The organism is Pseudomonas sp. Z003-0.4C(8344-21) (genome assembly GCF_900104975.1).
In the GTDB taxonomy this organism is placed as follows: domain Bacteria; phylum Pseudomonadota; class Gammaproteobacteria; order Pseudomonadales; family Pseudomonadaceae; genus Aquipseudomonas; species Aquipseudomonas granadensis.
This window is the reverse complement of the sequence record NZ_LT629756.1, coordinates 4,270,342-4,328,012: the sequence shown is the minus strand read 5'-3', so window position 1 is coordinate 4,328,012 and position 57,671 is coordinate 4,270,342. Positions and strand designations below refer to the sequence as shown.

The following is a 57,671-nucleotide window of genomic DNA, read 5'->3' as shown; positions in this document are numbered from 1 at the left end:
CCAATTGCGGGTTTGGCAGTGAAGAGACGCTACGGCGCAGTTTTCTCCGTGCCATTGGCGTGACACCGCAGGCGTATCGCGAGCGGTTTTCAGTCAGCGCCGCAACAGATCCAGTATTGCCTTAAGGGTTTGCTGCGGCGCTTCCTCGGGGATGTTGTGCCCGACGCCGGCCAATACGCGCCGCTGATAAAAGCCGCTGAAATGTTCGGCATCGGCATCGACCGCCGAAGGGGGACCAACGCCATCATCGGCGCCGCACAGTGAAATGCTCGGTACGCTGATCACCGGTTGTTTGGCAAGCGCCTCTTCCATCCATTCCAGTGCCGGATCGCCCGCCGCGTAGCCGAAACGATGCCGGTAGGAATGAATCGCCACGTCGATAAAATCAGGATTATCAAAAGCGGCAGCGGTCAGTGGGTAGCGCTCGTCCCTTCGCGACCATGTCGGCGACCACAGCCGCCAGAGCAACTGGCATAACTCTCGGCGATTTTGCCTCAGACCCTCGGCGCCACGCGGCGTGTGGAAGTAATACTGATACCAGAGCCGATGCTCGTCGTCGGGGGCCAACGGCTGATTCGAGTGGGCGATGTCCTGCACGAGGTAGCCGTCGCCGCTGACCAATCCGCGCACGCGTGCCGGAAAGAGCGCCGCGACAATGCACGCCGCCCGACCGCCCCAATCGTAACCGCAAAGCATCGTCTGCTCGATGCCCAGCGCATCCATCAGATCGAGCAGGTCTTGCGCCATGGCGGCTTGCTGGCCAGAGCGCAGTGTTTGCTCGCTGTTGAACCGGGTCGGCCCATAACCGCGCAAGTACGGCACAATGACGCGATAGCCTTGTGCGGCAAGTGCCGGAGCGACCTCGTCATAGGCGCGCGGAGAGTATGGGAAGCCGTGGAGCAGAATCACCGCCGCACCGTCGGCCGGTCCGTGCTGTTCGTAGGCGATGGTCAGGGTTGGGGTAAGCACGGTTTCGATCATGATTGACCACTCCGTTTCAATCGCATTCAAGAACTCTGGACCTGCGGTCAGCCTGCTCGGCTCGACTCAACCGACGAGACGCATGCCAACCAGGCTCTAAGCCTCGACTTCCGCCACCTGATTGAAATACTTCGTCCGATCCGGGGTAAACGTCACCACCATTTTCGTGCGCGTGCACGTCAGTGAATGTTCGGCGTTCAGATCGATATTCAAGTCCTCGCCGCGCAGTCCTTGCCACTGCGCCAGGTATTTCAGCGAGCCGTACTTCTCGAGTTTTTTCAGGCTGCGACTGACGCCACCTTTCCAGCCAAGTACCGGCAATTCGCCGTCCAGGCACTGCAGGGCCAGTTGCGGAAAGCGTACAGCGCGCTGGCGGCCGACTTCCCAGCACTTGATCAGACCCTGGTCGGTGTCTTCCCAGAGTTCGCTGCGGGTCAGGCCGGTGCGAAGAGGGGAGTCGATGCTGCGTTGAATAGTTCGGGACATTCTGCTTCCTTGAATTTCGGGTTTTGTTGGACAGCTCCGCTGGCCCGTTGCGCTGGATGTTAGGGGCGGATGTAACGGCTGGCAACAAGGTATTTCGGGGTGTAAGTGCAAGTTACCGAGGAAGCCTTACCTGCAATTTGTCAGTTTTCAGGCGGCCTCGTTTTACACACACTGCCGCCAAACGTCACCGCCGCGGGGAGCGGCGGTGACGTGCAGTGCTAGCAGGCGTTGAACGAGTGTAGGACGGACTTTGGCAAAATGCGTTCAAGCAGCGATTTGTCTGACGAACTGTAGCGAAGAATCGACTGTTTACGGCTGCCAGCTGCTCTTTTCTCCGCTCAGTTTGCGATCAAGAAAGCTCGCCGCACTAATCAGCGCCAGGTGCGTCAGTGCTTGCGGCGTATTGCCCAAATGCCGGCCATGGCTGTCGAACTCTTCGGCGTAAAGGCCCAGCGGGTTGGCGTAACGCAGCAGTTGTTCGAACTCCAGATGGGCCTTTTCCACCTGCCCGGCGCGGGCCAGGCATTCGACGTACCAGAACGAGCACGCCGCGAAGGCGCCTTCGGTGCCGGTCAGACCATCGATGTTGTTGTCGTCGTTGCGATAGCGGTAGACCATGCCGTCGCGCACCAGGCTCTTCTCGATCGCTTCGAGGGTCGACAACCAGCGCGGGTCCTTGGCGCTGACAAACCGCACCAGCGGCATCAGCAGCATCGAGCCGTCGAGCGCGGTGCCGCCCTTGTACTGCACGAAATGCCCGCGTTCTTCGTCCCAGAAATTGTCCCAGATGTCAGCGTAGATCGCCTGCCGGGTCTTGTCCCATTGGCTGAAAGGCGCGGGCAGCGAGCGTTTCGAAGCCAGGCGGATAGCCCGGTCCAGCGCGACCCAGCACATCAGCCGCGAGTGCAGAAAGTGGTGCTGCTCACCGCGCATTTCCCAGATGCCGACGTCCTTGGTCTGCCAGGTCTCACACACCTGACCGACCACTTCGCAGACATGTTTCCAGCCTTCGTGAGAAATCGCATCGCCGTATTTGTTGACCAGATACACGGCATCCATCAGCTCACCGAAAATATCCAGCTGGATCTGATCGTAAGCCTGATTGCCGATGCGCACCGGTTGCGCACCGCCGTGTCCGGACAGGTGCGAGAGTTCGGTCTCGGGCAATTCCTGTTGGCCGTCGATGGCGTACAGAATGTTCAGCTTCATCGGTTTGCCGCAGCAATCGCTGACGCGCCCGCGCAGCCACTGCATGTAGTGGTTGGCTTCGTCGACGAAACCCAGGCGCATGAAGGCGTACACGGTGAACGAGGCGTCACGGATCCAGGTATAGCGATAGTCCCAATTGCGTTCGCCGCCGCGTGATTCCGGCAGGCCGAAGGTCGCGGCGGCGAGGATCGCGCCGTGGCGTCTCGAAGTCAGCAGCTTGAGCGCGAGGGCCGAGCGGTTGACTATTTCACGCCAGCGCCCGCGGTAGTTGGACTGGCCGATCCAGCCGCGCCAGAACTGCAAGGTGCGTTGCAGGCACAAATGCGCTGCGCCTTCCTGAAAGCGCGGATCGTCTTCGGCGCCGAGGATGAATTCGGCGCTTTGCTGGTGGGTCAGGGTGAAGGTGGCGACCGCCGCTTCAGTGTCGATGCTCAGCGGCTGATCGGCGGCCAGGCGCAGTGACGGCTGACCCTCGGCGCGGAATACCACGGTTTGCCCGTCCATGTGCGCACGAGTGTCGGCGCGAGCATAGTCGTGGCGCACGGCGCAGCGCATATGAAACGTCGCCTCACCGCTGACCACCCGCACGCGGCGCAGCAACACCGGCAAATCGTCCGGGTTGTCGGCCACCGGCAGCAGATCGGTGATTTCGACCACGGCGCGTTCGTTCAGCCAGCGGGTTTGCAGGACGTTGGTGTCGGGCAGGTAAATCTGCTCACGGCGTGCGTCCGGCAAGTCCGGCGCGAGCTGGAAGATTCCTGCTTCGGGGGTGTCCAGCAATGAACAGAAAATCGACGGGCTGTCGAACTCCGGCCAGCAGAAAAAATCCACGCTGCCGCGGTCGTTGATCAGCGCGGCGCTGCGCATGTCGCCGATGATGCCGTGAGCATCGATGGCGCTTTGTCGTTCCAGAGAATGCTCAGCCATTGCCGCGAAACTCCGGATAGAGGCTCATGCCGCCGTCGATGAACAGGGTGGTGCCGACGATATAGTCCGAGGCATCCGAGGCGAGAAACACCACGGCATTGGCGACGTCTTCGACATCGCCGATACGGCCGTAGGGAATCAGTTCGAGAAGTTTGTCTGCGGCGTCGTCGGCGGTGGCTTTGGCGTTGATCGCCGTGCGAATCGCCCCCGGCGCGATGCCGTTGATGCGAATGCGCTGATGGCTGACTTCTTGCGCCAGAGTTTGCATCAACTGATCGACGCCACCCTTGGATGCCGCGTAATTGACGTGCCCGGCCCAGGGTATGCGCTGATGCACCGAACTCATGTGAATGATCTTGCCGGCTGCGCGCGACACGCCTTCGCGAATGCCCTGACGATTGAAAATCCGCAGGGCGGCGCGGGCGCAGAGGAACTGGCCGGTGAGGTTGACGCCGATCACCGTGTTCCAGTCCTCGAGCGTCATGTCCACCGCTGGCGCATCCTTTTGCAACCCGGAATTGGCCAGCAGAATGTCCAGCGTACCGAAGGCGTCGAGGGTTTCGCTGAACAGCCGTTCGACCTCATCCTCCTTCGACACATCGGCGCCGATGGCAAGCGCCTGACCGCCATCGGCAATGATCTGCCGGGCCAGTTCTTCTGCAGGTTCAGCGTTGCTGTTGTAGTTGATGACGACCGCGGCGCCGGCTGCGGCGAGGGCTTTGGCACAGGCGTGGCCGATGCCGGAGCTGGCACCGGTGACCATCGCGACTTGTCGGGCGAGGGAAATCTGCATGGAAAGTTGCGCCTTGAGTGAGGGCTTACCTAGCTGACTGGTGGTGTGGCGCCAGAGTTCATTTGGCGCAAATGTCGGGATGGTTTTGCCGGCGTCTTCGCGAGCAGGCTCGCACACAGGGTTGGTGTACACCGCAAGTCCAAGGTGAGAGCGGCCTTTCACATTCCACCAACAATTGCGCGCTTCCCCCGCGCCGCGAGCCTATGGCAACGTGTCGGCCCTTGATGAGGCAGCAACCGATGGCAAATCCTTACCGCGAATTGTTCAACGCTCCCGGCGCGCGAAATTTTGTGCTGGCCGGGATGATCGCGCGCATGCCGATCTCCATGACCGGTATCGGCGTGATCACCATGCTTTCGCAACTCAAGGGCGGCTATGCGCTGGCCGGCGGCGTGGCGGCGACGTTTGCCCTGGCCACGGCGTTTTGCGCACCGCAGGTGGCGCGGCTGGTTGACCGTTTCGGTCAGGGGCGGATTCTGCCGTTGTCGGCGCTGATCGGTGGCGGGGCCCTGTTGCTGTTGCTGCTGTGTACCCGGTTGCAGGCACCGAGCTGGACGCTGTTCGTCTTTGCCGCGCTGGCTGGTTGCATGCCGAGCATGTCGGCGATGGTGCGGGCGCGCTGGACCGAAATCTATCGCGGTCAGCCACAATTGCAGACTGCCTATGCGCTGGAGTCGGTGCTCGACGAGGTGTGTTTTATCGTCGGCCCGCCATTGTCAGTGGGGCTGTGCGTGGCGGTGTTTCCCGAAGCGGGACCGTTGGCGGCGCTGCTGGCACTGGCAATAGGTGTGAGCGCATTCGTCGCGCAGCGCAGCACCGAGCCGCCGGTGCATGCGCATGCGTCTGAACATCACGGCTCGATCATCGCCTCGACCGACGTGCAACTGCTGCTGGCCCTGATGATCGCCATGGGCGTGATCGTCGGTGTGGTCGATGTGGTCAGCGTCGCGTTCGCGCAACACCAGGGGCAACCGGCGGCGGCGAGCATCGTGTTGTCGGTGTATGCGATCGGCTCGTGTCTGGCGGGCATCGCCTTCGGCGCGATGCGTTCGAAATTGCCGTTGCCGCGTTTGTTTTTGTACGGCGGGGTGGCGACGGCGGTGACCACGTTACCGTTGTTGCTGGCGAGCAATATTGTCAGCTTGTCGGTGGCAATGTTCGTGGCCGGGTTGTTCTTTTCGCCAACACTGATCGTGGCTATGGCCTTGATCGAGCGCATCGTGCCGCCGGCCAAATTGACCGAAGGCCTGACCTGGCTGGTCACCGGTTTGAGCATTGGTGTGGCAATTGGCGCGGCAGGCTCCGGGGCATTGGTCGATGCGTTCGGTGCGCGCAGCGGTTTCTGGCTGGCGATTGCCGCGGGGGCAGTGGTGCTCGGCGCTGCGGTGCAGAGCTTCCGTCATTTGAAATAGATCGCTGTTGTAGGCGTGAACCTGCTCGCGATAGCGGTGTGTCAGATGTTGGTGCAGTAACTGATACACCGCTATCGCGAGCAGGCTCACTCCTACAAGGGGATTGAGTGTTACCAGCCCCGGCCCGAATTCACCCAGAAATTCACTGACAGCGACGTCGACACCGACTCCACCTGATGGAACCAGCCCTCAGGGAGGAACAGCAAATCCCCGGCCTCCAGGGTCACCCGCAGAAACGGCACGTCGCGCGCGGCCGGGAAACGCTGGTAATCCGGTGCATCGGGATTGAAATCGCAACCATCCAGTCCGCCTTTCGGTGCCGTCGACCACGTGCCCAGCGCTTCACGATGATGCGGCGCGGCGAGGGTGAATGTTTTCTGCCCCCAGACCTGCGCGAACAAATTATCGGTGTCGTCACGGTGCAGCGGGGTCAGCGTGCCTTTCGGGCCGATCCAGATGCGTGGCGGGATGAACTGCGCGGCATCGAAGTAGGGCGGGTACTTGATCTGTTGCAGCAGTTGCGCCGGGAGAATGTTGTTGCCCATGTAGGCGGGCGGCGCGCCATCTGCGCTTTTCGTCGTCGGTTGGTCCAGTGAGGCGATGAATTCGGCCATCGAGGTCGAGCGAAAATCTCGCTCGGTGGAGAAGGTCTTTTTCACATAATCGCCGTGGCGGGTGATGCCCTGCAGCTCGGCGAAATGCACCAGCGATTCTTCGCGGCTGAGCTTGAACAGCGGCCAGTCGTGCAGCGCATTGCTGATGACCAGCGGAATGCCATTGGGCAGGTAACGGCTTCTGAATTCGGCCACCGACAGATCGCTGCGCGCAACACGTTCGACGCTGCGTTGCGTCGGCAGCCCAGCGGTGAGCTTTTCGCTGAAGCGCGGCGGCGTCGGATAGCGCTTGTTCATGTCGACCTTTTCCGCCACCGCGCCGCCGTGCATAGCGTGCTCGATGATCTGCGGCAGCAGCGTCGCCAGGCCCATGTTGCCGCCGATCTTCAGGCGGCCGCTGGCAAACAGTTCTTCGACGTTGGCGATGCCGCTCATGATCCCGAGAAAATCCTTCTCCGCGACTTCGATGGTCACGTCCGGGCTGGCGTGGCGGCCAGCCTCGGTGCGGCTGCCAGCCTTGACCTCGGACCAGTAGGCCTGCTGCGGGCCGAACACGAATTGAAACACGCCTTCGATGCCGACAGCGCCAGCATTGGCGAACAGTTTGCCGAGAATGCTCTGCAGGTCCACGGTGATCCCTCGTTATTGGTTTTGGCCTGAACAGTTAACGAGCAGTCGTTTGGGCAATTTACTGGCCGGCGACTAATTTGCCCGCCTGCGCATCCGTTTCTCTCTACAGATGAATTTTTCGAGGGAAGCGTGGTGACTCAGTTGACCCTGCTGTGCCTGCCGTATTCCGGCGCCAGTGCCATGGTCTACAGCCGCTGGCGGCCGAAGTTGCCGCAGTGGCTGCGCTTGCAACCGGTCGAGCTGCCGGGGCGCGGCGCGCGTTTTGGCGAACCGCTGCACACCGATATGCGCGTGCTGGCGATGCAACTGGCCAGAGAATTGCGGCCGACACTGCATGCACCCTATGCGCTGTTCGGCCATAGTCTCGGCGCCTTGCTGGCCTGCGAAATGGCCCATGCCTTGCGCGCGCTGGGCTGCCCGGAACCGGTGGCACTGTTCGCTTCAGGCACGGCGGCGCCGACCCTGCGTGCCGATTACGATCGCGGCTTTGCCGAACCGAAAACCGATGCCGAGCTGATCGAGCAACTGCGCACACTCAATGGCACCCGCGAAGAAGTGCTCGCCAATGAAGAACTGATGAGCCTGACCCTGCCGATCCTGCGCGCCGATTTCCAGTTATGCGGCAAATTCGAGCCGGTGCAGCGCCCGCTGCTCAATTGCCCGGTGCACGTGCTCGGCGGCAAGGCCGACCGCGCCACCACCGAGCAGTTGATCGGCTGGAGCCAGGAAACCCACGGCAGCTTCTCGGTGGACATGCTGGCCGGCGGGCACTTCTTCATCCACGAACACGAAGCCAAAGTGCTCAAGGTGATCAAGGATCAGCTGGAGAGGCATCACCGCCGCCACGCCATCGCCGCAACCGCTTGATCAACATCAAACCCCTTTGGGGGCGAGCTTGCTCCTGCACTGGCTGTTCGCCGAACCACAAATTTCCGCTCATCCTCAAATCCCTGTAGGAGTGAGCCTGCTCGCGATGGCGTTGTATCAGTCGATAGTGATGTCGCCTGATCCATCGCCTTCGCGAGCAGGCTCACTCCTGCAAGGGTTCTGTGTGGGCCTGAAAGCCCTCGGTAGTCTCGTCTGACAGTTGTTCTCATTCGCTAATTTTTCCGGTCTGCATTCGTTTTACAGGGATGACGTGCCTTTGTGCTTCCTGCCTACTGATCCGGATGCTGAGAAATGAATGCTGAAGACTCCTTGAAACTTGCTCGCCGGTTTATCGGGTTGCCCCTGGAAAAGCGCCAGATGTTCCTTGCGGCCCTGCAAAAGGAGGGCGTTGATTTCGCCCGGTTCCCGATTCCGACCGGGATCGAGGCCGAGGACCGTCAGGCGTTGTCCTACGCGCAGCGGCGCATGTGGTTTCTCTGGCAGCTCGATCCGCAGAGCGGCGCCTATAACCTGCCGGGTGCAGTGCGCCTGAGCGGTCAGCTGAATCTGCTCGCGCTGGAACAGGCGTTTGCCAGTCTGGTCGAGCGCCACGAAACCCTGCGCACGGTGTTCCAGCGTCAGAATGACGACAGCCTGCTGCAAGTACCAGCCACTGCACCTTTGCTGATCAAGCACGAGGATTTCAGCGCGTTGCCGACCAGCGAACGGGAACAGGCTGTGGTCAGTTCCGCCGAACAGCAATCGCTGTTGCCGTTCGATCTGGCGGTCGGCCCGCTGTTGCGCGTGACCTTGCTAAAGCTCGCCGAGCAGGAGCACGTGCTGCTGCTGACCCTGCACCACATCGTCTCCGATGGCTGGTCGATGAACGTGCTGATCGACGAGTTCATCCGTTGCTACGACGCGTTCGATGTCGGGCTGGCGCCGCAACTGGCCGCGTTGCCGATCCAATACAGCGACTACGCGCTGTGGCAGCGACGCTGGCTGGAGGCGGGCGAGCAGGCGCGGCAACTCGATTACTGGCAGGCGCAACTGGGCGATGAGCATCCAGTGCTGGAACTGCCGCTGGACCATTCGCGCCCGGCGATGCCGAGCTATCGCGGTACGCGCTACGAATTCGCCATCGATGAAGCCCTGGCCGGGCAATTGCGCCACACCGCGCAGCAGCACCAGGTCACCTTGTTCATGCTGTTGCTCGCGGCGTTCAACGCCTTGCTGCACCGTTACACCGGGCAGAGCGATATCCGCGTCGGCGTGCCGATTGCCAACCGCAACCGAGGTGAAACCGAAGGGCTGATCGGCTTCTTCGTCAACACCCAGGTGTTGCGCACGCAACTGGATGGGCAGACTCGTGTCGACGCTCTGCTGCGCGCCGTCAAGGAAACTGCGCTCGGCGCCCAGGCCCATCAGGATCTGCCGTTCGAGCAACTGGTCGACGCGCTGAAACTTGAGCGCAGCCTCAGCCACACGCCGCTGTTTCAGGTGATGTACAACCATCAACCACACGTGGCCGATATCGCCAGCCTCAGCACTGCCTCGGGCCTGGTGCTCGACAGCCTTGACTGGCAGAGTCGCACCACTCAGTTTGACCTGACGCTGGACACCTACGAGCAGGGCGGCAGGCTGCGTGCCGCATTGACCTACGCCAGCGATCTGTTCGAGGCACCGACCATCGAGCGCATGGCGCAGCACTGGTTGCGCCTGCTTGCGGCGATGGTCGCCGATCCGTCGCAACGCATCGGCGAATTGCCGCTGCTCGACGCCGACGAGCAACACACTCTGGTGCATGAGTGGAACAACGTTCAGGCGGACTACCCGAGCAGCACGCCGATCCATCAACTGATCGAAGCGCAGGTAGCGCGTACGCCGGATGCACCGGCGCTGTTGTTTGCCGAGCAGTCGCTGAGCTATGCCGCACTGGACGCCCGGGCCAATCGTCTGGCGCATCTGCTGCGCGAACAAGGCGTGCGCGCCGACAGTCTGGTTGGCGTTTGCGCGTTGCGGTCGGTGGAAATGGTCGTCGCGCTGCTGGCAGTCCTCAAGTCCGGCGGCGCTTACGTACCGCTCGATCCGGAATACCCGCAGGAACGCCTGGCCTACATGATCGAGGACAGCGGCATCACTTTGCTGTTGACTCAGGCTGCGCTGCGCTCAGCGCTGCCGACCGATGCGGTGCAGGTGATCACGCTGGACCAGCCCGATCTGCTCGAAGGCTATAGCGACCAGCGTCCAGACGTCAGTGTCGATCCGTTGAACCTGGCTTACGTGATTTACACCTCAGGCTCCACCGGTAAACCGAAAGGCGCCGGCAACAGCCACGCGGCATTGGTCAACCGCTTGTGCTGGATGCAGGAGGCCTACGGGCTGAGCGCCAGCGATGCGGTGTTGCAGAAAACCCCGTTCAGTTTCGACGTCTCGGTCTGGGAGTTCTTCTGGCCGCTGCTCACCGGTGCGCGGCTGGTGGTCGCCGCGCCGGGCGCGCACCGCGATCCGCTGCAACTGATCGACACCATCAACCACTACGGCATCAGCACGCTGCACTTCGTGCCGTCGATGTTGCAGGCATTCATTCACGAGCCCGGCGTGGAAAGCTGCGTCGGCCTCAAACGCATCGTTTGCAGCGGTGAAGCTTTGCCGCTGGACGCGCAATTGCAGGTCTTCGCCAAGCTGCCAGCTACCGGTCTCTACAACCTCTACGGCCCCACCGAAGCGGCCATCGATGTTACCCACTGGACTTGCGTCGATGAGGGCGCCGACAGCGTGCCGATCGGTCGGCCGATCGCCAACCTGCGCACCCACGTGCTCGACGCCGAACTGCTGCCGGTGCCCAGTGGTGTGGCCGGCGAGCTGTACCTGGGTGGCGCCGGGCTGGCGCGCAGTTATCACCAGCGCCCGGGGCTGACTGCCGAGCGTTTCGTGCCGTGCCCGTTCCATCCCGGCGCGCGTCTTTATCGCACCGGCGACCGGGTGCACCAGCGTGGCGATGGGGTGATCGAATACCTCGGCCGTCTCGACCATCAAGTGAAGTTGCGCGGCTTGCGCATCGAACTGGGCGAAATCGAAACCCGCCTGATGCAGCACCCGCTGGTGCGTGAAGCGGTAGTGCTGGTGCCGGATGGCAAACAGCTGGTCGCCTGGCTGGTGCTGGACAATCCGCAGCCGTCCGCTGACTGGCAGCAAGACGTCAAAGCCTGGCTGCTCGGCAGCCTGCCGGAATTCATGGTGCCAACCTGCCTGATCACGCTGGAGAAATTGCCGGTCACCGCCAACGGCAAACTTGACCGCAAAGCCTTGCCGCCAGCGGATGCCGCGCCACAGCAAGCATTCGTCGCGCCGCAGGATGCGCTGCAAAAACATCTCGCGGCGATCTGGGAAGACGTGCTCGGCCGTGAGCGCGTAGGTCTGGAAGACAATTTCTTCGAGCTGGGCGGCGACTCGATCATCTCGATTCAAGTGGTCAGCCGCGCGCGACAGGCCGGCATTCGCCTGAGCCCGCGCGATCTGTTCCAGTACCAGACCGTGCGTACCTTGGCGCGGGTGGCAAGTCTCGATCAACAGACCACCGTGGATCAGGCTGCTGTAACCGGCGCCGCAGTGCTCGGGCCGATCCAGCAGCATTTTTTCAGTCAGGCGATGCCGGTGCGTGAACACTGGAACCAGTCGTTGCTGCTGACCCCGCGCGAAACCCTGAACGCGCAGTGGCTCGACGCGGCGCTGACGCAACTGATCAATCATCACGACGCCTTGCGCCTGCGCTTTGTCGAAGGCGCTGAAGGCTGGCAGCAAAGCCATGGTCCGCTGATCGATAGCGCTGACCTGTGGGTGCGCGATGCGCAATCCGCCGAAGAATTGCAGACGCTGTGCAACCACGCCCAGCGTAGCCTCGACCTGCAACAAGGTCCGTTGCTGCGGGCATTACTGGTGAGCATGGCGGACGGTAGCCAGCGTCTGGCGCTGATCATTCATCACTTGGTCGTCGACGGGGTTTCCTGGCGCGTACTGCTGGAAGATCTGCAGCAGGCGTATGAACAACGGGCGGCCGGTGGCGGCATTCAGTTGCCGGCGAAAACCCACGCGTTTCAGCAGTGGACCGCGCGTCTTGCTGACGAGGCTTCGCGTTTCGATGAGCAACTGGCGTACTGGAAAGCCCAGCATCTGGACGCCCGGGATCTGCCGTGCGAACGCCCGCAGGGCAGTCTGGAAAATCGCCACGGCGAAAAAATCGAATGGCGCCTCGACGCCGAGCGCACTCGACAGTTGCTGCAACAAGCGCCGGCGGCGTATCGCACTCAGGTCAATGACCTGTTGCTCACGGCGCTGGCACGCACCGTCAGCCGCTGGAGTCAGCAGCCGGGCACGCTGATCGAACTGGAAGGGCATGGTCGCGAAGACCTGTTCGATGACATCGACCTGACCCGCACCGTCGGTTGGTTGACCAGTCTGTTTGCGCTCAAGCTGACCGCGGCCGAAGACCTCGACGCTTCGATCAAGATGATCAAGGAGCAACTGCGCGCGGTGCCGGACAAAGGTCTGGGTTATGGCGTGCTGCGTTATCTGGCGGCGCCCGCGGTGCGCGGCGAACTGGCTGGGTTGGCGCCACCGCGCATCACGTTCAATTATCTCGGCCAGTTCGACCGCCAGTTCGACGAGGCGGCGCTGTTCGTGCCGTGCGCCGAAACCAGCGGCGTCGCCCAGGATCCGGCGGCACCGCTCGCCAACTGGCTGACCGTGGAAGGTCAGGTCTACGGCGGTGAACTGTCGATGAGCTGGGGCTTCAGCCGCGAGATGTTCGACAGTGCAACGGTGCAGGCGCTGGTCGATCAGTACGCCATTGAGTTGCATGCGCTGATCGAGCATTGCTGTGCATTGCCAATTGCGCAGGCGACGCCATCGGACTTCCCGCTGGCGCGCATCAGCCAGACGCAACTCGATGCGCTGCCGCTGCCGGCAGGTCAGCTTGACGATGTCTATCCGCTGTCGCCGATGCAGCAGGGCTTGCTGTTCCACACACTGTACGAACAGGCGGCGGGTGAGTACATCAACCAGTTGCGTGTCGATGTGCAAGGCCTCGACGCTGAACGCTTCCGCGCCGCGTGGCAGGCCACGGTCGATGCGCAGGATATTTTGCGCAGCGGTTTTGTCTGGCAGGGCGAGCTGGCGCAGCCGCTGCAGATCGTGCACAAACAGGTGCAATTGCCCTTCACCACGCTCGACTGGCGTGACCGCGACGATCAACCGACGGCGCTCGCGACACTGGCGGAGGCCGAGCGGCAGCAAGGTTTCGATCTGACGCAGGCGCCATTGTTGCGACTGCTGCTGGTGCAAACCGGCGCCGAGCAGTGGCATCTGATTTACACCCATCACCACATCCTGATGGACGGCTGGAGCAATGCGCAGCTGCTTGGCGAAGTGTTGCAACGCTACAGCGGTCGAAACCCGGAAAACAATGGCGGGCGTTATCGCGATTACATCGCCTGGCTGCAACGCCAGGACGGCCAGTTGAGCGAGGCCTTCTGGACCGAGCAACTGGCCGCGCTGCACGAGCCGACCCGACTGGCGCGCGCGGCCACCGCTGGTGAGCAGCACAGCGGTCACGGCGATCATTACCTGACCCTGGATGCGCAACGCACGCAACGCCTGGAAGCGTTCGCGCGCCAGCAGAAAGTCACCGTCAACACGCTGATGCAAGCCGCGTGGCTGCTGTTGCTGCAACGCTACACCGGCCTTGACGCGGTGGCGTTCGGGGCGACGGTGGCCGGGCGTCCGGCCGAGTTGCCGGGCATCGAGCAACAGGTCGGTCTGTTCATCAATACCTTGCCGGTGATCGGCGCGCCGCGTCCGGATCAAAGCGTTGGCGACTGGCTGCAAGCGGTGCAGGCGCAGAACCTCAGCCTGCGGGATTTCGAGCACACGCCGCTGGCGGACATCCAGCGCTGGGCCGGGCAGGGCGGCGAAGCGCTGTTCGACAACATTCTGGTGTTCGAAAACTACCCGATTGCCCAGGCGCTGAGTCAGGCGGGGCAGGGTCTGCAGTTCGGCGAGGTCGGCAACCTTGAGCAGACCCACTATGCGCTGAGCGTCGCCGTCACCCTCGGCGAGCACCTGGCGCTGCACTACAGCTTCGACCGCGGCCAGTTCGCTCGCGCGGTGATCGAAGGCATCAGTGCGCATCTGCTGCAACTACTCGAAGAATTCGCGCTGTCAGCGACGCGTAACCTCGGTGAAATCGCCCTCGCAGACGCTCAGGAGCATGCGCGCCAGCAAGGCGAAAACCATCCGCAACCGTATCCGGTGAATATCGGTGTGCATCAGCGCATTGCGGCGCTGGCCGCCGAGCGTCCGCAGCGCACCGCGGTGATTTTCAATGGCAGGCATTTCAGTTATGGCGAGATCGACCAGCGCGCCAATCAACTGGCCCATGCGCTGATCGCCCGTGGCGTCGGCGCGGAAACCCGCGTCGGCGTGGCCCTGCCGCGCAGCGAGTCGGTGATCGTTGCACTGCTGGCGGTGCTCAAGGCGGGCGGCGCCTATGTGCCGCTGGATACTCATTATCCGCGCGAGCGTCTGGCCTACCTGATCAAGGATTCCGGGCTGGCGCTGCTGATCAGCGATTCGTCGGTGTCGGCGCAACTGCCAGTCGCCGCAGCGGTGCCGCTGCTGGAGCTGGATCGTCTGGAGGTGAGCGAATGGCCGGTCGCAGCACCGCCGGTAAACCTCGACCCGGACAACCTCGCCTATGTGATCTACACCTCCGGCTCCACGGGCAATCCGAAAGGCGTCAGCGTCGCCCACGGGCCGTTGGCCATGCATTGCCAGGCCATCGGTGAGCGCTATGAAATGCGCGACAGCGACTGCGAATTCCACTTCATGTCGTTCGCCTTCGACGGCGCCCACGAACGCTGGCTCACCAGCCTGACCCACGGCGCCTCGCTGCTGATTCGCGACGACACCTTGTGGACGCCGGAGCAGACCTATAACGCGATGATCGAACACGGTGTGACCGTGGTGGCGTTCCCGCCGGTGTATCTGCAGCAACTGGCCGAGCATGCCGAGCGCGTCGGCAACCCACCGAAAGTGCGGATCTACTGCTTCGGCGGCGATGCTGTGCCGAGCGCCAGTTTCGAGCGGGTCAAACGCGCGCTGGATCCGGATTACATCATCAACGGCTACGGCCCGACCGAAACCGTGGTCACGCCGCTGATCTGGAAGGCCGGCCGCGAAGAGCCGTGCGGCGCGGCCTACGCGCCGATCGGCAGCCGTATCGGCGACCGCAGCGCTTATGTCCTCGACGCTGCGCTGAACCTGCTGCCACAAGGCATGGCCGGTGAGTTGTACCTCGGTGGCAGCGGTCTGGCGCGTGGTTACCTGAATCGTCCGGGGTTGACTGCCGAACGCTTTGTTGCTGATCCGTTCAGCACCGGTGGCTTGCTTTATCGCACCGGGGATCTGGTGCGCCAGCGCGGCGACGGTACCTTCGACTACCTCGATCGCATCGACAATCAGGTGAAAATCCGTGGTTTCCGCATCGAGCTCGGCGAGGTCGAAGCCGCCCTGCAAGCCCTTGCCGGCGTGCGCGAAGCGGTGGTGATTGCGCAGGAAGGCAGTGGCGGCAGCGGCAAGCGTCTGGTGGCGTACGTGGTCAGTGATTCGAGCCGTGCCGACTTTACTGAAGAACTGCGCGCGCAACTCGCGGCCAGTCTGCCGGCGCACATGGTTCCGGCGTACGTTTTGCGCCTTGAGCGTCTGCCACTGACCCCGAACGGCAAACTCGATCGCAAGAACCTGCCGAAGCCGGATGTCAGCCAACTGCAACAGGTTTATGTGGCGCCGCAGACCGCGCTGGAGCAGCAACTGGCGGCGATCTGGCAGGACGTGCTCAAGCTTGAGCAGGTCGGCATCAGCGACAACTTCTTCGAGCTGGGCGGCGATTCGATCATCTCGATTCAGGTGGTCAGCCGTGCGCGGCAAGCCGGGATTCGCTTCACCCCCAAAGACCTCTTCGAGCACCAGACCATTGCCGCGCTGGCCGTGGTCGCGCAGACCGGTGAAGCGCTGCACCTGATCGATCAGCACGCGGTGACCGGCAGCAGCGCGCTGCTGCCGATTCATCAGGAATTCTTCGCGCAAGCAATCCCTGACCGCCATCACTGGAACCAGTCGGTGATGCTCAAACCCTCGCAAACGCTGAACGCACAGGTGCTGGAGCAAGCGCTGGATGCGCTGGTTGTGCACCACGACAGCTTGCGTCTGCAATTTGTCGAGCAGGCTGACGGCTGGGCTGCGCATTACCGCGACGTCGCCACCCAAGCGGGCGAAACGATTCTTTGGCAGGTCGAGGTCGCTGACCTCGAAGCTTTAGAGACGCTGGGCGACAAGGCGCAGCGCAGCCTGCAACTGAGTGGCGGTTCGCTGATCCGCGCGGTGCTGGCCGATCTGGCTGACGGTTCGCAACGGCTGTTGCTGATCGTCCATCACCTGGTGGTCGATGGCGTGTCGTGGCGGATTCTGTTCGAAGACCTGCAAAACGCTTATCGGCAGATCAGCGCCGGGCAGGCTGTGCAGCTTCCGGCGAAAACCAGCGCGGTCAAGGACTGGGCAACGGCGTTGCAGGACTACGCTAACAGCCCTGCCTTGCAAGCCGAGCCGGGCTTCTGGCAGCAGCAGTTGCACGGTGCCTCGGCGGCGTTGCCGTACGACCGTCCGGACGGTGGGCAACGACACGATCAGGCGCTGACTATTCGTAGCAAACTGGACAAGACCCTGACTCGCCAGCTGTTGCAGGACGCCCCCCAGGCCTATCGCACGCAAGTCAACGACCTGCTGCTGACCGCGCTGGCGCGGGTGCTGGTGCGCTGGACCGGTGCCGACAAGGCGCTGGTGCTGCTCGAGGGCCACGGTCGCGAAGATCTGTTCGAGCACATCGACCTGACCCGCAGCGTCGGCTGGTTCACCAGCATCTACCCGGCCTGCCTGACGCCGGCCGCCGAGCTGGGCGCCTCGCTCAAGCAAGTCAAAGAACAACTGCGGGCGATTCCGCACAAGGGCATCGGCTTCGGCGCGCTGGCGTACCTGGGCGATGAACAGGCACGCCAGGCCCTGCAAGCCTTGCCGGTACCGCGCCTGACCTTCAACTATCTGGGTCAGTTCGACGGCAGTTTTGGCGAGGCCGATCACGCCTTGTTCGTACCGACCGGCGAAGCCGCCGGTGCCGAAGTCAACCTGCAAGGTCCGCTGGGCAATCCACTGGCGCTGAACGGCAAAGTCTTCGGCGGTGAGCTGGACCTGAACTGGACCTACAGCAGCGGCCTGTTCGATGCTGCGACCATTCAGCGCCTGGCCGATGACTATGTGCAGGAGCTGACGGCCCTGATCGGCCATTGCTGCGCCAGCGGCAACCGTGGCGTGACGCCGTCGGATTTCCCGCTGGCGCAGTTGTCGCAAGCGCAACTCGATGGGTGGGTGCTGGCGCCGCAGAGCATCGACGATATTTACCCGTTGTCGCCGATGCAGCAGGGCATGCTGTTCCACACCCTGCTCGAACACGGCAATGGCGATTACATCAACCAGATGCGCCTCGACGTCGACGGTGTCGAGCCGCAGCGCTTCCGTGCGGCCTGGCAAGCGGCAGTGGATGCCCATGACATTTTGCGCAGTGGCTTCTTCTGGCAGGGCGATCTGCCGCAACCGCTGCAAGTGGTGCAGCGTCAGGTCGAGGTACCGTTCAGCGTCATCGACTGGCGCGGCAAGAGCGACCTCGACGCGGCGTTGCAAACCCTCGCCGACGAAGAACGCGCGCTGGGCCTGGACCTGAACAGTGCGCCGTTGTTGCGTCTGGTGCTGGTACGCACGGCGACTGATCGTCATCACCTGATCTACACCAATCACCACATCCTGATGGACGGCTGGAGCAGCGCGCAGTTGCTTGGCGAAGTCCTGCAGCACTACCGCGGCGAAGCGGTCGCGCGGCCTGCGGGGCGTTATCGTGATTACATCGGCTGGTTGCAGCGTCAGGACGCGGCAGCGGCCGAAAATTACTGGTTGGCAACGTTGCGCGAACTGCGCGAGCCGACGCGTCTGGCCGATGCGATTGCGCGGCCGAATGACGCTTTGCCGAGTGTCGGTTACGGCGATCATTACCAGGTGCTGGACGCCGACCTGACCCGGCGCCTGAGCGAATTTGCCCGGGCGGCGAAAGTCACTGTCAACACCGTGGTGCAAGCGGCGTGGTTGCTGCTGTTGCAGCGCTACAGCGGGAAAACCTGCGTGGCCTTCGGCGCGACCGTGGCTGGGCGGCCAGCCGATGTGCCGGGCGTCGAGGCGCAGATCGGCCTGTTCATCAACACACTGCCGGTGGTCGCCGCGCCGCACGCGCAGCAGGGTCTGAGCGAATGGCTGCAAGCCGTGCAGGGGCAAAACCTCGCCTCTCGGGAATTCGAACACACGCCTCTGGCCGACATTCAGCGTTGGGCCGGGCAGGGCGGCGATGCGCTGTTCGACAGCCTGATGGTGTTCGAGAACTACCCGATCGCCGAAGCGCTGGAACGTGGCGCGCCGCAAGGCCTGCGCTTCGGTGCGGTGGTCAATCAGGAGCAGACCAACTATCCGCTGACCCTGCTGGTGAATCTGGGCGCGCAGCTATCGGTGCATTTCAGCTATCAGCGTGACTGCTTCGCCCCGGCCAGCGTGGCGCAGCTGGGTGCGCATCTGCAGCGTCTGCTGATGCAGATGAGCGAGGCGGGCGAGCGCACGCTTGGCGAGTTGCAGCTGGTCGTAGACGTTCCGCGCGTTGACACCTCGTTCGTCACTGAACAGTGCATTCATCAGGCCATTGCCGAGCAGGTAGCAGCGGCGCCTGATGCGCTGGCGGTGACCTTCAACGATAGACAATTGAGCTACGCCGAACTGGACGCACAGGCCAATCGTCTGGCGCACAAGCTCATCGAAATGGGCGTCGGCCCGGAAGTGCGCGTGGGCGTGGCGATGCCGCGCTCCGAGCAGTTGCTGGTCGCCCTGCTGGCGGTGCTCAAGGCTGGCGGCGCCTATGTGCCGCTGGACCCGGATTACCCGGCCGATCGCGTCGCTTACATGCTCGAAGACAGCCGTGCGCGAGTGTTGCTCACCTCGCAAGCGGTCGCTGCGACATTGAGCGTACCGGCCCAAACCCAAGTGGTGCTGATGGATCTGGTTGATCTGAGCCGGTACCCAACCGCTGCGCCGCAAACGAACGTGCAGCCGGACAACCTCGCTTACGTGATCTACACCTCCGGCTCCACCGGCAAGCCAAAAGGCGTGGCGATTGCCCATCGCAACGTCATGGCGTTGATCGACTGGTCGGCCAAGGTCTACAGCCGCGACGATATTCAGGGTGTGCTGGCGTCGACGTCGGTGTGCTTCGATTTGTCGGTGTGGGAACTGTTCGTAACGCTGGCAAACGGCGGTTCGCTGATCATCGCGCGCAACGCGCTGGAACTGGCGCAATTGCCGGCGCGTGATCAGGTGCGGTTGATCAACACTGTGCCATCAGCTATTGCCGCATTGCAGCGTGCCGGGCAGATTCCTGCCAGCGTTCGGATCATCAATCTGGCCGGCGAACCGCTCAAGCAAGGTCTGGTCGACGCGCTGTATCAGCAGCCGAACGTTGAGCACGTCTACGACCTGTACGGCCCGTCGGAAGACACCACCTACTCGACCTGGACCCGCCGTGTTTCGGGTGGTCAACCGCGTATCGGTCGCGCGCTCGACCACAGCGCCAGTCATTTGCTGGATGCCGATCTGCATCTCGTACCGCAGGGCGTTGCGGCGGAGCTGTACCTGTCCGGCGCTGGCATCACCCGCGGTTACCTCGGCCGCGCGGCGATGACCGCCGAGCGTTTCGTACCCAATCCATTCAGCGGCAACGGCGAGCGGATGTACCGCACCGGCGACCTGATTCGCCAGCGCGAAAACGCCGAACTGGAGTACCTGGGGCGTATCGACCATCAAGTGAAAATTCGTGGATTCCGTATCGAACTGGGTGAGATCGAGGCGCGATTGCTCGCTCAAGCCGAGGTTATGCAAGCGGCGGTGCTGGCGGTGGACAGCGATAGCGGCGCGCAACTGGTGGCCTACGTGGTCGCTCCGCAACTGGACATGCAGGACGGTCAAGCGCAGCGGCAACTGCGCGACGGACTAAAGACTGGCCTCAAGTCTTCGTTACCTGACTACATGATTCCCGCGCAGCTGCTGTTCCTTGAGCAGTTGCCACTGACCCCCAACGGCAAACTCGACCGCAAGGCCTTGCCGACGGTGAATGCCAGCCAGATGCAGGCCGCGTATGTCGCGCCGCAGAGCGAGCTTGAGCAGCAGGTCGCGGCGATCTGGCAGCAAGTACTCGACGTCGAACGTATCGGTCGCAGCGATCACTTCTTCGAACTGGGCGGGCACTCGCTGCTGGCGGTCAACGTGGTGTCGCGAATCGCCCTGGAACTGGGCCTGACGCTGACCCCGCAACTGTTATTCCAGCACCCCGTCCTGAGCGATTTTGTCGCTCGACTCGATACAGGAGGCGGGGCAATCAACGAACAGAAACTGAGCAAGCTGGAAGCCCTGCTTGACGATATGGAGGAAGTCTGATGGACAAGAGTGTTGCTTTGAGGGTAGCCAAGCGCTTTATCACTCTGCCGCTGGACAAACGCAAACTGTACCTGGAGAAGATGCTTGAAGAGGGCGTCTCGCCGGCCAATCTGCCGATCCCGGAGACGCGTTCCGGGTTTGCGGCGATTCCTCTGTCGTATGCGCAGGAACGCCAGTTGTTCCTCTGGCAAATGGACCCGCACAGCAGCGCTTATCACATCCCCAGCGCCTTGCGCCTCAAGGGGCAACTGGACGTCGCCGCGCTGGAGCGCAGCTTCAACGCCGTGGCGGCGCGGCACGAAAGTTTGCGCACCACCTTCACTGAGCACGGCGACAGCTTTTGCCAGGTGATTCACCCGCAGTTGCCATTGAACATCGCCGTGGCAGCGCTGCCCACAGGGCTCGATGCAGGCGGCAGCGAGGCGGCGATCAAGGCGTTCGTTGAAAGCGAGACGGCGCGCCCGTTCGATCTGCAACACGGCCCGCTACTGCGCGTGGCGCTGCTCGAAATCGGCGCGGACGACCATGTGCTGGTGTTGATCCAGCACCACATCATTTCCGATGGCTGGTCGATCAAGGTGCTGGTCAATGAACTGATCCAGCATTACGCCGCCGACACCGCCGACACCGCCGACACCGCCGACACCGCCGACACCGCCGACACCGCCGACACCGCCGACACCGCCGGGCAGCCGCTGAGCCTGCCGGCGCTGGAGGTGCAATACGCTGATTACGCGATCTGGCAGCGGCACTGGCTGGAGGCGGGCGAACGCGAGCGGCAACTGGCGTACTGGATCAAGACCCTGGACGGCGAGCAGCCGGTGCTCGAACTGCCGATCGACTTCCCTCGTCCGGCCGTGCAAAGCCTGCGCGGGGCACGCCTCGAACTGAGCCTGCCGGCGGCACTCGGCGATGCGCTCAAGCAACTGGCCCAGCGCGAGGGCGCGAGCCTGTTCATGGTTTTGCTGGCATCGTTCCAGGCATTGCTGCATCGCTACAGTGGCCAGGCGCAGATTCGCGTTGGCGTGCCGACCGCCAACCGTAACCGCGTCGAGACCGAAGGCCTGATCGGCTTCTTCGTCAACACTCAGGTGTTGCACGCCGAGATCAATGGGCAACTGCCGTTCAACCAGTTGCTGGCCCAGGTCAAGCAAGCGGCGCTGGCGGCGCAGGCGCACCAGGACCTGCCGTTCGAGCAACTGATCGAAGCGCTGCAACCGCAGCGCAGTCTGAGTCACAGCCCGGTGTTCCAAGTGATGTTCAACCACCAGACCGGCCGTGACTCAGGGCGCAGCGCCGCCCGGTTGCCGCAACTGAGCGTCGAGGACGTGCAGTGGGAAGGGCGCACCGCGCAGTTCGACCTGACCCTCAATACGTATGAATCCAACGACGGTATTGCCGCCGAATTGACCTACGCCACCGACCTGTTCAAGCCTGAAACGGTTGAGCGTCTGGCCCGTCATTGGCAAAACCTGTTGCAAGGCATCGTCACCGCTCCAACGCAACGTGTCGGCGAGCTGCCGCTGCTGGAACAGGCCGAGCAAGGCGTGCTGTTGCAGGATTGGTTCCGCGTGACGGATCACCGCGCGCACGGCGACTGCGTGCAGCATGACTTCGCCTTGCAGGCGCGACAGAATCCGCACGCCACGGCGTTGATCATCGGCGATGAGGTGCTGACCTACGGCGAGCTCGATGCCCGCGCCAACCAGCTCGCGCACAAGCTGATCGAGGCCGGCGTAGGGCCGGACCGACTGGTGGGGATTGCAGTCGAGCGCAGCGCCGACATGCTCGTCGGACTGCTGGCGATTCTCAAGGCCGGCGGTGCTTATGTGCCGCTGGACCCGGCGTATCCACAGGAGCGGCTGGCCTACATGATCGAGGACAGCGGCCTGCAATGGCTGCTGACCCAGACGCCTGTGCAGGCGCAGTTGCCGATCCCGGAGGATGTGCAAACGCTGCTGCTCGATCAGCCAGCAGACTGGCTGGCGACTTACCCACAGACTGCGCCGCAGGTTGCCGTCAATGGCGAACACCTGGCCTATACGATCTACACCTCGGGCTCCACCGGTAAACCGAAAGGCGTGATGGTGCGCCACGCAGCGCTGAGCAATTTCGTCGCGAGCATGATCCGGCAGCCGGGGATTGCCGCCGCCGAGCGGATGCTCTCGCTGACCACGTTCTCCTTCGATATTTTCGGCCTGGAAATCTACGGCCCGCTGCTGGCTGGCGCCTGCGTGGTACTGACTGGCAAGGACGTGCATCAGGACCCGCACGCAGTACTCGAACTGATCGAGCGTCACGCCGTCAGCATTCTGCAAGCCACACCGTCGACCTGGCGCATGCTGCTCGATCACGAACACGCAGCGATTCTCAAGGGCCGCACGTTCCTCTGTGGCGGTGAGGCGCTGCCGCAGGAACTGGCCACGCGCATGCTGGCGCTGACGCCGAACGTGTGGAACCTGTACGGCCCGACCGAGACCACCATCTGGTCGGCGCAACATGCCCTGAGTGCCGGCAACAGCCGGCCATTCCTCGGCACGCCGATCGACAACACCGCGTTGTACATCCTCGGCAGCGACCTTGAGCTGAATCCGCTCGGCGCGCCCGGTGAATTGCTGATCGGTGGCGAGGGCCTGGCGCGCGGTTATTTCCAGCGTCCGGACCTGACCGCCGAACGTTTTGTGCCAGACCCGTTTTCCACAACCGGTGCGCGTCTGTACCGCACCGGCGACCTGACCCGTTATCGCGCCGAAGGTGTGATCGAATACATCGGGCGTATCGACCATCAGGTGAAGATCCGCGGTTTCCGTATTGAGTTGGGCGAAATCGAAGCCCGTTTGCTCGCACTCGACAGCGTGCGTGAAACCGTGGTGGTCGCGCAGGACGGCCCGACCGGCGCGCAACTGGTCGGGTATGTGGTGCCGTCTGCCAGCGCTATCGATGAAGCCGAGCTGCGCGCCGCACTCAAGGCCAGCCTCAAGGCCGAACTGCCGGATTACATGGTGCCGGCGCACTTGCTGTTTCTCGCACAACTGCCGCTGACCCCCAACGGCAAAGTCGACCGCAGAGCCTTGCCGGTGCCAGACGCCAGCCAGTTGCAGTCAACTTACGTTGCGCCACAAACCGCCACCCAGCACGCCGTCGCCGAGATCTGGCAAGCGGTGTTGCAGCTGGACCGAGTAGGCCTCAGCGATAACTTCTTCGAACTGGGTGGCCACTCGTTGCTGGTGACCCAGGTGGTGTCGCGCGTGCGTCAGGCGCTCAACGTGCAAGTGCCGCTGCGCAGCCTGTTCGAACACAGCACGCTGGAAGATTTCGTTGCCGCACTGGGCGTCGATCAGACAACCGGAGAACCGCCGATTGTTGCCTGGCCACGTCTGCAACCGTTGCCGCTTTCCTATGCGCAGGAACGTCAATGGTTCCTCTGGCAACTGGAGCCGACCAGCACGGCATATCACGTCCCTGCGGCGCTGCGTCTGCGCGGCGAGCTGGATTTGCCAGCGTTGCAGCAGAGCTTCGATGCGCTGATCGAACGTCACGAATCCCTGCGCACCTGCTTCGTCGAACAGCAGGGCACAACCCTGCAAGTTATTCAGGCCCACGGCGCGCTGGACCTGCAAGTGCAGGACGCGGCGGGGCTGGATGATGCGGCATTGCAAGCGCTGGTCGCGGCAGAAACCCTGCACCTGTTCGATCTCCAGCAAGGCCCGCTGCTGCGGGTTAAATTGCTGCGTCTGGCCGCGGACGATCATGCGCTGGTCATTACCTTGCACCACATCGTCTCCGATGGCTGGTCGATGAATGTCATGGTCGATGAGCTGGTGGCGTTATACGCCGCTTACAGCCAGGGCCAGATCTCGCAATTGCCAGCCTTGCCGGTGCAATACGCCGATTACGCGGTGTGGCAAAGACAATGGATGGACGCCGGTGAGCGTGAGCGTCAATTGAATTACTGGACGGCGCAACTTGGCGACGGTGAGCAGCCATTGCTGGAACTGCCGAGCGACCGTCCACGCCCCGCCGAGCAAAGCTATCGCGGTGCACGACACGATGTCCCACTGAGTCTTGAACTGGCGACGGCGCTCAAGCAGGTCGCGCAGCGTGAAAACGTTACCCTGTTTGTGCTGCTGCTGGCGTCATTCCAGACCCTGCTGCATCGCTACAGCGGACAGGCTGATATCCGCGTCGGCGTACCGGTGGCGAACCGCAATCGGGTCGAGACCGAAGGCCTGATCGGTTTTTTCGTCAACACTCAGGTGCTCAAGGCCGAATTCGACAGTCAGCAGACCGTCCGCAGCTTGCTGCAACAAGTGAAAAACAGCGTGCTCGGCGCGCAAGCCCATCAGGATCTGCCGTTCGAGCAACTGGTCGACGCGCTGCAACCGGAACGCAGCCTCAGCCACAGCCCGCTGTTCCAGGTGATGCACAATCACCAGAGCCAGGCCCGACAGGGGCAGGGCGCAACCCGCCTGCCGCAACTGCACATCGAAGGCTTGCCATGGGCCTCGAACACCGCGCAGTTCGACCTGACCCTGAACACGTTCGAATCGGCTGACAACGTCTGGGCCGAGCTGACCTATGCCACCGATTTGTTTGACCTGGCGACCATCGAGCGCTTGGCGCAGCACTGGCTCAATCTGCTGCACGGCATCGTCGCCGACAGTGCTCAACGCATCGCTGATCTGCCGCTGCACAATGCCGCCGAGCGCGAGGCGACCCTGCTGCAATGGAACCCGGCGGTCGTCGATTTCCCCAGCGAACAGTGCCTGCATCATCTGATCGAAGCCCAGGCCGCTCGCGCACCCAACGCCATCGCCGTGAGCTGCGCCGGTGAAACGCTGAGTTATGCCGTGCTCAACCGCCGGGCCAACCAATGGGCTCACCAACTGATTGCGCAGGGTGTCGGCCCGGATGTGCGCGTCGGTCTGGCGGTGGAGCGCAGCCTCGACATGCTGGTCGGTCTGTTGGCGATTCTCAAGGCCGGCGGCGCTTATGTGCCGCTGGATCCGAGCTATCCGCAAGAGCGCCTGAGCTACATGATCGGCGACAGTGGCATCGGTTTGCTGCTGACCCAACGCCATCTGCTTGCGCAGTTGCCGGTGCCGGATGCCGTGCACAGCCTGATGCTCGATCAACAGGGTGAAGACCTCGAAGGCTACAGCGACTGCAATCCGCAAGTCAGCATGAGCGCCGACAACCTCGCCTATGTGATTTACACCTCCGGTTCGACCGGCCAGCCAAAGGGCACCTTGCTTGCCCATCGCAATGTGCTGCGCCTGTTCGAGGCCACCGATGCCTGGTTCGATTTCAGCGCGGACGATGTCTGGAGCCTGTTCCATTCCTACGCCTTCGACTTCTCCGTGTGGGAGATTTTCGGTGCGCTGCTGTACGGCGGCAAACTGGTCGTGGTGCCTTACGAGGTCAGCCGCTCGCCAGAAGATTTCTTTGCCCTGCTCTGCCGTGAAGGCGTCACCGTACTCAATCAGACGCCTTCGGCGTTCAAGCAATTGATGCAAGTGGCCTGCGCGCCGGAGCACGCCGCGCAACTGCCGGCGCTGCGTTATGTGGCGTTCGGCGGCGAGGCATTGGAGGTGAAGAGCCTGCGGCCGTGGTTCGAGCGTTTTGGCGATCAGGCGCCGCAACTGATCAACATGTACGGCATCACCGAAACCACCGTTCACGTCACTTACCGTCCGCTGTCGATGGCCGATTTGCAGGCCGACGCCAGCAGCCCGATCGGCGTGCCGATCGCTGATCTGTCGTGGTACCTGCTCGACGGTGATCTGAATCCGGTGGTCAAGGGTTGCATCGGTGAGCTGTACGTCGGGCGTGCCGGTCTGGCGCGCGGTTATCTGAACCGTGCCGATCTGACGTCACTGCGATTCATCCCCGACCCGTTTGCGGCAGATGGCGGTCGTCTGTATCGCACTGGCGATCTCGCCCGCTATCGCGCCGACGGCGTCGTCGAGTACATCGGGCGGATCGACCATCAGGTGAAAATCCGTGGTTTCCGTATCGAACTGGGCGAGATCGAAGCGCAACTGCAGGCTCAGAAAACCGTGCGCCAGGCCGTGGTGCTCGCGCAATCGGGCCTCAGCGGTCAGCAACTGGTCGCGTGGCTGGTGCCGCAGGATGCTGCGTTGCTTGAGGCCAGTGCGGCCGAACAGGCGCAGTGGCGCGACAGCGTGCGTGCCGAACTCAAGGACAACCTGCCGGATCACATGATTCCGGCGCACCTGCTGCTGCTTGCGCAATTGCCGTTGACCGCCAACGGCAAACTCAACCGCAATGCGCTGCCAGCACCGGATGCGAGTCAGGTCCAACAGGCTTTTCAGGCGCCGCAAAGCGAGCTGGAACAGCGTCTGGCGGCGATCTGGCAAGAGGTGCTGAAGCTGCCGCAAGTCGGCCTTAACGATAATTTCTTCGAATTGGGCGGCGACTCGATCATCTCGATTCAAGTGGTCAGCCGCGCGCGTCAGGCCGGGATTGGCCTGAACCCGAAAGACCTGTTCCAGCATCAGACCATTGCGCGACTGGCGCTGGTTGCGCAATTGGGCGCTGAACCCTCATTGATCGATCAACAAGCGGTGAGCGGGGCAGCGCTGCTGCTGCCGATTCAGCAGCAATTCTTCGAAGACGACATTCCTGAGCGCCATCACTGGAACCAGTCGGTGCTGCTCAAGCCGCGTCAGCCACTGGATGCGGACAAGATCGAGCAAGTGCTGCGCGCGCTGGTTGCCCATCACGATGCCCTGCGCCTGAGCTTCACTCAGCGTGGTGGCGTGTGGCAGGCCGAGCACCGTGCCGTCGAAAACCTGTCGGATAATTTGCTGTGGCAGGAGCAGGTCGCCGATGCCACGGCGCTGGAAGCCTTGGGCAACCGCGCCCAGCGCAGCCTCGACCTGCAAAACGGGCCGCTGCTGCGCGCGGTGCTGGCGCAACTGGCTGACGGCACGCAACGTTTGCACCTGGTGATCCATCACCTGGCAGTGGACGGTGTGTCGTGGCGGATTCTGCTCGAAGACCTGCAGAATGCGTATCAGCAATTGCTCGACGGCCAGCCGCTGCGCCTGCCGGCGAAAACCAGTGCCTTCAAGGACTGGAGCGAACACGTGCAGCGCTACGCCAACAGCACAGCGTTGCAGCAGGAGCTGGCGTACTGGCAGGCTTGCTTGCGCGATGTCAGCACCGACTTGCCCTGCAAACGCGTGGATGCCGGGCAGCACAATCGACTGGCGCAGACCGTGCAGACCAAGCTGGACACGGAGCTGACCCGCCAATTGCTGCAGCAAGCCCCGGCGGCCTATCGCACCCAGGTCAACGACCTGTTGCTGACCGCACTGGCGCGGGTGATCGGCCGTTGGAGCGGGCAACCGTCGACGCTGATTCAGCTCGAAGGTCATGGTCGCGAAGAATTGTTCGACGGCGTGGACCTGACCCGCACGGTGGGCTGGTTCACCAGCCTGTTTCCCGTGCGCCTGACCCCGGCACAAACGCCCGGCGAGTCGATCAAACAGGTCAAGGAGCAACTGCGCTCGATCCCCAACAAGGGCATTGGTTTCGGTGCATTGCGTCATCTGGGCAATGCTGACGCACAGCAAAGCCTGCGCGCCTTGCCGACGCCGCGCATCACCTTTAACTACCTCGGCCAGTTCGACGGCAGTTTCGCCGCTGACGAAGCGGCGCTGTTTGCCCCCGCGCCGGACAACGCCGGCCTCGACCAGAGCGCGGACGCGCCGCTGGGTAACTGGTTGACCCTTAATGGTCAGGTGTATGGCGGTGAATTGCGCGTCGGCTGGACCTTCAGCACCGAGCGTTTCGACGCGGCGGTGATCGAAGCCCTCGCGGCGGATTACGCTGACGAGCTGACCGCGCTGATCGAGCATTGCCTGACCCCAGGCATCGAAGGCCTGACCCCCTCGGACTTCCCGCTGGCCGGGCTGACTCAGGCGCAACTCGATAACTTGCCGGTGCCGGCGCAGCAGATCGCCGACGTCTATCCGCTGTCGGCGATGCAGCAGGGCATGTTGTTCCACAGCCTCTACGAGCAGGCCAGCGGCGATTACCTCAACCAGGTTCGCCTCGATGTCGAAGGCCTCGACCCGCAGCGCTTCCAGCAGGCGTGGCAAGCGGCGGTGGATCACCACGATATCCTGCGCACCGGGTTTGTCTGGCAAGGCCAACTGACGCGGCCGCTGCAAGTGGTGCACAAACATTTGCAGATGCCCTTCAGCGTGCTCGACTGGCGCGAGCGCGGCGCTTGCCCGAATGAACTCAATACACTGGCCGCGGCCGAGCAGGCGCAGGGTTTCGACCTGAGTCAGGGGCCGTTGCTGCGGATGGTGGTGGTGCGTCTCGATGCGCAGCGCTGCCATTTGATCTACACCAACCATCACATCCTGATGGACGGCTGGAGCAACTCGCAGTTGCTTGGCGAGGTCTTGCAGCGTTACAGCGGCATCGCCCAGCCGGCGCTGGCCGGGCGGTATCGCGATTACATCGAGTGGCTGCAAGGTCAGGATGTCCAGGCCAGCGAGCATTACTGGACCGCGCAACTGGCGGAGCTGGAGGCGCCGACCTTGTTGGCGCCGGCACTCCAGGCGCAGCGTGGCGACGCCGCACAACAGGGCCATGGCGAGCATTTCTGTGTGCTCGATGCGCTGCAAACCCGGCAATTGGGCGAGTTCGCCCGGCAGCAGAAGGTCACCGTCAACACGCTGATCCAAGCGGCGTGGCTGTTGCTGTTGCAGCGCCTGACCGGGCAGGCGAGCGTGGCGTTCGGCGCCACGGTGGCCGGGCGCCCGAGCGAGCTCAAAGGCGTCGAGCAGCAGATCGGCCTGTTCATCAACACCCTGCCGGTGATCGCCAGCCCGCGTGCGCAACTCAGTGTTGGCGAGTGGCTGCAAAGCGTACAGGCGCAAAACCTGGCGCTGCGCGAGCATGAACACACGCCGTTGTTCGACATTCAGCGTTGGGCGGCGCGCAACGGTGAAGCGCTGTTCGACAATATTCTGGTGTTCGAGAACTACCCGGTATCCGAAGCGCTGGCCCAGGGCGCGCCGCAAGAACTGCGTTTCGGCGAGATCGCCAACCACGAACAGACCAACTACCCGCTGACTCTGCTGGTGCATCTGAGCGACGAGTTGTCCATGCACTTCAGCTACCAGTGCGACAGCTTCGCCGCACACAGCGTGGCGCAATTGGGCGAGTTTCTGCAGCGTTTGCTCGGGCAGATGAGCGAATCGAGCGAACGTACGCTTGGCGAGTTGCAGCTGATCGAAAACGCTCCGTGCGTTGACACCTCGTTCGTCACTGAACAGTGCATTCATCAGGCGATTGCCGATCGCGTAGCGGTGACGCCGGATGCGCTGGCGGTGACGTTCAGCGACCGTCAACTGACTTACGCCGAACTGGACGCACAGGCCAATCGTCTGGCGCACAAACTGACCGAAATGGGCGTCGGCCCGGAAGTGCGCGTGGGCGTGGCGATACCGCGCTCCGAGCAGTTGCTGGTCGCCCTGCTGGCGGTGCTCAAGGCTGGCGGCGCCTATGTGCCGCTGGACCCGGATTACCCTGCCGATCGCGTCGCTTATATGCTCGAAGACAGCCGTGCGCGAGTGTTGCTCACCTCGCAAGCGATCGCTGCGACATTGAGCGTACCGGCCCAAACCCAAGTGGTGCTGATGGATCTGGTTGATCTGAGCCGGTACCCAACCGCTGCGCCGCAAACGAACGTGCAGCCGGACAACCTCGCCTATGTGATCTACACCTCCGGTTCCACCGGCAAGCCAAAAGGCGTGGCGATTGCCCATCGCAACGTCATGGCGTTGATCGACTGGTCGGCCAGGGTCTACAGCCGCGACGATATTCAGGGTGTGCTGGCGTCGACGTCGGTGTGCTTCGATTTGTCGGTGTGGGAACTGTTCGTAACGTTGGCAAACGGCGGTTCGCTGATCATCGCGCGCAACGCGCTGGAACTGGCGCAATTGCCGGCGCGTGATCAGGTGCGGTTGATCAACACCGTGCCATCAGCCATCGCCGCACTGCAACGTGCCGGGCAGATTCCTGCCAGCGTACGGATCATCAATCTGGCCGGCGAACCGCTCAAGCAAGGCCTGGTCGACGCGCTGTATCAACAGCCGAACGTTGAGCACGTCTACGACCTGTACGGCCCGTCGGAAGACACCACCTACTCGACCTGGACCCGCCGTGTTTCGGGTGGTCAACCGCGTATCGGTCGCGCTCTCGACCACAGCGCCAGTCATTTGCTGGATGCCGATTTGCATCGGGTACCACAAGGTGTTGCAGCGGAGCTGTACCTGTCCGGGGCTGGTATCACTCGCGGTTATCTTGGCCGCGCGGCGATGACCGCCGAGCGTTTCGTACCCAATCCATTCAGCGGCAACGGCGAGCGGATGTACCGCACCGGCGACCTGATTCGCCAGCGTGAACAGGGCAACCTCGAATACCTGGGCCGCATCGACCACCAAGTGAAGATTCGCGGCTTGCGTATCGAACTGGGCGAGATCGAAGCACGCCTTGTTGCGCATGCCGAAGTGCGCGAAGCAGTGGTGATTGCCAGTGACGTGACGGGCAGCCAGCAACTGATTGCCTATCTGGTACCGGTCGATCCGACAGTGATTGAGGCCGGTGCCGGGTTGCAAGGCGATCTGCACGACCGCCTCAGCACCTGGCTGGGCGCAACCCTGCCGGATTACATGGTGCCCAGCCATCGCCTGTGGCTGGCGCAACTGCCGCTGACGCCCAACGGCAAGATCGATCGCAAGCGCTTGCCGGCGCCGGAATCGAACGCGGTGCAACAACACGTCGAACCGGTCAACGCCACCGAACAGACGCTGGTGGATATCTGGAAGGAAGTGCTGGGACTGGCGCAGGTCAGCACTCACGACAGCTTCTTCGCCTTGGGCGGCGATTCGATTGTCTCCATTCAGGTGGTCAGCCGCGCCCGTCAGCAAGGCCTGGAACTGAGCCCGAAAGACCTGTTCCAGCACCCGACCATTGAGCAATTGGCCCAGCGCGTCGGTAGCAGCAGCAACGTTGCGCCGACGGCGCTGATCGAGATGCCGCTGCATGGCCTGAGTGATGCGCAAGTCGCCGATTTGCCGCTGGCGCAGGATCAGTTGGCCGGGCTTTATCGTCTGTCACCGATGCAGCAGGGCATGCTGTTCCTCGGCTTGAATTCGCCGGAATCGGACCTCTACATCAACCAGTTGAGCATTGCCGTGCAAGGCCTTGATCCGGCGCGTTTGCGCGCGGCCTGGGCCAGCGTCAGTCGTCGCCACGACATTCTGCGCACGGGTTTCCTCTGGCAGGACATGGCCGAGCCGCTGCAGTTCGTGCTCGCCGATCCGCAACTGCCGTTCTGCCTGCTCGACTGGCGTGACCAGGATCATTCGGCCGAGGCGCTGCAAGCATTGGCCGACGCCGAGCGAGCCAAAGGCTTCGATCTCGATCAGCCACCGCTGCAACGCCTGACGCTGGTGCAGGTTGGCGCGGATAGCTATCAACTGATCTGGACCTATCACCACATCCTGATCGACGGCTGGAGCAGTTCGCAGTTGATCGGCGAGGTGTTGAGCCAGTACTCCGGCACACCGCTGGCCGAGGCGGTGCCGTACCGTCATTACATCAACTGGCTGCAACAGCAGGACGACGCGGCCAGCGAAGGCTTCTGGCGTCAGCAACTGAATCAGCTCGACGAGCCGACTTACCTTGCCGACGCGGTGTCGCGCACTGGCAGCGGTCGCGGTCACGAGGCGCTGTACAGCCGCTTGGGCGCCGCACGCACCGAACAGCTCAAAGCTTTTGCGCAAGCGCAGCAAGTCACGCTTAACACGCTGGTGCAGGGTGCCTGGCTGATGCTGCTCAGCCGTTACAGCGGCCAGCGCTGCGTGGCGTTCGGGGCGACGGTGGCGGGGCGCCCGGCGAGCCTGCCGGCGTCGGAGTCGATCCTCGGCCTGTTCATCAACACCCTGCCGGTGATCAAGGACGTGCCGGCCGAGCAAGCGGTCGGTGACTGGCTGCGTGATCTGCAGGACTTCAACCTCGAACTGCGTGAGCGCGAATACACGCCGCTGACCGACGTGCAGCGTTGGGCCGGGCGGGCGGGGCAGGCGTTGTTCGACAGCATCATCGTCTTCGAGAATCACCCGATCGATCAGGCGCTGCGCGAATGGCGCGACGACTCGCTGACGTTCGGCGAGATCAGCAACGCCGGCCTGACCAACTTCCCGATGGACTTGATGGTCACGCTCGAAGAAGGGCTGGTGATCGAATACATGTTCCTGCGTGAGCATTTTGATCTCGCAACCGTGGAAGGCATTCGCGCCAACATGGAAGGCCTGCTCGCTGCATTGGCCGCAGATGCCGCGCAACCGCTGGGGCGGATCGGTTTGCCGAGCGCTCGGTCGGTGGTCGCGCCGAGCCTGCCAGCCGCTTTGCCGGCGCTGGCGGTGCATCAGCGTATTGCGCAACGGGCACTGGAGCAGGGCGAGCAGACGGCGGTGATCTTCAACGGCCAGGCGTTCAGCTATGCGCAGATTGACGCTCGCGCCAACCGTCTGGCCCATGCGTTGATCGCTGAAGGCGTAGGGCCGGAGGTACGCGTCGGTGTCGCGCTGCCGCGCAGCGAAAACCTGATCGTGGCCTTGCTCGCGGTGCTCAAGGCCGGCGGCGCTTACGTGCCGCTCGATGCGACTTACCCGCGTGAACGCCTGAGCTACCTGATGGGTGATTCCGGCATCGCCTTGTTGCTCAGCGATTCCAGTCTGCGTGAGGTCATGCCGACGCAGACCAGTCTGCCTGTGCTGGAGCTGGATCAATTCGATCTGAGTGGTCAGCCCGAGAGCGCACCGCAGGTCGCCGTGCATGCGGACAACCTCGCTTACGTCATTTACACCTCTGGCTCCACCGGCCAGCCGAAAGGCGTCGGCGTCGCCCACGGGCCGTTGGCGATGCACTGCGAGGCGATCGGTCAGCGTTACGAAATGACCGCAGCCGATTGTGAATTGCACTTCATGTCGTTCGCCTTCGACGGCGCCCATGAGCGCTGGTTGACCACATTGACCCACGGCGCGCGTCTGCTGATCCGTGACGACAGCCTGTGGACCGCCGAGCAGACTTACGAAGCGCTGCACGAATATGGCGTGACCGTGGCGGCGTTTCCGCCGGTGTACCTGCAGCAATTGGCCGAGCACGCCGAGCAGCACGGCAACCCGCCCGCGGTGCGCATCTATTGCTTCGGTGGCGATGCGGTGCCGGTGGCGAGTTTTGAGCTGGCCAAACGTGCGCTGAAGCCGCAGTACATCATCAATGGCTACGGCCCGACGGAAACTGTGGTCACGCCACTGATCTGGAAGGCTGGCGCTGACGACGTATGCGGTGCGGCCTACGCACCGATTGGCACGGTGGTCGGCGAGCGTAGCGGTTACGTGCTCGACGCCGACCTCAATCCGCTGCCACTGGGACTTGCCGGCGAGCTGTACCTGGGCGGCGCGTTGGCCCGTGGTTATCTGGGCCGCGCCGGCGGCAGCGCCGAGCGCTTCGTCGCCAACCCGTTCAGCGCCGACGGCAGCCGTCTGTACCGCACCGGCGACCTGGTGCGCCAGCGCGAAGACGGCACCGTCGACTATCTCGGGCGCATCGATCAGCAGGTGAAGATCCGTGGTTTCCGTATCGAGCTGGGCGAAGTCGAGGCGCGTCTCAAGCGGCAACCCGGCGTGCGCGACGCCGCGGTGGTGGCCCGCGACGGCGTCAGCGGCAAGCAGTTGCTCGGGTATGTCGTCGCTATGCCCGACGTCGCGGTGGACGGTTTCTGCGAGCGCCTGCGCGACCAGCTCAAGGCCAGCCTGCCGGACTACATGGTGCCTGCGCACCTGATGCTGCTCGAACGCATGCCGCTGACACCGAACGGCAAACTTGACCGCAAGGCCTTGCCGAACCCGGATGCCGAACAGCGCCAGGCTTATCTGGCGCCGCGCACCGAGCTGGAAAAGGCGCTGGCGAAGATCTGGCAGGACGTGCTGAAAATCGAACGCGTCGGCCTCAGCGACAACTTCTTCGAACTGGGCGGCGACTCGATCCTCAGCCTGCAAGTGATCGCCCGCAGCCGTGTGCTCAAGGCCCAGGGCCTGAGTTTGAAACTGCGCGACCTGATGCAGAAACCGAGCATCGCCGAGCTGGTGGCCAGCGTGCAAGGCAGCACCGAAAAAGCCAGCGCAATGTTGGCGATGAATGCTCACGTTGACGGTGTCGCGCCGCTGTTCTGCATCCACGCAGGCTTTGGCACGGTGTTCGATTACGAGCCGTTGGCGCGACGCTTGAGCGGACGCCGCCAGGTGTTGGCGATCCAGTCGCGGATGCTCCTCGAACCGACGTTCCACGACGCCTCGCTGCAGAGCATGGCCAGCGACTACGTTGCGCAGATTCGCGCAAAACAGGCGCATGGACCGTACCACCTGTTGGGCTGGTCGCTGGGCGGGACCCTGGCGATGCTGATCGCGGCGCAACTGGAGCAAACCGGGCAGCCGGTGAGATTTGTCGGTCTGGTGGACAGCTTCGTGCCGTCGGCCAGGGTCAACGAAGGCGCGGTTGATGACTGGCAAGCCGACTTGCGTGACTTCCTGCAAGTGACGCTGCCGGATGCTGCGCCAGGTTTGAGTATCGACGGCGAAGAAACCCCGCAGAACATTCAAGCACTGTTCGGCCGCGCCATGAGCAGCGCGCGCGGGGCTTCGACCTACGTGGCGCTGGGCGCCGATGAACTGGCTCATGTGTTCAGCGTCGCCCGCCGACTCAAACAGCTGTCGCTGCAACTGGACCGCTGCACGCCGTTGGCGATCACGCCGATGTGCTGGTGGACCCTGGGCCGCGAAGAGGAAGCCTTGCAATTGGCAGCGCAACTGGAGCAGCCGGGCATGGGCGGCGAATGGCTCGCTTGCGGGCACTTCCAGATTCCGCGCGATGCAACGTTCCTGTCCGAGGCTGAAGAAATGCTCGGCGAGATCGTTGAACCTGTAGCCATGTCCTGAACTGAACAGCGGTGGGGCGCCTGTGGCGCTCGACCGCGCTGGAGATTATTGAATGTCGTTGAACCCTGATATCGCCGCGTTTTTGCAACTGGTCGGCAACGGCCGGGCGAGTGGCAAACGCGTGGGCATGCACCAACTGAGTCCGGCCGAGGCGCGTGAGCAGTTCGATCAATCTTCAATGTTGATGGACGCTGGCGGTGAAGAACTGCACGGGGTGGATGAGCTGCAATTGCCGGTGCGCGATGGCGCGCTGCTCAATGCACGGATCTACAGTAACCAGCCTTTGAGCGCGGGTGCTGGCCGACCGGCGCTGTTGTATTTCCATGGCGGTGGATATGTGGTTGGTAGCCTCGATTCCCATGATTCGCTGTGCCGGGCGCTGGCCGCGATGGCTGACTGCGTGGTGCTGTCGGTGGCGTATCGGCTGGCACCGGAGTTTCGCTTTCCCACTGCGGCGGATGATGCTCGTGATGCCTGGGACTGGTTGGTGGCCAGTGCTGCGGATCTCGGCGTGGATGCCTCGCGTCTGGCGGTTGCCGGTGACAGCGTGGGCGGCAGCCTGGCCACGGTGTTGGCGGCGCAACTGGCCGGTGCCGTGGTTCGGCCGCGTTTGCAGGTGCTGATCTATCCGGTGACCGATGCCAGTCGCGGCACGCCTTCGATCGAGCGGTTTGCTGAAGGTCATCTGTTGGAGAAGGCGTCGCTGGAATGGTTTTACAGCCACTATCAGCGTGAGCCGGGTGATCGTCTTGATCCGCGGTTTTCGCCGTTGCTCGGGGAAGTCTCGGCTGATGTTGCGCCGGTGCTGCTGGTGTTGGCCGAGTGTGATCCGCTGCATGATGAGGGGGTGGCATATGCGTGTCATTTGCAGGCGGCGGGGGTGGCTGTCGAGCTCAAGGTGTATGCGGGGATGACGCACGACTTCATGCGCATGGGCGCGATTGTCGATGAGGCTGAGGAGGCGCAGTTGTTTATTGCCGGGCGTTTGGCTCAGGCGTTTGCTCGGGGGTGATTTTGTTTTGGCCTTGGCGGCCTTGGCGGCCTTTGGGCCGACCAGGCTGTGGTTTGGTGGTGTGAATATCCGTTTTTTTGGGTGTGGCGGCTGGCGGTTCCGCCCTTACGGCGGGTCACCTTTTTCAAACGCCAAAAAGGTAACCCAAAACGCTTGCTCCTACGTACGGCCCTCGCAGGCTCGGGTCCCTTCGCTCCGGGACCGATCCGGGCGCAGCGGCTACGGTTTGCTGCGCTGCACCTCCTTCCGCTGTGTCTGGCTGCGCCAGACGGTCGCTGCGCTCCCACGCCCGGATCAATCCCTGCGCTCAGCCTTCCGATGTCGCCGGTGACGCAAGATCAAGATCAAGAGCACGCGAGCTAACGCTCATTGTTGAGTGGTTAGAAGCGCCGCAAGGCTTGAGATCTTCGGTGGATTTGCCCCTCACCCCAGCCCTCTCCCGGAGGGAGAGGGAGCCGATTTGTGGGCTGTTCAAAGTTTACGTACGACTCGGTATTTCACCTCGGCGTAACTCTCGCATCCACCACGGTCAGTTCCCTCTCCCTCGGGGAGAGGGCTAGGCGGGCGGCGTTCCGATGAGGGGCTTTTGATCTGCAGGGTCTGCACGCACGAATCGGTAATCCGCATTCATAACCATAAATCTTCCACACCAAACCAACCCCCAACCCCCAACCCAGACCCCCGCTCCCACCACTCATTACAATGAGCGCCAGCTCGAGTGCTCTTGATCCTGCCGTGCCGGCCCCTTCGGCAGGCTGAGTGGAGGGATCGATCCGGGGGTGGGAGCGTAGCGACCGTCTGGCGCAGCCAGACACAGCGGAAGTAGGTGCAGCGCAGCAAACCGTAGCCGCTGCGCCCGGATCGGTCCCGGAGCGAAGGAACCCGAGCCTGCGAGGGCCGTACGCCGGGGCCAAGCCTTTTTGGGTACTTTTTCGGCGTTTGGAAAAAGTGCCTCGCCGTAAGGGCGAAACCGCCAGCCGCAGCACCCAAAAAAACGGATATTCACCCAAAACTCAAAACTCAAAACCCAAAACCCAAGAGCATGGCCGGCCCAAAGGCCGCCAAGCGCAAAAAAAAACGCCAGCAATCGCCGGCGTTCTTTCTCAAACTCAAAGCGCTGAAAACCTTACCAGTTGTAAGTCACATCAGCCGTCATCGTCCGGCTCTCACCGTAGTAGCAGTCAAGCGTGCTATTACACGCAGCCACATACTTCTCGTTGGTCAGGTTCTGCAGGTTGGCCTGCAACTTCACACCCTTGACATGCAGTGGCGATTTTTCCAGATCGTAGGAAACCATCGCGTCATACACGGTGTAAGACGGCACCTGGAAAGAATCCGACTCGTAGTCCGAACCGTAACTCTGCTGCACATAGCGCGCACCCAGACCCATGCCGAAACCGGCCAGCGCCGTGGAAATATCGAAGTCGTAGTTGACCCATGCCGACGCGGTCAGCGGCGGAGACATGGCCACGGTGCGACCTTCGCGGCCATCGTTGGCGCTGTGCCATTTGGTCTGGTTACGCGACACGGCGGCGAGTACGCGCAGGTTCTGGGTGACGTTGACCTTGCCTTCCAGTTCCACGCCACGCGAACGAACGGTACCGCTCTGCACGCTGAACCCCGGGTTGTCGAGGTCGGTGGTCAGCATGTTGTCCTGGTCGATCTGGTAAGCCGACAGTTGAATAAAACCGTCGACGAAGGTCGGTTCGTACTTGATACCGACTTCGTACTGCTTGCCGGTGGTCGGCTCGAAGGCGCTGCCGCTCAGGTCGGTACCGGTTTGCGGCAGGAACGATTCGGCGTAGCTGACGTATGGCGTGATGCCGTTCGCGAATTCATAGCCCAGGCCCGCGCGGCCGGTGAACTTCTCGTCCTTCTGGTTGCTGTGGCCACCGCTCAGGGGTTGCTTGTTATCGGTTTCGGCAAAGTCATAACGACCGCCGAGCGTCAGGAACCACTGATTCCAGCGCAGTTGGTCCTGGGCGTACAGGCCGGTCTGAGTGATGGTGTTGTCCCACTTGTAGGGCTGGCGGAAGTTGATCGCGCTGCCATATACCGGGTTGTACAGATCGATGCCCGGCGCGGTGCGGTCGTACAGGCCGAGGAACTTCGAGTTGAAATGGTAGTAGTCCACGCCGAGCAGCACGGTGTGCTCGAGTTCGCCGGTGTTGAACTTGGCCTGGGCGATGTTATCGATGCCGTAGACCTTGTTGTGCTGCGACCAGTCCACCGCGTAGCGGCTCTGGAAGCTGTTGTCGTCGAGGCCGGTCACCGGGTTGGTCGGGAATGAATAACCGTGCAGCGGCGCGACATATTGGTCGTTGACGTCGGCGTAGCGCGCGTTCTGCTTGAAGGTCCAGATGTCGTTGAGTTCGTGCGCGACCTCGTAACCGACCACGAATTGCTCGCGGTGGTATTTGTTCACGTCCGGCTCGCCGATGAACAGGCTGCGGCCGATGCGCCCGTTGGACGTGCTCTTGACCGTGCCGAATGCCGGCAGGCCCTGGGCTTCCGGTACGTCGTGGTCTTTCTGGTACTGGCCGAATACGGTGATGGTGGTGCGGTCGTTCGGCAGCCAGGTCAGGCTCGGCGCGAGCAGCATGCGGTTCTGGCTGGCGTAATCGATCGCCGAGCCACTGTCGTTGACCACACCGGTCAGGCGATAAAGGAATTCGCCCTGATCGTCGATCGGGCCGCCGAGGTCGAAGGCGCCGTATTTACGGTCATAGCTGCCACCGCCGATTTTCACTTCGTGCAGCGGGGTGGCGGTCGGGCGCTTGCTGACCATGTTGACGATACCGCCGGGCTGGTTCTGGCCGTACAGCACCGAGGCCGGGCCCTTGAGTACTTCGATGCGCTCCAGGGTGTACGGGTCGATCTGCAGCGAACCGCCGGTGCTGCCGCCGCCATAGGGCATGTGCAGGCCGTCGAGGTACAGCGGGGTGGGCGAGAAGCCGCGCGAGGTCGGTTCGTCGAAAATCTTCACCCGGTCAGCGAAGCCGCCGCCGGTCATGCCCGGGGTGTAGCGCAGGGCTTCGGTGACCGATTGTGAGCCGCGCATCTTGATCTCGTCCTGGGTGACGACGTTGATGGTCTGCGGGATGACTTTGATCGCGGTATCAGTCTTGGAGCCGGTGGCGCTGCGTTTGGCGACGATGCCGTCGACCGGGCCCCAGGCCGATTCGGCAGTGGCGGAAATGTTCGTCGGTGCGAGGTCGAGGCTGGTGCCGCTGTTGCTGCGCGAGCGCAGGGCGACGTTGTTGCCGTCGACGCTGTAGGCAATGTCGGTACCTTTGAGCAACTGCGCGATCGCGGCCGTCGGTTCGAGGGTGCCGCTGACGGCGCTGCTGCGCAGACCACTGACTTCATCCGGGCTGTACAGCACTTGCAGGTTGGTCTGGCGACCGAATTCCTGCAAAGCGCTCCCCAGCGACTGTGCAGGAATATTGATCGCCACGGCTGCAGCCTGTGCCTGACCGACGATCGGCAGCGTGAGGGCCATGGCGCACAGCGCCGGCAAAGTGGAACGCAAGGAGCGGCGGATCAGCAGAGCCTTGGCGAGCGGGTGGAGTCCGTGCGGTGCGGGCATTATTCTTCTACTCTTCAAAGTGTTGACTGAGAACTATTTCTATTAACTGTAGATAAGACGTTGAGCCCTCCGAAAACCGGAAAGGCTCGACACAGTTTTTTTACACATTTTTCACAATCAGGCCGGTTGCAGCTCGGTCAGCACTTTGCCGGCGTTCATCCGCACCAGTTGGTCGGCCACGTCGAAGTAACGATCGTCATGGGAAATGACGATGATGGTTTTGCCCAGGCGTTTGAGATCGGGCAGCAGCTCGGTGTAGAAAATACGCCGGAACGTCGGGTCCTGATCGGCGGCCCATTCGTCAAACACCAGCACCGGACGTTCTTCCAGCCACGCATTGACCAGTGCCAGGCGCTTGCGCTGCCCGGTCGACAGGTCGGTGGTGGTGAAGGCGCCGTCACGCACGCTGACCTTGTGCGCAATCTCCAGCCGTTGCAGGTATTTGTTGGCGTCCTCGGGGATCTGCGTATCGCCCTGGACCACGTCGTCGAACAGGTAGTAGTCGGCAAAGATTGTCGTGAACAACTGGCGGTAATCATCGCGGTTCGCCGCGTCGATCAACTGCTCGTTGAGGCGGATCTCACCCTGCTGCGGCGCGTAAAGGCCCAGCAGCAGTTTGATGAGGGTGGTCTTGCCGCAGCCGTTTTCGCCGACGATGAAAACGATGTCGCCCTGTTCGATCTTCAGGTTCACCGGCCCGAGACGGAAGGGCGCAGCGCCTTCAACGGTCGGGAAACTGTAAGTGACATCGCTCAGTTCGAGGCTGTGTACCGTGTTGTTTTTCGGCGCCTGCTCGCTGAGCAGCAGGTGCGGTTCGGGCGAGGAAAATTGTTCCGACAGATCGGCGATGCGGCGGAAGGCGATCTGTGCGCGGCTGACAATCGGCAGCGTACTGATCAGGTGCTCCAGCGGGCCTTTCATGTACAGCAATACCAGCACGAAGCCGCTGATCACTGCTTTGTCTGCGCTCGGCCAGAACGATTGCAGGACCAGCGCCAGGCCAATCACCACGAAAAACAGCATCGAGCCGAGCGTCTTGGCGATGACGAAAATGTTCACCGAGCGCACCTGGGTGTCGCAGATCTTGTTCGCCGTGCCTTCGATGCCCGAGACGAACATGCGATGGCGGCGCGGGCGGTGGATGCGCAGCTCTTTCGCGCCTTCAGCCACGGCGTGGTAGTTCTTCTGCAGCTCGTCTTCGTAGTCGCGGGCCTTCATGAAGCCCTGCATGCCGCGGCCGCGGGCGATGTACTGGATGACCGTGCTCAGCGCAATCGCCACCACCACCATCAGGAACATCGGCCACGACAACAGGGCCAGATAGCCCATGCAGCCGAGCGTGACGGTCATGGAAATCGCCAGCGGGGCGAAGGCAAACGCGAAGTCGCTGATGGTGTCGACGTCGTGGGTCAACACCGGGATCAGCCGATGGCTGCGGTAGCGCTCGATCTGCTCGATGGGCGCCGACAGGACTTTCTCACCCAGCTCTTTGCGCAATCTGGCGATGATGTGCTGGCCGACATGGTTGGTGCCGATGTCGGAGCAAATCGAACTGGTCAGGGCCAGCAGGCACAACCCGGCGAACACCGCGACCATGCTGTTGCTGACGGCGCCTTCGCTGTGCAGCACGCTGTTGATGGTCGCCAGCAATGCGGTGACGCTCAGCCCGCCGAGCATGCCGAGCAGGGTCGAGACGATGACGATCAGCCGAAAGGGTTTGAGCAGGGCGAACAATTCGTTGATCACCCCGCGTGTTGGTTTGCTCATGGAGGTTCCCTGCTTGAAAGAGCGGCGAAGCACGCATGCCGGAGCGCGGGGTTCGCCTGGATGACGTAGAGGGCGGTGGCGCGCCGTGGCGGTTCGCGCTCACCTGTAAAACGGCTGGCAGGACGGCGAATTTAGCCGGGCGCAGGCGTTACAGATCGCGGGCGACCCGAAAGCCGATCCAGTCGCCGCGGGTGTCGGTGTAGGTGGCGTTGCGATTGCCCGAGCGGGAAAATACCGGCGCTTCACCCCAGTCGTTGCCCCGGATGCGCCGCACTTCGCACTTGCCGCTCAGCCAGGCGCTGCCATCGCTCGGCGCGCCGACGTAGTTCTCGTTGTAGCAATCGGCAGTCCATTCATAGAGGTTTCCGTGCATGTCGTAGACGCCGAAGGCGTTGGCCGGAAAACTGCCGGCCGGCGCGGTGAAGTTGTAGCCATCGGCGGCGCCATAGGTGTTGGCGTGTCGGGCGATGCTGTATTCCTTGCCTTCATCGAAGGGGAAGGGGAACGGGCCGCTGCTGCCGCCACGGGCGGCGTATTCGCGCAGGGATTCGCTGACCAGTCGATAAGCCTTGCCGGTCTTTTTCGACAGCCACGCCACGTAGGCCTCGATTTCCGCAAAGTCCATGCACACCGCCGGATGCTTGTCGGTGTACTGCTTGCGCGGGTCGCTGCCTTGATAGTCGGGAACCCCGGCCTTGCACGCCCGGCCGGGGCGCGTGTCGCCATCGGGCATTTGATAGCCGGTGTCCTTGAGGTAGGCGTCCCACTGACCTTTGAGAATCTGGAAACGGCTGATCGCCAGCGGCTTGGCGAACGTCACCGGATGCATCGGACCTTCGTCTGGCTCGCGCCCGACTTCGTCCTCCGGGGTGCCCATGGTGAACGTGCCGGTCGGCAGCACGACCATTTCGGGGCAGTCCTTGCAGTCCTTGAATACCTTGCCGGGTGCCAGCGGGGTGCTGGCCTGGGCGGTAGCCGGCGACAACAGGACGGCGAGGGTGCCGAGCATCAGCGCCGGCAAAGGCTGCAGAAGAAAACGACGTGGTACGGATTTCATGGCGGCTCTCACTAAAAGAAGAAGGGGGCTCACAGGGCCTGGTCGAGCACGGCCAGCAGGCGGTCGATCTGCGCTTCGTCGTTGAGCAGGCCGGGGGCGGTGCGGATCACCGGGCCGACGTCGCGGTGCACGGCATCGGCAATCACGCGGTTGGCCATCAGGTGCGCAGCGACCTTGTCACTGTCCTTGCCCTTGACCCGGAAGAAGGTGAAACCGGCCGACAATTGCGGGCTCAGCGGCGTCACCATCTCGATCTGCGGACGTTGTTGCAGGCGTCGCTTGAGGTAACTGTTGAGCGCATGAATGCGCGCTTCGACCTCAGCCTTGCCCAGTTGCAGATGCAACTTGAAGGCTTCGTCCAGCGCCCAGCGGTGCTCGAAGGCGTGATAACCGCCGGGCGTCATCGTGGTGGAGAACGCGGTGGCCTCGGAGAAGGTCGGAATCACCGGGGTGACGTATTTCACCTCTTCGAAGCGGCTGCAAATGATCCCGGTGCCCCGTGGGCCGAACATCCATTTGTGCGTGCCGGCGATAAAGAAGTCGCAATTCATCTGCGCGAAATTCAGGTTGTCGACGCCGAAGCCGTGAACGCCATCGACCACGTAGACAATGCGGTCGGCATCGCTGCGGCCGCGATTGTGCTTGTCGACGATCGCACCGATCGCGCCAATCGGCAGTTTCAGACCGCTGCCGGAGTGCACCCAGCACATGCCCAGCACGCGGGTTTCCGGGCGGATCGCATTGTCGATGTTGGCCAGAATTTCGGCTTGGCTGGCGCTGAACACGTCCTTGAACAGCGGGATCTTGCGCACCCGTGTGCCGTCGCGTTCGCTGCGCAGCGCAAGGGTGGTGTGGGTGGCGTAATGTTCATGGACGGTGGTGAGGATTTCCTGATCGGCGCGTACGTGCACGCCACCGTAAATCGTCGCCAGGCCTTCGGTGGTGCTGCCGGTCAGCGCGATCTGTTTCGGGCTGGCCTCGAGGTAACGGCCGGCCCAGACCCGCACGTTTTCTTCACGCTGTTCGATCACCCCCAGATCCCAATCCATGGCCAGGCCGGGATTTTTATCGAGGGCGGCGCGATGCCGGGCAATCGCCTCGCGAACCGGTTTGGGGTGCGAGGTGATGAGGAAGTTGGAGAAGTGCAGATAGTCCGGATCCTGCTCGAACAGTTGCTGCAATTGCGCCCACTGGTTGCGCGGCAGCGGTGCGTTGCTTGCCGCACGGGCGACATTCGGCAGGCTCGCCCCCAGCGGCAGCGCGGCGGCTAGAATCCCGGCCTGCTTGAGAAAGTCACGACGATTGCTCATGGCGTGGCGGTTCCCGGCGCGGTGGCCAGTGCCGGTTTCGCGGCTTTCTCGACCTGATCCCAGACGCGCAGGAAGTTGCCGCCCCACAGCTTGGCAATGTCCGCTTCGGAGTAGCCGCGCGAGATCAGCTCGGCAGTGACGTTGCGAATCTCGCCCACATTTTCGAAACCTTTGATGCCGCCGCCCTCGTTGAAGTCGGAACTGATGCCGACATGATCGATGCCGATTTTGCGGACGGCGTAATCGATGGCGTTGCCCAAGTCCTTGAGACTGGCTTTCGGCTCCTCCTCGAGGATGCCGTAGAGGCGGCTGGCGTACTGGCCGAATTTCTGCTCGGACCATGCCGCGATGATCGGGTCGCCGGGCATCAAGGCCATGGCCAGGTTCGGCAGCGGTGGCAGGTCGAAGTCCTTGCGCATCTCGTTGAGCTTGTCCTGCGTGGCCTGGGTCAGCGGGCGCAAGTACTGGGAAAATGCGACGATCTGCACCACGCCGCCGCTGTTCTTGATCAGCTGCATTTCCTTGTCGCTGAGGTTGCGCGGAATATCGACCATCGCCCGCGGCGCCGAATGCGAGGCGATCAGCGGGGTACGGCTGAGTTGCGCGACCTGCTCGAGGGCTTTGCTCGACATTTGCGACACATCGATGATCACCCCCAGATCATTGAGGCGCTTGACCGCTTGCTTGCCCAGATCCGAGAGGCCATCGAGGGCGTCCGGTGAGTCGTTGAGAAACGGCAGCGGCCGCGACGAGTCGGCCCAGTCGTTGTTGCCGATGTAGCTGAAACCAAACATGCGCATGCCACGCGCCGTCCACAGATCCAGCAGGTTCAGGTCGTGGCCCAGCGGGTAGGCGTTGAGCATGCTGATGAAAATCGCGAATTTACCCTCGCCGTGCAGGCGACGGAAATCGTCCGGCGTGTAGGCGATGGCGACTTGATTGGGATAGTCGCGAACCATGCCGCTGATGATCTTGAAGCGAATTTCCTGCTGGTTGCGCGCCTCGTCGACGAAGCCGGGCGTCGGTTTGTGCGGGGCGTTCGGGCCGTTCCACATTTCCGGCCAGCCGAAGATGGTCAGCGCCGCACCGGACAGTCGCCCGCGATTGGCCTTGGCCAGGTCGAACTGACCGTCGCCGTCCTTGTCGGCTTCATGGCCGTCAGTGCCGAAGTTCTGCGTCAGGCTGACGTGGCTGTCGAAGGACAGCATGCGTTCGTGCAGTTCATCTGCCTGTTGCATCACTTTGACCGGGTAGCCGAGATCGTCCTTGAACCAGTGGTGCCACACGGCAAAGCCGGCGCCGGCGCTGATCGCGAGGGCTAACGGCAGGCCGATGAATAGAGCCTTTTTCGAACGTGGTTTTGTCATTGCCATCTCAGTCGGGTTCGCCAGTGAGGTGCAGGCGCGGCGGCCTTTGCTATCTGGGAAGAACGAGTGATCGGCGGGGAAATTTAGGCTGGCCGCGTGCCGGCGAACATGCCGCTTAAATTTGCCGGAGCAACAAACGTTCTAGCTTGGATAAAGCCTGCTTCATGGCTGACACAGGTAGGGCAATGAAGATTTCTCGACGATGGTTCATGGCCGGTCTGGCGCTGACCGGCGCGGCCGTGCCAGCGGCTTATTTCGGGCATCGCGAATGGACAAAACCGGACCCGACGATCACCCCGGGCGAAGCCTCTTTCGATGTGGCGGACGTGGCCGGTCAGCGCCTGGCGAACGCCTTGCGCGGGGTCTGGGATATCCGTTTCGAAGGCGCCGATGCCGGCCTTGAAGGCTTGCCGAATACCGGTCTGCAAGTGTTCCTCGATATCGGTCAGAAGGGCCGCGGCGTCTGTGGTTTTCTCGACACGCCGCAGCGCTTGCGCTCTGGTGACACACCGCGTTACCGGATTCTCGGCGATCTGGCCAAGGCCGATGCCGCGAAACTCGGTTGGCGGTTGATCGGCGCCGATGGCCAGATCGGTTATGAGCTGGAAATGATCCTCGATGAAGTCTGGGCCGACTTCGGCAATGCTGGCAGCGGCACCCTCAGCGGCAAGGCGCTGCGTCTCGATCGGCCATTGAGTTTGCCCGTGCAGGACAACCGTTTCGTTGCGGTCAAGCAATTGTTCCCTGAAGCCCGCGAACGCACACCGCTGAATGAAACATTGCTGGCGTGGCTGATTTCCCCCGAGCATCGCCTGTTCCACCAGTTGTGGCATGCGACCCGTGACAAGTGGCACAAACTCCCCGAGGACAAGCGCGAGGCATTGCGCGGCATCGGTTGGCAACCCGGCCCTCGCGATCACGAGCGCGATGCCCGTGGCCCGCGCAAGGATCGTAATGGCTCGGGTGTGGATTTCTTTTTCATGCACCGGCACATGCTGGGTATTGCGCGCTCGATGCAGCATTTGCCGTCGTGGGAATATTTCCCGCTGCCGCAGCCGGAACTGATCCGCGACCGGCTCGGTTTTGCCCGCTATTTCGATAACCACGACGGCACCGCGTTACCGCCGACCTGGACCGCCGCCGGCGACGATGAATTCAGCCAGTGGGTCAGCGACATCAAAACCGCCGAAACCTATGAGAGCAACTTCCAGGTCTGGGAGTCGCAGTACCGTGACCCGGCGTACCTGGCCAGACTGACCCTGGGCCAGTTCGGCTCCGAGGTCGAGCTGGGCCTGCACGACTGGCTGCACATGCGCTGGGCCTCGGTGCCGCGCGATCCGTCGAATGGCCAGCCGGTGCCGTTCGCACGCGATCCGGCCGACTTCGCCGCGCGCTGGTACCGCCCTGAAAACGACTTCCTCGGCGATCCGTTTTCCTCGCACGTCAATCCGGCGTTCTGGTATTTCCACGGCTGGATCGATGACCGCATCGAAGACTGGTTTCGCGCCCACGAACGTTTTCATCCGGGCGAAGTCAAGCGTTTGCAAGTCAATGGCGTGCCATGGTTCGCCCCTGGGCGCTGGGTCGAAATTGACGACCCGTGGTTGGGCCCGATCACCCACGGCTGCAGCCCCACGCCCGGCCTGCAGATGGGCAAAACGGTAGAAATGGACCCCGAAACCATGAAACTGGCACTGCGCATCACCTTCCTCACCGACGAAGAAAAACTCGCCGGCCTGTTCCGCCGCGTGCCGCAACGACCATGGTATGCACGGAATCTGAAGGCTAAAGCCAGCCCGGCTTGACGACCAAAAGCAACGTCAAAAGCCCCTCATCGGAACGCCGCCCGCCTAGCCCTCTCCCGGAGGGAAAGGGGACTGACCGTGGCGGATGCGAGGGCTACGCCGACTCGAAATACTGAGTCGTACTCAGGTTCTGAACGGCCCACAAATCAGCTCCCTCTCCAGGGGGAGAGGGCTGGGGTGAGGGGCAGCCACACCACAAATCCCAAGCCAACCACCCGCTTCTAACCACTCAACTATGAGCGCCAGCTCGAGTGCTCTTGATCTTGCCTAACCGGCGACATCGGAAGGCTGAGTGGAGGGATTGATCCGGGCGTGGGAGCGCAGCGACCGTCTGGCGCAGCCAGACACAGCGGAAGGAGGTGCAGCGCAGCAAACCGTAGCCGCTGCGCCCGGATCGATCCCGGAGCGAAGGGACCCGAGCCTGCGAGGGCCGTACGTAGGAGCAAGCGTTTTTTGCTTACTTTTTTTGGCGTTTGAAAAAAAGTGAGTCGCCGTAAGGGCGAAACCCTAAGCCGCCGTTACCGCAGCAACGGATATGTACTCCAAAAAAACAGCGCCTGAAAGAAAGCCATCGCTTGCAGGCAAGCTCCCACAGGGAAAGTGCGTACACCGGTCCAAAGCTGGCGCCCAATCACAGCGCCCGCCACCCACCCCCCAACGCCTTGTACAGCGCAATACTCGCCTGCACCCTCGCCAGCCGCAGCTGCACCTGCTGATCCTGCGCGGCATACAGCGTGCGCTGAGTCTCCAGCACCGTAAGCAGATCCTCAGCGCCCGCTTCGTAACGGCTCTGGGCAATGTTGAAAGCGATCTGCGCCTGACTCAACTCCTCGGATTGCCACTGCCGCTGCTCATCCAGACCACGAATGCTGTTCAGGGCTTTTTCCACATCGGCGAAACCATTGACGATCGCGCCTCGGTAAGTTTCCAGCAGTTCCTGCTGACGCGCCGTGGCCTTGTCACGTTCAGCGCCGAGGCGACCGTTGTTGAAGATCGGCGCGACCAGGCCGGCGGTGAGATTGTAAAAAGGGCTGCGCAACACATCATCGAACTGATCGGCACCGGAGCCCAGTTGCGCCGTCAAAGTCAGCGTCGGCAGCATCGCCGCACGGGCGACCTTGACGTCGGCCTCGGCGGCGGCCAGTTGCGCTTCGACGCGGGCGATGTCCGGGCGCCGACTGAGCAGTTCGCTGGGGATGCCGGCCGCAATCTCGGGCCATTGCAGATCGTCGAAAGAACCGGTTGGGGCCAGTTGTTGCACCGGTTGGCCGAGCAGTGCCGCGAGGCTGATCAACGCGGCCTGGGCCTCCTGTTGCACGCGCGGTAATTGCCACTGCCGGGCGGCGACCAGACTCTTCTGTTGCGCCAGTTCCAGTGCCGTCGCCGAGCCTGAATCGAAGCGTGTCTGCACCAGTTTCAACACCCGTTGCGCGTTGGCCAGATTCAGTTCGGCGATGCGGCTTTGCTCGCGTAGCGCCAGGGTCTGCGCATACGCAGTGGCGACGCTGCTGAGCAGGGTCAGTTCGACCGTCGCGCGGTCGAACTCACTGGCCTGCAAGGTGAATTGCGCACTGTCGCGGGACGCACGTTTACCGCCCCAGAAATCGACTTCGTAGGTAGCGCTCAGGCTGGCATCGAAATAGTCCACGGCCTGGTTGCTGCTGTCAGCATCGAGCTGGCTGTAGCCATTGCCGCGCAGCAGCTTTTGCCGATTGCCGTTGAGACCGGCCTTGATTTCCGGCAACTGCGAGCCACCGGCAATCACCGTGCCGGCCTGGGCCTGGCGCACGCGCGCAACCGCAGCGGCGAGGTCGAAACTGCCGAGGCGGGCCTGTTCGATCAGGCGATCGAGTTCCACGCTGGCAAATTGTGTCCACCACTGCCGATCACTCTGGGCGACGCTGGCGGCGTGCGGCGCTTGCCAGGCCGCGGGTGCCTGCACGCCGCTGTCCGGGCGCTGAACGGGACTGCCGCAAGCGCTGAGCATCAGGCACACGGTCAACACACTGAGACGCGGTTTCATAGATCGATCATTCACTGGTAAGGGCCGTGACCGGGTCAAGTCGGGCAGCTTTGCGGGCCGGCATGAAGCCGAAGACGACACCGGTCACCAGGGCGCAGGCAAACGCGCCGAGCACCGCCAGCAACGAGAAGGCGACGGCGACTTCACTGAGAATCAGCACGCCGCCAACCATCAATGCCAGGGCGATCCCGGCGATGCCGCCGACCACCGAAAGCATCACCGCCTCGGTGAGGAACTGACGCAGAATGTCGCGTTGGCGCGCACCGGTGGCCATGCGGATACCGATCTCACGGGTGCGTTCGCGCACGGTCATCAGCATGATGTTCATTACACCGATGCCGCCGACCAGCAGCGAAATCGCCGCAATCGAACCGAGCATCAGCGACAGGGTGTTCTGTGTGCGCGCCTCGGCCTGGATCATCGCGGCATTGTTGGTCAGTTCGAAATCCTTCTTGCCGTTGTGCAGCTGCAGCATCAATTGCTCGATGGCCTGCTCGGCGTCCTTGACCTTGCCTGCGTCGGTAGCAGCAATGGCGACGTATTCCGGGTCACGCGTGCCGAACAGCCGAACGCTCGCAGCGGAGTAGGGGATGGCGATGCGGTTGTCGCTGTCGGAGTCGCCGGAACTGGCGCCTTTTTCCGCGAGCACGCCGACGACCTGAAACGGTACGTTCTCGATCAGGATGTATTGGCCGATCGGGTTGGCGATGTCCTTGAGCAGTTTGGTTCGTACCTTGTGGCCGATCACCGCGACGGCGGCTGCGTTGGCTTCGTCGGCCTCGGTGAAGTAGCTGCCTTGCACCACCGGCCAGTTGAAAATCGCCGGGAAGTTAGTGTCGTTGCCGCCTACGTAGCTCAAATGGTCGGCATTGCCGAAGCGTACGCCGGCCTCGGCGCCGTTGACCGGCATGATCCGTTGCACTTGCGGCAGGCTTGCCAGAGCCCGCACGTCATCGAGGGTGACGATACCTGGCGGCGTGCGCGGATTGGGCGCCGAGCCGCTGAGGTAAATGATGTTCGAGCCGAACGCGCCCATCTGCGCCATGACCTGACGCTTGCTGCCTTCGCCGACGGCGAGCATCACCACCACCGAGGCCACGCCAATGATGATCCCGAGCAGGGTCAGTGCGGTGCGGAAACGGTTGATCCACATCACCCGCCACGCAGCCTGCAAGGCGTCGACCAGTTCGCCTTTCCACGCGCCGGTGGCTTCGGCGCCTTCGCTCAGGCGCTTGCGCAGGTCGACCGCTTGCAAGGCGCCGGGGTTGGCGCTGGTCTGGGCTTGGGAGTTGTCCTTTGCGCTGTCACTGATAATCAGGCCATCACTGATTTCGATGATGCGTTTGGCCCGCGCTGCCACTTCGCGGTCGTGGGTGATAAGAATCACCACATGGCCCTGACTCGCCAGTTCGTCGAGCAGCGCCATGACCTCTTTGCCGCTGTGGCTGTCGAGGGCGCCGGTCGGTTCGTCGGCGAGAATGATGTGGCCGCCGTTCATCAAGGCGCGAGCGATCGAGACCCGTTGTTGCTGGCCGCCGGACAACTGATGCGGACGGTTGCCGGTGCGCGAGGCCAGACCGAGCCGGTCGAGCAGGGCGGCGGCGCGGGCATGGCGTTCGGCGGCCGGGGTGCCGGCATAGATCGCCGGCATCTCGACGTTCTCCTGAGCCGAGCCGGACGGAATCAGGTGGTAGCCCTGAAACACGAAACCGAACGCTTCACGGCGTAGCCAGGCCAGTTCATCGCTGTCCAGGCCGGCGACGTTTTCCCCGGCGAAACGGTATTCGCCGCAAGTCGGCCGGTCGAGGCAGCCGAGGATGTTCATCAGCGTCGACTTGCCGGAGCCGGACGCGCCGACGATCGCCACGAATTCGCCGGCGTGGATCGACAGATCGATGCCGCGCAGGACGTGAACTTGCGGTGCGTCGCCGCCGCCGTAGGATTTGCGGATGTCCTGCAGGTCGATCAGGGGCGTTTGCATTCAACCCCCACTGCCGCTGGCCGGGCCGATCAGCAGATGATCACCTTCATTCAGGCCGTCGAGAATCTGCACTTTGAGCCTGTCACTGATGCCGGTGCGCACTTCACGGGGCTCGATCTTGCCATTGGCGGCGACCACCTGCGCGGTCTGCCGATCGGCCTTGCTGCTGCCTTGCAGGGCAGCCACCGGCGCGGTGAGTACGTCTTTGGCCTGATCGGCGACGAAGAACACTTGGGTGGTCATCTCCGCCATCAGGGCGTTGTCGGCGTTATCGACATCCAGCAGCACGGTGTAAAGCACCACGCGGGCGCTGCCGCTTTTACTGCTGTTGGCCGGGCTGCCGCCGCCCTGGCTGGTCTGGTCCAGTGGCTTGGGTGGCACTGGCAGAATTTGTCGGACCTTACTGCTCCAGCGCCGGTTGCCGCCGCTGAGCGTGGTGAAGTAAGCGCTCATGCCTGGTTTGACGTGGCCGATATCCGCTTCCGAGACCTCGGCCCACACGGTCATTGGCGACAATCTGGCGATGCGCAAAATCAGCGGCGTCTGTTGCTGGGCATTGAGGGTCTGGCCTTCGCGCGCATCGAGAGCCACCACGGTGCCGGCCATTGGCGCATAGATCTGCGTGTAGCCGAGCTCGGCCTGATCGCTGCGCAGGCTGGCTTCGGCCTGGCGTATCTGCGCCTGGAACATGTCGATGCGTGCTTGCGTGGCTTTCAGTTCGGCGCGGGCAGTCTGCACGTCTTCTTCACGGGTCGCGCCGCCAGCCGCGAGATTTTGCTGACGCTGGTATTTCTGCTGAGCCAGTTCGTGCTGGGCGCGCTGCTCCTGCCATTGCGCCTTGAGGTTTTCAATGGAGAAACGTCCGGCGTCGAGTTTGGCTTTCTGTGTCGACGGGTCGATTTCCACCAGCAACTGGCCTTCCTTGACCACGTCACCCACTTCGACATGAATCTTCTGAATCTGCCCGGACGCCTGTGCGCCGACGTCTACGTAACGGCGCGGTTGCAGCGTGCCGAGGGCGGTGACGCTGCTCTCTATATCGCCGCGCGACACTTGCACGGTGACAAATTTTTCCCGACCCGGTGGCAGCATCTGCCACGCGGCATAACCGACAACCGGGATCAGACAAAGGACTACGAGCAGGGCGCGTCGGGCAGGGCGGGGACGTTTCATGCAGGGTTCCGGCCAGTGGAGTCGGCCCGTCGTTCGGCTGGCACAATCAGGTTGGGGCCGCAGCGAACGCTGTCACGGGGCGCGACAGACACGGGAAGCTGTCCTGTAAACGTGGCAAGGGCAGGGGAATTTAAGCGGAGACACACAAAGTTACAGCTATAGAAGCGGACTATTTGTCGGTCAAGGCCAAACACTACTTTAAATCTATATGAGAATTACTATAAATTACGTCCTTCAAGTTGCCACTATCTTGCTACTGCCGTTTGCGGCGTCGCCGATCAGTGCGCTCAAGGACAGAAACCGCAGATTTGCGGGCGGGAGTCATGTTGGAAAACTACTATCGAGAGCTGGTGTGTTTCCTGAACGCCAAGCTCGGCAACCGTCAGGTCGCCGAAGATGTGGTGCATGACGCTTATCTGCGGGTGCTTGAACGCTCCAGCGAAACCCCGATCGAACAGCCCCGCGCATTTCTCTACCGCACTGCGTTGAACCTGGTCATCGACGACCATCGGCGCAATGCCCTGCGCCAGGTCGAATCATTGGAAGTACTCGACAACGAAGAGCGCTACTTCACTCCGTCCCCGCACAGCACCCTCGACCACGGTCAGCGCCTGGACATGCTGCAACGCGCCCTGGGCGAATTGTCGCCGCTGTGCCGCGACAGTTTTCTGCTGCGCAAGATCGAAGGTCTGTCGCACCCGGAAATCGCCGAGCAATTGGGCATTTCCAAAGCGTTGGTGGAAAAACACATCGTCAACGCGATGAAACATTGCCGCCAGCGGATCAAGCAATGGGATGCCCATTGAGCCGGTGCCGTTAAATTTTATTTCCCTGTCCTCGTTCCTACTCAACAGACGACCTGCTGACCTGCTCAAGGCCAGTCGGGTCACTTAGGCTCTCCTTGCCCCTTGTTGAGGGGTTCATCCAGAGGACACTGGAAATGACTCAGGCAATTGCATCGCCCATCGTTCACGACCTGATCGGCGTCGGTTTCGGCCCTTCGAACCTGGCGCTGGCCATCGCTCTGCAAGAGCGCGGGCCGAGCCACGGAGAGCTGGATGTGCTGTTCCTCGACAAGCAGGCCGATTACAGCTGGCACGGCAACACCCTGTCGACCCAGAGCGAATTGCAGATTTCGTTCCTCAAGGACCTGGTGACCCTGCGCAATCCGACCAGCCCCTACTCGTTCGTCAACTACCTGAAATATCACGGTCGTCTGGTCGACTTCATCAACCTCGGCACCTTTTACCCGTGCCGCATGGAGTACAACGACTACCTGCGCTGGGTGGCCGGGCAGTTCACCGCGCAGAGCCGTTACGGTGAAGAAGTGCTGACCATCGAGCCGGTCCTGCACAACCAGCAGGTCGAGGCGTTGCGGGTGATTTCCCGTGGCAGCGACGGCCAGCAATTTGTGCGCACCACGCGTTCGGTGGTGGTCAGTGCTGGCGGTACGCCGCGTATTCCCGAGGCGTTCAAGGCGCTGAAGGGTGATCGCCGGGTCTTCCATCACTCGCAGTACCTGTCGCAGATGGCCAGACAACCGTGCGTGAACAATCAGCCGATGAGCATCGCGATTATCGGGGGCGGGCAGAGCGCGGCGGAGGCGTTCATCGATCTCAACGATTCGTTCCCGTCGGTGCAGGTCGACATGATCCTGCGCGGTTCGGCGTTGAAGCCGGCGGACGACAGCCCGTTCGTCAACGAGGTATTTTCGCCGGAATTCACCGACCTGGTGTTCCAGCAGAACAGCGCCGAGCGCGAGCGTCTGGTCAACGAGTATCACAACACCAATTATTCGGTGGTCGACATCGACCTGATCGAACGCATCTACGGCATCTTCTATCGCCAGAAGGTTTCCGGGATCGCCCGGCATGCCTTCCGCACCCTGACCACCGTCGAGAGCGCCACCGCGACTGACAGCGGTGTGGAACTGGCGGTGCGCAACAACGCCACCGGCGAAGTTACCGTGCGGCATTACGATGCGGTAGTGCTGGCCACCGGTTACGAGCGGCAGATGCATCGCAAACTGTTGGCGCCGCTGGAAGAGTATCTGGGCGAGTTCGAGGTTGACCGCCATTACAAACTGATCACCGATGAGCGCTGCAAGGCCGGGATCTACATGCAGGGCTTCTGCCAGGCCAGCCATGGCCTGAGCGACACCTTGCTGTCGGTGCTGCCGATCCGCGCGGACGAAATCGCCGGTTCGCTGTACGAGCATGGCAGGCACCGTGGGCAGCGGTCGGTGGCGGATCTGCTGCTGGCGACGGCCAGCTGAGTTCTGCTGCGCCTGTCACATCGCCATCGCGGGCAAGCCCGCGATGGGGCCATCGCGTCCAGCGAAAAACTGATTCCTGAACCCTTCCTGAACACCCGCGACATTCCCCGTAACACCTCTTCCAGCCGTTTTGCTGCGGGCGTAAGCTCCACGCGTTTTCATCAATAGCGGAGACCCACAGTGGGTACTTGTTCGAGTGACAGTTGTCGGCCGGTCTCGGTAACCGGCAGATGCTCGGCAAGATAACGCGCAGCCTTTTCTCTGCCGTTGTCTCGCCGTAACAGCGAGCAGCGGCATCCCGTGCATGGCCCGTCCTGGGCATGCCTCGACGTCCTTCTCATCGACGCTGAACAGAGCGTGACTACGACTTCATAGTCGTGATCGCAGCCCTATCGACACGCCTGTCTTTTTGATCGGCGCGCCACGCCTTGCCGTGCCGGTTTTTTCCGGCGGCAGCGGTGCGGTCGGACCTGCTTGACGGTTTCCCGGCTGACCACAGGGACAACAGCCATGAAACTTACGCTCAAGGAATTTTTCGCAGGCTTCCTGCGCAACCGCCACATCGCACGGCACTTCCGTCGTCTGGCGCTGCTGGAATCGCTCAACGACAGCACGGTCAGCCGCGAAGTCCCGCTAACCCTGGCTAACACGCTGGTCGCTGCCGCGCATTGCGACAGCAGCGAATTGTTGTCATCGCTCGGCAGCCATTGCGAAGGCCTGCGCGATATCGACATCGACGCACTGCGCGCGCAGCACGGCTTCAACGAGGTCGAGCACGAGCAACCGCTGCCAGGGTGGACGCACTTGTGGCACTGCTACAAAAACCCGTTCAACCTGCTGCTGACCTTGCTGGCGGTGATCTCTTGGCTGACCGAAGACTTGAAGGCCGCTGTGGTGATTTTTTCCATGGTGGTGCTGTCGACGCTGCTGCGCTTCTGGCAGGAAAGCAAATCCAGCCAGGCCGCCGATGCACTCAAAGCCATGGTCAGCAACACCGCCACGGTGCTGCGCCGTGACGCGCCGCGCCGCGAATTGCCGATCAGGCAACTGGTGCCGGGCGATCTGATCGTGCTCTCCGCTGGCGACATGATTCCCGCCGATTGCCGGGTGCTCAGCGCCAAGGATCTTTTCGTCAGCCAGGCGGCGATGACCGGTGAATCGATGCCGGTGGAGAAATTTCCGCGCCAGGCCGATCGCGATACGCGCAATCCGCTGGAGCTGGACAACATTCTATTCATGGGCACCAACGTCGTGTCCGGCACTGCCGTGGCGGTGATCCTCACCACCGGCAATCACACCTGTTTCGGCGCGCTGGCGCAGCGGGTCGGGGCGACTGATCGGGCGGTGACCTCGTTCCAGCAAGGGGTCAACAAGGTCAGCTGGCTGTTGATCCGTTTCATGTTCGTCATGGCGCCGCTGGTGCTTTTCATCAACGGTTTCACCAAGGGCGACTGGACCGAAGCGCTGCTGTTCGCGCTGTCGATTGCGGTCGGCCTGACCCCGGAAATGCTGCCGATGATCGTCACCTCGACCCTGGCCAAAGGTGCGGTGTTTCTGTCGCGCAAGAAAGTCATCGTCAAGCGCCTCGACGCGATCCAGAACTTCGGCGCCATGGACGTGCTGTGCACGGACAAGACCGGCACCCTGACCCAGGACAGGATCTTCCTTGCGCGCAATGTCGACGTCTGGGGCGAAGACTCCGATGACGTGCTGGAAATGGCCTACCTCAACAGCTACTACCAGACCGGCCTGAAAAACCTGCTCGACGTGGCGGTGCTGGAACACGTGGAAATCCATCGTGAGCTGAAAGTCGGCACGGCGTTTCGCAAGGTCGATGAGATCCCGTTCGACTTCAACCGCCGGCGCATGTCGGTGGTGGTCGAAGGCCGTGGACAGCCGCATCAATTGATCTGCAAAGGTGCGGTAGAAGAGGTGTTGGCGGTGTGCAGCCGGGTGCGTCATGGCGAATTCGATGAAGCCTTGAGCGATGAACTGCTGAGCCGGATTCGCCAGGTCACCGCAGCGTTCAACGCTGAAGGCTTGCGCGTGGTAGCGGTGGCGGCTCGCTCGATGCCAGAGGGCCGCGACGTCTACAGCCTTGCCGACGAACAGGACCTGACGCTGATCGGTTACGTGGCCTTCCTCGATCCGCCCAAGGAAAGCACGGCGCCGGCGCTCAAGGCTCTGGCCGCACATGGCGTGGCGGTGAAAGTGCTGACCGGCGACAACGAGCTGGTGACCGCGAAGATCTGCCGTGAAGTCGGCCTCGCTCAGCAAGGCTTGCTGATGGGCAACGCTATCGAGCGCATGAGCGATGCCGAACTGGCCGTGGCGGTGGAGCAGACCAACGTCTTCGCCAGACTGACGCCGTCGCACAAGGAACGCATCGTGCGCAGCCTCAAAGGCAACGGCCATGTGGTCGGCTTCATGGGCGACGGCATCAACGATGCGCCGGCGCTGCGCACGGCCGATATCGGGATTTCCGTCGACAGCGCGGTGGACATCGCCAAGGAAGCAGCCGACATCATTCTTCTGGAAAAAAGCCTGATGGTGCTGGAGGAGGGCGTGCTCGAAGGGCGGCGCACCTTCGCCAACATGCTCAAGTACATCAAGATGACCGCCAGCTCCAATTTCGGCAACGTGTTCTCGGTGCTGGTGGCCAGTGCGTTCATTCCGTTTCTGCCGATGCTGCCGATGCACTTGCTGGTGCAGA

The 57,671-nt window shown here is 62.5% G+C and carries 23 protein-coding genes (2 of these 23 only partly in view); 10 read left to right on the top strand and 13 right to left on the bottom strand.

Features of this window, described 5'->3' with window-relative positions:
• Positions 1-125: the 3' end of a GlxA family transcriptional regulator gene (locus BLU24_RS19490; RefSeq protein ID WP_093102943.1), read on the top strand. The gene continues 859 nt to the left of window position 1, outside the view; 125 of the gene's 984 nt are visible here — the last part of the coding sequence; the start codon falls outside the window, past its left edge; it ends in the stop codon at positions 123-125.
• On the opposite strand, the gene BLU24_RS19485 is transcribed toward BLU24_RS19490, so the two are convergent.
• From BLU24_RS19485 to BLU24_RS19470, 4 genes are all read right to left on the bottom strand, one after another.
• On the bottom strand, positions 94-981 hold the full coding sequence (locus BLU24_RS19485) for an alpha/beta fold hydrolase (protein ID WP_093102940.1): 888 nt from the start codon (positions 979-981) through the stop codon (positions 94-96). The genes BLU24_RS19490 and BLU24_RS19485 overlap by 32 nt on opposite strands.
• A gap of 96 nt (positions 982-1,077) precedes the next feature.
• Entirely contained in the window at positions 1,078-1,467 is a 390-nt protein-coding gene (locus BLU24_RS19480) for a hypothetical protein (RefSeq protein ID WP_090282602.1), read from the bottom strand.
• Between the two features lie 309 nt (positions 1,468-1,776).
• Positions 1,777-3,603 carry a glycoside hydrolase family 15 protein gene (locus BLU24_RS19475; protein ID WP_093102937.1) on the bottom strand — a complete coding sequence of 609 codons (1,827 nt, stop codon included), beginning with the start codon at positions 3,601-3,603 and terminating at the stop codon, positions 1,777-1,779.
• Entirely contained in the window at positions 3,596-4,396 is an 801-nt protein-coding gene (locus BLU24_RS19470) for a glucose 1-dehydrogenase (protein WP_090282604.1), read from the bottom strand. Before BLU24_RS19470 ends, BLU24_RS19475 begins: the two co-directional genes overlap by 8 nt.
• Before the next feature lie 239 nt (positions 4,397-4,635).
• On the opposite strand from BLU24_RS19470, the gene BLU24_RS19465 reads away from it, so the two are divergent.
• Positions 4,636-5,808 (top strand): MFS transporter, encoded by a 1,173-nt coding sequence (locus BLU24_RS19465; protein WP_093102934.1) that lies wholly within the window; start codon positions 4,636-4,638, stop codon positions 5,806-5,808.
• Between the two features lie 110 nt (positions 5,809-5,918).
• Here BLU24_RS19465 and BLU24_RS19460 read toward each other — a convergent pair whose 3' ends face one another.
• Positions 5,919-7,052, bottom strand: a complete 1,134-nt coding sequence (locus BLU24_RS19460; RefSeq protein ID WP_093102932.1) for a cupin-like domain-containing protein — start codon at positions 7,050-7,052, stop codon at positions 5,919-5,921.
• A 129-nt stretch (positions 7,053-7,181) separates the two neighbouring features.
• Here BLU24_RS19460 and BLU24_RS19455 point away from each other — a divergent pair, with 129 nt between their 5' ends.
• From BLU24_RS19455 to BLU24_RS19440, 4 genes are all read left to right on the top strand, one after another.
• Positions 7,182-7,919 carry a thioesterase II family protein gene (locus tag BLU24_RS19455; RefSeq protein WP_093102929.1) on the top strand — a complete coding sequence of 246 codons (738 nt, stop codon included), beginning with the start codon at positions 7,182-7,184 and terminating at the stop codon, positions 7,917-7,919.
• A gap of 312 nt (positions 7,920-8,231) precedes the next feature.
• Positions 8,232-20,549, top strand: a complete 12,318-nt coding sequence (locus tag BLU24_RS19450; RefSeq protein ID WP_093102926.1) for a non-ribosomal peptide synthetase — start codon at positions 8,232-8,234, stop codon at positions 20,547-20,549.
• On the top strand, positions 20,549-35,599 hold the full coding sequence (locus BLU24_RS19445) for a non-ribosomal peptide synthetase (protein ID WP_093102923.1): 15,051 nt from the start codon (positions 20,549-20,551) through the stop codon (positions 35,597-35,599). Before BLU24_RS19450 ends, BLU24_RS19445 begins: the two co-directional genes overlap by 1 nt.
• A gap of 52 nt (positions 35,600-35,651) precedes the next feature.
• Positions 35,652-36,611 (top strand): alpha/beta hydrolase, encoded by a 960-nt coding sequence (locus BLU24_RS19440; protein WP_093102918.1) that lies wholly within the window; start codon positions 35,652-35,654, stop codon positions 36,609-36,611.
• A gap of 1,126 nt (positions 36,612-37,737) precedes the next feature.
• Here the strand turns inward: BLU24_RS19440 and BLU24_RS19435 are convergent.
• From BLU24_RS19435 to pvdM, 5 genes are all read right to left on the bottom strand, one after another.
• Positions 37,738-40,200 carry a TonB-dependent siderophore receptor gene (locus BLU24_RS19435; protein WP_093102915.1) on the bottom strand — a complete coding sequence of 821 codons (2,463 nt, stop codon included), beginning with the start codon at positions 40,198-40,200 and terminating at the stop codon, positions 37,738-37,740.
• Between the two features lie 117 nt (positions 40,201-40,317).
• Positions 40,318-41,967 (bottom strand): cyclic peptide export ABC transporter, encoded by a 1,650-nt coding sequence (locus tag BLU24_RS19430; protein WP_093102912.1) that lies wholly within the window; start codon positions 41,965-41,967, stop codon positions 40,318-40,320.
• Between the two features lie 148 nt (positions 41,968-42,115).
• Positions 42,116-43,024 (bottom strand): dihydropyoverdine dehydrogenase, encoded by a 909-nt coding sequence (gene pvdO, locus BLU24_RS19425; RefSeq protein WP_093102909.1) that lies wholly within the window; start codon positions 43,022-43,024, stop codon positions 42,116-42,118.
• Between the two features lie 29 nt (positions 43,025-43,053).
• Entirely contained in the window at positions 43,054-44,334 is a 1,281-nt protein-coding gene (gene pvdN, locus BLU24_RS19420; RefSeq protein ID WP_093102906.1) for a pyoverdine-tailoring periplasmic protein PvdN, read from the bottom strand.
• A complete protein-coding gene (pvdM, locus tag BLU24_RS19415; protein ID WP_093102903.1) occupies positions 44,331-45,701 on the bottom strand; it encodes a pyoverdine-tailoring dipeptidase-like protein PvdM in 1,371 nt (456 codons plus the stop codon). The genes pvdN and pvdM overlap by 4 nt, the downstream gene beginning before the upstream one ends.
• Before the next feature lie 185 nt (positions 45,702-45,886).
• On the opposite strand from pvdM, the gene pvdP reads away from it, so the two are divergent.
• The gene (pvdP, locus tag BLU24_RS19410; protein ID WP_093102900.1) at positions 45,887-47,506 is read left to right on the top strand and encodes a pyoverdine maturation tyrosinase PvdP; all 1,620 of its coding nucleotides are present in this window, start codon (positions 45,887-45,889) and stop codon (positions 47,504-47,506) included.
• A gap of 631 nt (positions 47,507-48,137) precedes the next feature.
• On the opposite strand, the gene BLU24_RS19405 is transcribed toward pvdP, so the two are convergent.
• From BLU24_RS19405 to BLU24_RS19395, 3 genes are read right to left on the bottom strand one after another with little or no spacing between them, the layout of a single operon-like run.
• Positions 48,138-49,529 (bottom strand): efflux transporter outer membrane subunit, encoded by a 1,392-nt coding sequence (locus BLU24_RS19405; RefSeq protein WP_093102897.1) that lies wholly within the window; start codon positions 49,527-49,529, stop codon positions 48,138-48,140.
• Positions 49,530-49,536: 7 nt separating this feature from the next.
• A complete protein-coding gene (locus BLU24_RS19400) occupies positions 49,537-51,510 on the bottom strand; it encodes a MacB family efflux pump subunit (protein ID WP_093102894.1) in 1,974 nt (657 codons plus the stop codon).
• Positions 51,511-52,683 (bottom strand): efflux RND transporter periplasmic adaptor subunit, encoded by a 1,173-nt coding sequence (locus tag BLU24_RS19395; protein WP_093102891.1) that lies wholly within the window; start codon positions 52,681-52,683, stop codon positions 51,511-51,513. It lies immediately after the preceding gene.
• Positions 52,684-53,006: 323 nt separating this feature from the next.
• Between BLU24_RS19395 and BLU24_RS19390 the strand changes: the two genes are divergently transcribed.
• The 3 genes from BLU24_RS19390 to mgtA all read left to right on the top strand — a co-directional run.
• Entirely contained in the window at positions 53,007-53,489 is a 483-nt protein-coding gene (locus tag BLU24_RS19390; RefSeq protein WP_093102888.1) for a sigma-70 family RNA polymerase sigma factor, read from the top strand.
• A gap of 134 nt (positions 53,490-53,623) precedes the next feature.
• Complete coding sequence (locus BLU24_RS19385) at positions 53,624-54,958, top strand: lysine N(6)-hydroxylase/L-ornithine N(5)-oxygenase family protein (protein ID WP_093102885.1); 1,335 nt, start codon at positions 53,624-53,626, stop codon at positions 54,956-54,958.
• A gap of 510 nt (positions 54,959-55,468) precedes the next feature.
• Positions 55,469-57,671, top strand: partial view of a magnesium-translocating P-type ATPase gene (gene mgtA / locus BLU24_RS19380; RefSeq protein ID WP_093102882.1) — the 5' portion only. Its footprint extends 497 nt past the window's final position; only the first 2,203 of its 2,700 coding nucleotides appear in the window; its start codon is at positions 55,469-55,471; the stop codon falls past the right edge of the window.

What these genes read in the sequence shown, in the direction of transcription:
- BLU24_RS19435 (WP_093102915.1), bottom strand. Translation starts at nt 40,200, where the DNA reads ATGCCCGCACCGCACGGACTCCACCCGCTCGCCAAGGCTCTGCTGATC.
- BLU24_RS19480 (WP_090282602.1), bottom strand. Translation starts at nt 1,467, where the DNA reads ATGTCCCGAACTATTCAACGCAGCATCGACTCCCCTCTTCGCACCGGC.
- BLU24_RS19400 (WP_093102894.1), bottom strand. Translation starts at nt 51,510, where the DNA reads ATGCAAACGCCCCTGATCGACCTGCAGGACATCCGCAAATCCTACGGC.
- BLU24_RS19385 (WP_093102885.1), top strand. Translation starts at nt 53,624, where the DNA reads ATGACTCAGGCAATTGCATCGCCCATCGTTCACGACCTGATCGGCGTC.
- BLU24_RS19470 (WP_090282604.1), bottom strand. Translation starts at nt 4,396, where the DNA reads ATGCAGATTTCCCTCGCCCGACAAGTCGCGATGGTCACCGGTGCCAGC.
- BLU24_RS19445 (WP_093102923.1), top strand. Translation starts at nt 20,549, where the DNA reads ATGGACAAGAGTGTTGCTTTGAGGGTAGCCAAGCGCTTTATCACTCTG.
- BLU24_RS19405 (WP_093102897.1), bottom strand. Translation starts at nt 49,529, where the DNA reads ATGAAACCGCGTCTCAGTGTGTTGACCGTGTGCCTGATGCTCAGCGCT.
- BLU24_RS19465 (WP_093102934.1), top strand. Translation starts at nt 4,636, where the DNA reads ATGGCAAATCCTTACCGCGAATTGTTCAACGCTCCCGGCGCGCGAAAT.
- pvdO (WP_093102909.1), bottom strand. Translation starts at nt 43,024, where the DNA reads ATGAAATCCGTACCACGTCGTTTTCTTCTGCAGCCTTTGCCGGCGCTG.
- pvdP (WP_093102900.1), top strand. Translation starts at nt 45,887, where the DNA reads ATGAAGATTTCTCGACGATGGTTCATGGCCGGTCTGGCGCTGACCGGC.
- BLU24_RS19485 (WP_093102940.1), bottom strand. Translation starts at nt 981, where the DNA reads ATGATCGAAACCGTGCTTACCCCAACCCTGACCATCGCCTACGAACAG.
- pvdM (WP_093102903.1), bottom strand. Translation starts at nt 45,701, where the DNA reads ATGACAAAACCACGTTCGAAAAAGGCTCTATTCATCGGCCTGCCGTTA.
- BLU24_RS19395 (WP_093102891.1), bottom strand. Translation starts at nt 52,683, where the DNA reads ATGAAACGTCCCCGCCCTGCCCGACGCGCCCTGCTCGTAGTCCTTTGT.
- BLU24_RS19440 (WP_093102918.1), top strand. Translation starts at nt 35,652, where the DNA reads ATGTCGTTGAACCCTGATATCGCCGCGTTTTTGCAACTGGTCGGCAAC.
- pvdN (WP_093102906.1), bottom strand. Translation starts at nt 44,334, where the DNA reads ATGAGCAATCGTCGTGACTTTCTCAAGCAGGCCGGGATTCTAGCCGCC.
- BLU24_RS19390 (WP_093102888.1), top strand. Translation starts at nt 53,007, where the DNA reads ATGTTGGAAAACTACTATCGAGAGCTGGTGTGTTTCCTGAACGCCAAG.
- BLU24_RS19450 (WP_093102926.1), top strand. Translation starts at nt 8,232, where the DNA reads ATGAATGCTGAAGACTCCTTGAAACTTGCTCGCCGGTTTATCGGGTTG.
- BLU24_RS19475 (WP_093102937.1), bottom strand. Translation starts at nt 3,603, where the DNA reads ATGGCTGAGCATTCTCTGGAACGACAAAGCGCCATCGATGCTCACGGC.
- BLU24_RS19430 (WP_093102912.1), bottom strand. Translation starts at nt 41,967, where the DNA reads ATGAGCAAACCAACACGCGGGGTGATCAACGAATTGTTCGCCCTGCTC.